This window comes from Sporosarcina sp. NCCP-2331 (genome assembly GCF_023707945.1).
Lineage (GTDB): Bacteria > Bacillota > Bacilli > Bacillales_A > Planococcaceae > Sporosarcina > Sporosarcina cascadiensis.
The window spans coordinates 1-57,380 of the sequence record NZ_BRCD01000010.1 but is presented as its reverse complement, the minus strand read 5'-3'; the positions used below and the strand labels follow the sequence as shown (position 1 = coordinate 57,380).

The window sequence follows — 57,380 nt, the reverse complement described above, 5'->3', positions numbered from 1 at the left end:
GTGTCTCGGAGCTGCTTATTGGGCAACCGTGGGCAAAATATTGTATGCCTGCAGCAAGCAGGATGCTTATGAGGAAACAGGATTTACAAACCCTGTGCAGGCTTTCTTTCTCGACCAGGAACTACAGCCCGAAGAGCGCTTTATTCCATTCATTCAGCAGAAAACTGCGGATGCATTGCAACCGTTCCTGGCATGGCAGAAACGGTTGTCCAACTGAGCTTGGGTATTTCCTGAAAGCTCTGAATAGTGTAGGATGAAAGTAGATATTCAGGAGTGAAATATATCCTGCTGAGAAAATAAAGGCGGAGGGATCGTATGGTTATTGAATTATTGAAATCTCACTCTTCAGTTCGGCGCTACAAAGACGAACCGATCACACGGGAGACCGTAACAGAATTGATTCGGGCAGGACAGCATGCAGCAAGCTCACATTTCGTGCAGGCTTGTTCAGTGCTCTATGTAACAAATACAGAAAAACGAGGACAGCTGGCAGAGCTTTCGAAGAACCGCCGTCAATTTTATACAGGCGGTGCCGTGCTTGTTTTTTGCATGGATTATAACCGCCTGTCGCATGCCGCGCGTCTGCACGGCAGAGAAATTGATTATTCTGCAGCTGAAAATGTCCTGGTCGGTGCAATTGATGTCGGTCTGTTCGCTCAGAACGTCGCAATCGCCTCTGAATCAAAAGGCTACGGCATCTGCTATATCGGCGGTGTTCGAAATGCGATTGAAGAAATTGCAGAAGTGCTTGAACTGCCAAAAGGTGTCGTTCCTTTATTCGGCATGTCCATCGGTGTGCCGAATGAATCCAACGGTGTTAAACCGAGACTGCCGGTAGAAGCGGTCTTGCACGAAAACACGTATAATGAAGAAAAATATGATGATCTGCTGCCTGCTTACGATGAGATTATGAAGGAATATTATGCTGGCCGCGATTCCAACCAGCGCGAAGCCACGTGGACTGCAGAAATGGCGGATTTCCTGGAGAAACCGCACCGTCTTCACATTAAAGGCTTTTTGGAGAAGCAAGGCTTTCTCTTTAACTGAACGCAGACAGACAGGAGTGTCAGAACATGTCAGTAGATGAAGTACTCGAACTGCTGCAAAAACGCATGACAGACGGTACTTTCATTCGGGGTACGATCAGTCAGCCCCGCTTGAAATCGAATGAAACGAAACGCATCAAAATGAAGCCTCTTGAACTGAAAGGCGAATTTTATATCCAATTTGAATATCAGCATGAGCGGATTCTGAAGCATGAGAATGTGCCGCTCGATAGTATCGCTGGCCCTCTGCAGAAGGCTCTTGAAGAATACAAGCAGTTCCACATTGAGCTGACGGATGAAACCATTCAGATCTTGCTGTCGAAGAAAATGAAGGTTTCCATCAAAAGAATTTTTCTGGATACCGAGAAAACAGTGGATTACGCACATAACCGAAAAAAACATTACGCCCTGAACGAAGGAACACCCTATCCATTTCTTGTACGCCTGGGTGTTCAGACACCTGAAGGCAAAGTGAAGAATCAGAAACATGATAAATTCCGGCAGATCAACCGATTTGTCGAACTGATCGACGATACTCTGAGCCATCTTCCGAAAGACCGGCAGATACGCATTTTGGATTTTGGTTCCGGTAAATCCTACTTGACGTTTGCTCTTTATCATTATTTACGGATCGAAAAAGGACTGGACATCCGGGTTACCGGCTTAGATCTGAAGAAAGAAGTCATTGAAGAATGCCAGACGATTGCAGAAGATTTGCAGTATGACCAGCTGGAGTTCCTGGTCGGTGATATCAATGAATATGAAGGCGACACGGCAGTCGATATGGTTGTTACGCTGCATGCGTGCGATGTTGCGACGGACATGGCGCTTGCGAAAGCTGTTACATGGGGCGCTTCGGTAATTTTATCTGTTCCCTGCTGCCAGCATGAATTGTTTTCGCAACTGCAGTCCCCGGCATTCGATGTCATGCTGCAACATGGTCTAGTGAAGGAACGCTTCGCGGCGCTCGCTACCGATTCAATGCGCGCTGAACTGCTGTCGCTTGTCGGCTATGAAGCGCAGCTTGTCGAATTCATTGATATGGAGCATACGCCGAAAAACATTCTGATCCGTGCGTACCGCAACGGCCGCCAGCCCGATCAGGCACAGATCGCACGCTACGCGACTTTCCGCGATATGCTGAACGCCCGCCCGTTTTTAGAGAAAGAACTGCAGCAGCGACTCGGATTTCTTCCTGGCAGCAGTGCGGAATAGCAGGTTACGTCCATTGAGCAGTTTTGTTGCGGGGAACTCGAGCGCTCTTTCGGATGACTCGAGCGCTCTTGCGGAGAACTCGGACGCGCTTACGGAAAACTCAAGCAACTTCGCGGGGTTCTCGGGTGTTTGCAGGGAACTCGGACGCATTTATGGAAAACTCGAACAACTACGCAGAAAACTTGAGTCCTCAATTGCCAAAACAACGCTTTATAATGTTTAAAATTAAAGGGAGCGCTATTCTTAAAAAAGAATAGCGCTCCCTTTCCCATACACTCAACGCGGCAAATGTTCAATAATCGCGTCCACTGCCTGTTTAATATGCCGCGGCTCTGTCCCGAGGTTTAAACGGATGAAGCCCTTGGACTTTTCCCCGAACCATTCGCCGTAATCGATGGCCAGTTTGCATGTATCCTGCACGAATTCCTTAACCTGATCCGGCTGAATATACGCACGCAGATCAATCCACAGCAAATACGTACCTTCGAGCGGACTGACGACCAGTTTCGGTGCATGCTCCGCAAATTGTTCCACTGCATAGCGTTCATTCGACTTGATGACGGCGCGCAGCCCGTCCAGCCAGTCCGCGCCATGGCGGAATGCGGCTTCAGAAGCGGTCATCCCGAGTAGATTGACTTCTGTCTGGTTGACCGAGTTGACGAACCGGTCGAACTGTTTTCGCAGCTCTTCATTTTCAATAATGATCTGCGACGTCAGCAAACCGGCCAGATTAAATGTTTTGGAAGCAGCCGTCACTGTGACTACTTGCTCAGAAAACTTGCCGTCCGCCACGATCGCAGACGGAATATGCGTGTGCTCGCCAAATGTCATATCATGGTGGATTTCATCCGATACAACGAGGACATCGTATTTTTCACAGATTGCCAGCAGCTTCTCCGCTTCCTCTGCCGTCCAGACGCGCCCCACTGGATTATGCGGGGTACAATGAATAAACAGCTTCACGTCATTGTCTGCAATTTTCTTTTCAAAGTCCTCAAAGTCAATTGTATACTTGCCGTCCGTATTAATCAGTTCACTGTTCACCAGCGTACGCCCGGTATCTTTCACCGCGTTGCTGAATGGATAGTAGACAGGCGACAGAATAATGACTGCATCTTCCGGTTTCGTAAAGGCATTGACGAACCAATAAAGCGCCGTCACGACACCCGTTGAAAAGCGCATCCACTCTTGCTTCACTTCATAGCCGTGGCGTTCGCGCTCCCAGTTGATGAACGCTTCATAATAGGAATCGGGCACATACGTATAGCCGAACACCCCGTATTCCACCTTCTCTTTGATTGCTTCCACTACCTGCTCAGGCACTTTAAATTCCATATCCGCCACCCAGGCAGCCAATAAATCCGCGCTGCCGAAACGTTCCTCCAGCTTATCCCACTTCAGCGAGTTCGTTCCTTTTCGGTCAATCGCATATCGTTCCAAAAACTCTTCTTTATTCATACATACATTCTCCTTTGTTTTACATATTCAATCATATCTGTCTACTCAGATTATATCATATATGCACTTTTGCTTTCTGTTCGTGTTGAACACAATATTTTTGGGGTATAGTGTAACTATTGATTTGGCAACTTGCTGGAGGTAATTATCATGAAAAAATGGATGGTATCACTGAGCTGGACAACACTGATTTTCTTCTGTTCCATTCATTCCGTAACTGCACAAGCAACAGTATATACAGATATCCCCGACTCTCACTGGGCAAAAAATGAAATTCTTCAGTTGAGCGAAATGAATGTATTGCAAGGTGATGCAGATTTGCAGTTTCGTCCCGATTCACCGCTGACAAAAGGACAGGCTGTACGGGCTTTGTCACAGGCTCTACCGACCAAAATGCCAAACCTGTTTCCTATTTCTGATATGAATGAGCCAATAAAACGTGAACAGCTGATGCAGGTATTGGCCGCTGCATTTGAAATAGAACCTGTTCAATTGATTGCATTCTGGCCTTCGCAACATGAACAGATCACTTTGGATAAAGTGGCATTACTCAAATTCGCGACCGCTAAGAATTTTCTGCAGAATGGTCCAATGACTGTTACAAGAGCTGCTTTCGCTAACGTACTGCACGGCTTATTACTGGACAGTGGCTATATTGGAGAAGCAAAATCCCACACGGTGACCGATAACGAAACATCGAAGAATTTTTCACCCCTGAACACTTCCGTTTATATAGAAAAAATACCATTTGAACGGCATCATATTTCTTTGCGTGCTGAAGAAAAAATCCGTTTGAAATCGCAGACCCAGACCAATTACGGCTTCTCGCACGATGAAATCTATACATATCAATTGGGCACAGCCGGTGCGGAATTCAAAGTGACATTCAGAAGCCTCCCAAATCAAGATATCTTTGTGTTTTCTGAACTGAAAAATCCATCGTACGTGCCTATTACAGTAGATATTTTGCAGAAGGAACAGGAAGTTTCCTATTTTGATTTATATCGCTATGACCGGTATCCGCTAATGCGTGAAAATACGGATTCAGCAGAGGCAGACATGACTTCTTATCCGACAGGTGTGCTGCGTTTCATTCGAAATGATGGTACTGTCGGAGAGCGAATGATCGGGCAATCCTATAGTTCAAAGCAGCTTTCCAAGCGATATGATAATGGCGGGGAAAGTTTCACACGTGAACTGATTGATGAACAAGAAGCTCTTTCCTATGCTTTGGCAGACGGCTCGCTGTTGTCTGTTTATTCATTGCGTTCCAAAGGACAGGATATCGCGGATCACTGGTATTTGAATTCTGACCATCAGCTATTTGATTCGAAGGAAAAGATTTATGCCTGGATGAGAGAGACAGGTCAGAATCATAAGAAGCGCAATAATTGGTATACCGCCGACGGTGCTTATAATAAGCTGGCAGAATCTACTGAGCCGATGCCAAAGTCAGGACAAAACTATGGCCGGACACTGTTAATGATGAAAGAAGACCGTGCACTGACGCTTTTTCATGAGCAGGGTGACCGCTATTTTGAAGACTTGGTCTATAACGCGTTTGTTAATCTAAAAAACTTCAAGAAGGACAAAGCATATTGGGAAACGGAAGTGACGAGCACCTATCTGAAGGACTTGTACGAGATCCATGCTCCTTTTGTTGACACTCGTTTCAATGAACAAATTGCGCTGTTTTATTATAATATTGGGAATGAATTCGATATTCCGGAAGCCAATGAACCGCTGCGGAATTATGCGGATCTGCTCGTGTCGCAGGAAGACAAAGGCAATATTATCCCTGTGAAAAAATACGCTTATTATATTGCGGATTACTTCCCGATCAATCAGGAAGTTACAACGCACGCTTCTATGAATCACGCGCTTGGCGGAATGAATATTTTACTGATGGCATATCAGGAATTCAAAGATCCGCGTTATTTGCAGACTGCGCGCCGTATCCAGCAGGCCATCGCCTACCAGAAGGAAAACTGGATTCGCGACAACGGTGATATCTGGTACCGCATTTCTCCTGACCTGACATTTAAGGGGGAGGATTATAAGCATCTGACACTCGAGGACTTGATTAACGCTTACCAGCTTTGGCAGCAGATCGATCCTGTCTATCTTCCCTATCTGGAGGAGCTGATCATTTCTAAAGCGTCCTTCTTGTCGAATGAAAATTTAGGCTATACGATGAAAATAAAAGAAGGTTTAGAACAGATTGGTCTTTCGAAGTATCTTCCAAAAGGTGAAGAAGTGACCGATGCATTGTAAAGAGCAAAGACAAGCTTTTTTGCATTAACCGTACAGGAGAGAGGCGAAGAGGAGGATCAAGCCATATCCGCGAAAGTGTACGCCGGAATGGAAATCAACGATCTCAAACCATAATTTCGGCATTGCTGAGATAGAGTCTATAGTAATGCTGTGAAATATATGAGGCTGGGACAAGACGCGGTTTTAGTTTTTTACTTTTCGGAAATTACGCTAGATTCTGCTCTTATGTCCAGCCTCGCAGAGTAAGTGACTTTTATAAATCTGAAATTTTGACGAAGCTATAGCCTTCACTTTGCAGATAGGATAATACTGCTTCGAGCCCATCTGCTGTCGCCTGATGAATATCATGCATTAGGATGGTACTGCCGTCTCTCGCCGCGCTTTTAATATTAGCAAGAAGCTGGTTTGAATCACGGGCTTTCCAATCAAGTGTATCGACATCCCATAAAACAACAGGCAAGTTTGTTTGATTGCGAACGGTCTCGTTGACAGCTCCATAAGGTGGTCTGAATTCAGTTGCCTTCTGGCCAGTAACATTTTCAATAATGGCAGATGTCCTGTTGATTTCATGCCGCGCCTTTTCTGCGCCCAACTTCGTCAAATCAATGTGATTCCATGTATGATTCCCAAGCTCGTGGCCTGCTGTTTGTACTTCCCTTGCGATTTCAGGATATTTTTCAACCATGTTACCAAGCATGAAAAAAGTTGCTTTGGCATTGTATTTTTTCAGAGTATCAAGTATTTGCCTTGTTACTTTGGGATGGGGCCCATCGTCGAATGTCAGGGCAACTTTCTTAACGTCTTTGGCATTCTCCTCTTTAGTTTCTTCATTTTCCGCAATATCTCCATTGCTATCGCCTTGATTAAGAGGGGTAATAGTCTCTTTCACAGGTGCTTTGGCAATCGCATTTTCATCAGTATCTTGCAATACCGATTTGAACTTATCGGTAAGTAAGTTATTTATATCATTTAATGGAATTACTACTACCGGAGAGCCGACTGTTCCTGCTGCGTGTACATATTCATCGAAATAAAAAATTAGAGATTCATCTGTGATGGCGAAATTATCGAAATTGTCCCAGGTGGGTTCTGTCTTTGTATGTACACTTCCGGGTGTGAGATAGTCTTCGATTACAGGATTATTGTATATTGCCTCTCGTACTAGATTAGAAAGAGTCTTAAGGTGTTTTAAATTGTGCCCGAGTACATCAGAGATTGCAAAAACTTCTCCTGATTCAAGATTCAAATGGAATGAACGAATTTTCGTCTCTCTGATAGTCTTTCCCGTTTTACTGTTGTTAACTAGAACAAAAGAGTAGTTACCTGAACGATGAGAAAGAATTTCATAAGAAATCTTCAATTCATTTTTAAATTTACTGCCGTTATGTTTAGTCAAGTAATTATGCTTTGCATCTTCTATGTAACTAGAAATAGCTTCATTAATAGAACTATGGAAACTTTGCGGATATTGAATAGTAAAAGGTGTATATAAGTCATTCGATGTTTCAGTAATAACTTTTATATCTGGATAATTAGAATCAGCAGCATCGACCGCAACTGGTGCGGGAGTGACATCTTGTTTATTTTTAGGGAATAATGCAGCCTCTCCCTTAGTGGTCAGTGTAATTAAACTGATAGCAGATACGGTTAGAGCGATAATAATAATTGATAATGTAACATCAATCCAGAGCGAACGGCGTTTTCTATGTGTTTTTTTCATACTTACTACTCCTCGTTTATAAAAAATTAGACGTACACTTCTCGTTAAAAACTTTTATGAACAATGAACCTCGTGTAAAAATTCACCACTATACACACTCTTACAATATATTTTGCAGAAGCAGCAAACACGTAAATGTGTTTGCTGCTTTGAAATGAAAAGAAATTAGTTAATATATTTGTCGCTGACCAATAAATTCCCAAGTATATCCGATGGAATCTCGAACGTCACAACCCCCATGTAGCCGGGTGCTACTTCATATTTGTCGAATGATATAACAAGTTTATGATCAGTAGTAATATAGAAGTTTTGATCAGGTTTGATTACTTTAAATTCGAATTCGGATTCATCGGACTGGAAATAACTGATCCCTTCGTCCATCGACATTTGTCGCTTCATTTCACTTGCTATATACGAACTAATGACATCAATATATTTGTCATCTTTGAAGAGACTGGGAAGTGTAATGACTACGTTTTGCTGTTTATCGATTGTATCGTACTTCATCACCGTTGAAGAGGAGCCGACCGTATTTACCTCATAGCGAGCAATCGATAGAAGCTGGCTGGTATCGGTCATTACTTCGTATCCCGTATCAATTCCCAGGTGACCGTCCCCTGACTTTTTCATTTCAGCAACTTCCGCTTCAAATTGTTCGAAGAGCGCCTTATTTTCTTCAATATATTTTTCATTTAATGAAGCCTGCAGCTCTCCGTTTTCTAACCCGTCAATCGCAGGTGTATCAAGATTGGCTTGGTATGTCTTTTCGTCTACAGTGAATTTTTGAACAGTGAAAACCTCTACAATAACTCCTAATCCAGGAATATTCACCATCGATTGTGCCATGGCTGGACTCATGTTGATGCCCCCGACAAATAATGCCGCTGCTGCTGCAGCTCCAATCGCCCAACGTTTTAGAATTGGACGTCTCTTATGTACTGCTTTAGCCTGACGAACGGAATTTTTTACGACATCTTCCAACTCTGCCGGAATTTCTATCGCCTCATAGTCTTTTTTTAACTTATCAATTCTTTTCATAATCTAAAATCCTCCCCAATTTCAATGCGTAATTTTTTTAATGCGCTATAGAGCCTGGTTTTCACGGTATTGATATTTTGGCCAGTCACAGCTGCAATCTCATCAATTTTTAAATCCTCGAAAAAACGGAGAATGATTAGTGTCTTATATTCCGGAGGTAGCTGATCAATGGCATCTTGTAAATCTATATCCGAGAATTCGTCTTCAATTTGCGGCAAATGAACCAGCAAATTATCATCATCCATTGCCGAAACCCGTTGATTTTTTCTAATATAATCAATCGATGTGTTGATAACAATTCGGTAGAACCATGTTTTCAAATAGGTGCTTTCTTTGAGGCTACCGACTGATTTAAGTGCTTTGAATATAGATTCTTGGACAATATCGAGCGCAATTTCTTTATTTCTAACATAGCTGTACGCAAGGCGATAATGAGATTCTCGATTTTCTATTATAAATTTCTCTATAAGTCTAAAATGTTCTTTTTTTGTCATGACAAATATTCACCTTTCCCCATTTTCAACACGTCGCGATCACGTTCTAGTTATTCGACGGAACAGCTGTTTAAAAAGTTTGGATTGATTTTCATTTAAATCATCGGCCGGGTGCTTTATTGCAAACTTAAATCTATAGACAGCTCAAAGACCGCTAATTCATATGCAGATTAGCGGTCCTTTTTATACATTCATTTGAATCTTCTCTCTTTGGTTATACTAAAGCTAAGAAAGCTCAGCCTCTTTTCTGTCTATCCGAATAAACACTCATCGCATCCCGCATGAACACCGCCAGCCCCTCGCCGAACTGATCGATATTTTGCTTGAAGCGCTCATCCGCCACATACATTTCACCCAGCCCTTTAAACGCATCCAATGAATAGCTGCCCATTCGGTTCAGCAGTTCAAACCATTCTTCAATAACGGCCTGCGCTTCGTTAGAATCTGCTTTTCCATGCCGAATTTCTGCCAGTTTGAAATAAATCCGGTTCATTTCATCCTGCACATCTTCTCCAAACTTCCGGCTGGTCTGCTCCACTTCTTTCTCTCCCCATCTCGCCTTCGCTTCTTCTCCATATGGGTTCTTTCGAAAATCGAATCCCTTGAACTTCTCTTCATTTGTCATCGTGTCTTCCCCTTTCTCTGATTGGATCGTACGGTCAATCGTACGGAGCATAACTTCCAGCTGCACTTTTTTCTGCAGCAGCATTTTCCGCTGCAGTTCCAATGCTTCCAAACGCTCAAACGACGGACTTTCCAGCAGTTCTTTTATTCGCTTCAATGAAAAACCGAGTTCCTGAAAGAATAAAATTTGCTGCAAGTCGGCCAGATTTCCATTGGAATATAGACGGTAGCCTGCTTCAGTCACTTCATCTGGAATGAGCAGTCCAATATCGTTGTAGTGATGCAATGTGCGAATACTGATGCCTGTCAATTCTGCCACTTCTTTTACTTTCATTGGATCCATCGCCTTTCATCTTTACTATAAGGCCTTACGTAACGTGAGAGTCAAACATTTATTTTAAATGTTTTATTGAGCCTTCAGCTTTGAAGCTTTCAGACAACTGCGTTAGTATAATGCTAGAATCAAGAAATTCCGATATGGAAGGAGATTTTACATGACACAATTATTCAAAGCATTGACAGTCGATAAACAAGAGGATGATTTTTCAGTAGAGGTACGCGAACTTTCACTTGATGATCTTCCTGAAGGTGACGTGGTCATTCGTGTTCACTATTCAGGCATTAACTATAAAGATAGTCTGGCATCTATACCTGACGGAAATATCGTACAGAACTACCCAATGGTTCCCGGCATTGATCTGGCGGGTGTGGTGGTTTCTTCAACGGATCAACGGTTCAAAGAAGGTGATGAGGTCATTGCGACGAGTTATGAAATCGGCGTCTCACACTTCGGAGGTTACAGCGAATACGCAAGAGTGAAAGCCGACTGGGTTGTGCCTCTTCCCTCAGGTCTTTCATTAAAAGAAGCGATGATTATCGGGACAGCAGGCTTTACAGCAGCACTGTCTGTTCAGCGTTTAGAAGATAATAATCTGTCGCCTGGTAAAGGGAAAGTTCTGGTGACAGGTGCAACCGGCGGAGTAGGAAGCTTTGCGGTTTCGTTTTTATCTAAACTTGGCTATGACGTCGAAGCGAGTACTGGAAAGCAGAATGAACATGCATATTTAGATTCTCTGGGAGCCAAGTCCATTGTATCTCGTGAAGAGGTTTATGACGGTAAGATCCGCTCTCTCGGCAAGCAAAAATGGGCAGCAGCAGTCGATCCGGTCGGCGGGGAGCCGCTAGCTTCGTTATTAAGCCAGATTGAATATGGAGGATCAGTCGCTGTAAGCGGATTGACTGCCGGCACTAAATTACCTACAGCCGTGTTCCCTTTCATTTTACGTGCCGTGAATCTGCTCGGCATTGATTCTGTATACTGCCCAATGGATACACGTAAAAAAATATGGAATCGCCTAGCAACAGACCTGAAACTTTCAGATCTGGAACAGCTTGTGCAGAATGAGATTTCATTGGAAGAACTGCCTGATGCATTACCTGCTTTACTGAAAGGCCAAGCACGCGGACGGACCATTGTAAAATTAATTTGAGTATTTGAAAGAGCCATCCTCACATTGCAGGATGGCTCTTCTCATACGATTAACGTTCTTCTCCCAATAACTTAATCGTTTCATCATATTCACGTTCAATTTCAGCATTCTTTCTATACGTTGCCAAACTGACGATATACGTCACGATCAGACAAGTAATGAAGCCCGGCACAATTTCATACAATGAATTCGACAGGAATTTGAAACTCCCCCAAATTCCCACTGTAATCGCTCCGGCGACCATACCGCATAGTGCACCCTGCGGAGTGATCTTCCTCCAGTAGAGTGATAACAGAATGACAGGGCCAAATGCACCGCCGAAACCTGCCCAGGCGAATGAAACCAGTTTTAATACCGATTCTTTATTCGGCCACGCAAGAATCACTGCAACCACTGCAACGATCATAACTGCGGCACGTCCTAAAAAGACATATTGCCGGTCTGACGCGTTCGACTTAAAGACAGCTTTATATAAATCTTCGATCAATGCAGATGACGTCACGATCAATTGAGAAGAAATCGTACTCATCACTGCAGCCAATACTGCCGCCAGCATGATTCCTGCAATCAATGGATGGAAAAACAGTTGGCCGAGAACTATAAAAACGGTTTCCGGATCTGCAAGCTCTGCTGCATTTTGCTGGAAATACGCGATTCCCACCAATGCTGTAGCAATTGCACCGATCAAACTTAACAGCATCCAGCCGATTCCGATCCGTCTCGCACTTTTCGTTTCTTTTACCGATTTTATTGCCATGAAACGTACGATAATATGCGGCTGGCCAAAGTATCCCAGTCCCCATGCCAGCGAGGATATAATTCCCAGCAAACCGATGCCCGATGAAAAATTAAACAGCGCAGGGTCTACTTGACGTATACTGTCCGCTGTTGCTGCAAATCCGCCAGTCATGAAAATCCCGGCGGACGGCACTAAGATCAGCGCCAGAAACATGATCAATCCCTGAACGAAGTCTGTATAGCTTACTGCCAAAAAACCACCGAACAGTGTATAGGCAATGACCACTGCTGATACAATCAACAGTCCTGTATGATAGTCCAGCCCGAATGAACTTTGAAAAAATTTCCCTCCGGCGACCATTCCCGATGAAACATAGAAAGTGAAAAACACTAATATGATGATTCCTGAAGCCACACGAAGTAAACGCGATGTGTCCTTTAATCTATTCTCCAGGAAGCTTGGAATCGTTATGGAGTTATTCGATACTTGCGTATACATACGCAGACGCGGTGCCACAAGCAGCCAGTTTAAATAGGCCCCGATTGTTAATCCGATGGCAACCCATGCTTCGACCATGCCGTTCAGATATATTGCACCCGGAAGACCCATTAAGAGCCACCCTGACATGTCGGAAGCTCCGGCACTCAACGCCGTAACTGCCGGTCCCAGTGAACGTCCGCCCAGCATATAGTCTGTCAGATTGGATGTCCGTTTGAACGCGTACCATCCGATGAATAACATAGCTGCCATATACAAGATGATCGAAATGAGCTGATACGCTTGTTCCGTCATACAATCTCCCTCCTTTTTTAAAATAACAGTCCTATTTTACATGATTCGCAAACTTCTTTGAACCATAATCCTGAAGTGTGTATATTGAAACTATTGCTATCGACAATATTCCCCGGGAAATATGAATTTATGACATGATTCTTCCTGCCAATAAGTGCAGGTCAATCCCAGTGTTTTCTTCGGCTCTATAACATTTCTCATTATTTTTTCGAAGGTACTGGCAATGATGAAACCCCGCCGCCCTTTGATTCGTATAAAAGGAAACATAAGGAGGAGATCGAATGTTACACACGACAACGAACACACTGCAAGACCGGACAATCGAAACATACCACGGAATTGTATCTGGAGAAACCATTATGGGAGCAAATATTGTCCGCGATATCTTTGCTTCCGTCACAGATATTGTAGGCGGAAGAAGTTCAGCATATGAGAGTAAGCTGACAGAAGCCCGTGAAACTGCAATTGAGGAAATGTCAGAAAAAGCGCGGCGCATGGGAGCTAATGCTGTAATCGGAGTAGATTTGGATTTTGAAATGGTGCGTGAAGGTATGATGATGTGCATCGCTACCGGTACGGCTGTGACGTATAGAGAGGGTTTGTAAATATATGAATAAAAGAGAGGATGCAACACCCTCTCTTTTTCTTATTGCTTTTCATTTGGATATAATTCTTCTAAAAATATAACGGATTGCCCGATTAATTCCTTCATCACGTCCACGTCGATATCTGCAACTTTGTTAATATACACACACGCTTTACCGCTCGTGTGCTTGCCGAATCTTTCCAACAACCGTTCACGCTCAGCATCACCCGTTGTGAAATATAAGCTGATCTTCGCCTTTCGCGGTGAGAATCCGACAAGCGGCGCGTCCCCTTCATGACCGGTCTTATATACATAATGATAAGAGCCGAAGCCTATTATACTGGGTCCCCACATCTTTGCTCCATATCCCGTAGTGTCTGTAAAGATATCAAGCAACCGATAGGCATCTTCCCGTTTTTTGGGATTCTCCACACTCTCAATAAATTCAATTACACTATCATCGGTTCGCTTCGTCTTCAATTCATACAACCGGATTCAGCTCCCTTCACCCCAATATCTCAGCCACCCGTCCGACTTGTCCATCTTCCAGCCGCACCTTAATGCCATGCGGATGAAAGCTCGAGTTCGTCAATAAATCTTTGACAATCCCTTCTGTCTTTACTCCGCTGCGCTGGTCTTTCTTTAAAATGACTGCTACACGCAGTCCTGGTTTAATATCTGCTCGATTCTGTCCGTTCATAGGATGATCGCTCCTCTTTTTTATTCAGTGTACCATAGAACGCCCGATTCCCTGCTGCTGAACCCGTGATTGGTGCGGTTGTAAAGCCGTTTGGCGCGCTTGTATGCGGCTTTGGTGCGGTTCTTTGCCGGTTTCGCTCGGTCCGATCCTCTTTTGGCGCGCTTCGATAGAGTTTTGGCGCGTTTAACTAGCGTTTTGGCGCGGCAACCATAGACTTTTACGCGAATGCAGAAAACCAAGCAAAGTACATCTACTGAATGAAAAGAACAGGCATGATACAATGAAGTCTATCAAACTAGGAGGGGATTTGTATGCGTTTAACAGTATACTTAGCCGGGGAGATACATACGTCGTGGCGGGAAGAGGTCAAACAGCAGGCGGAGAAGCTGCAGCTGCCGGTTGATTTTGTCGGACCAATGGAAAATCACGACCGCTCAGATAACATCGGAGAAGAAATTTTGGGAGAGCAGCCGGACGCCATTTTTAAAGACGCAGCGGCTTCCAGCTTCAATAACCTGCGCACCGAGATTCTTATGAAGAAATCAGACGTCGTCATTGCGCTGTTTGGAGAGCAGTACAAGCAATGGAATACTGCAATGGACGCAAGCGCTGCTGTAGCATACGGCAAGCCGTTAATTTTAATTCGCCAAGAAAATCACCATCATCCGTTGAAAGAATTGTCGCGCAAAGCTCATGTCACCGTAGAATCGGTCGACCAGGCCGTACGTGCGCTGCAATATATTTTTGAATAAACACTTCAGGACACAGCCTGCTGTGTTCTTTTTTTTTCGCAAAACTTTACGAATGAAAACCTGGTTTCTTTTATTCCCAGACGTTAAAAATAAGCCGTATATTCCGTCTGCCCTAATCCTGCTTCGGATGGTAGAATAGAAGTATAGAAACAGGAAGGGGTAACCGAATGTCGCGAAGAAGAGGTATTCGCCAGCAATATATTAATATCTTTATTGTATCATTGTTAGTGGCTGTAATCGGCATGGGCAGTATGTATATATATGTAAAGAGTTCTTGGGCCGAGCTAGAGGAAAATCAGCAGGAGACTTTTGAAAAGTCCGAATTAGTAGAGCAAATATCCAATTCTGTTCAAGACCTGTTCTTTAGAATCCGCGGATACTATGCTTTTCAAATAGAGGATGAATTGAACGGAGCCTATCAGGCAATTCAGGACATTCATACGTATTCAAGACAATATAAAGCACTTCCCCTCAATGAAGAGGAGCAAAAAATCGTAGAAGAGATTGATGATTTTCTAACCGACTACGAAAATGTGACGCTGCCCAGAGCCATTCAGTACGTGCAGAAAAACGATTATGAAGGGCTGCGCGAACTTGCGAATGGCGGAACGAATTCTTCAGTCAACCGCTTTATCAAATATGCCAATGATTATAATCTCAATGTAAAAGAAATGCTTCAAGAAGACTATCAACAAACAAAAAACCAGACAAACCAATTCTTTTTGCTTATCACTTTGCTGGGACTTGCGTTTTTACTGATTCCAATTTTCATGGTATGGAATGTGATGAAACGGGTAATTCGACCTGTCGAGACCATCACACATGCAGCAGATCGATATGAAACGGATGGAAAAATTTTATTTCAGCTGATAGACAGAGAAGATGAAATAGGCGCTTTATCGCAAGCTCTTCACAAAATGATGCAGCGGATTCAAACGAACGAACAGGAATTGCTGGTCCAGAATGAAGAGTTAATTTCTCAGCAGGATGAATTATTTAATCGCCAGACAAAAATGGAATACGCTTTATCGGAAGCCCGTTTTTCTAAAGTTCGTCTGGAGCGTCATAACGGACTTAGTCATTTATTGTCCTTTTCGCTGGACAAGCAAGAAGTCTGCGATCAAACATCCGAGTACCTGAATACCATCTATCATTCAGACCTCAGTTTATTATGGTTTCCTATAAGTGACACTTTTTCGTTAAAAGGTATGTCCAATGAATTTTTTGAAGAGATAAAACATGAGCGGATGGATTATCTGAAACTTCGCTTGGAAACAGAACCTTATTTTATCATCAAGCGTGAGGCAGGCTATGAAAAGGGTGTCGCAGAAAATACCACTTTCGTTTACGACTTTGTCACAGGCATATACAATTCCGCAAACCACTTGAGCATCATTGCCATTCTCTCCCGAATCGGCAAGCCGTTTACTGAGGATGACCAGACGGACTTATATGGTTTATTTAAACGCATTGCAATAGCCGTCGACCGGATCGAACAGCATGAACTGATCAGCCACGAGCGCCAATTGAATCAAAATATTTTAGACAATATCAATGAAGGCATCCGTTTTGTTTCCAATAACAACGAGGAGGATAAATACAATACGGCACTATTTGAATTGCTGGGTATGGAGCCTAAAGCATGGCCGCGGGAAGAATGGACAGAACACTTCCTTCAGCAGATTAATGAGCCTGAGCAATACCGGGTGTTTTTAGAAGAAGCGCTGGACCCGGATAATCAGGAGATGAACCATAATTCATACATTGTCTCACTTCCTTCAGAACAGTCGCGAGTCATGAATGTTTATAGTGTGCCCATATTGATCAGCGGAGAAAAAGTAGGAACCATTTTCGTTCATCGCGATATTACGCGTGAACATGAAGTAGATCAGATGAAGACTGAATTAGTCTCTACGGTGAGTCACGAACTGCGAACGCCGCTGTCCAGTATTTTAGGTTTCTCTGAGCTATTGCTGAATAAAGAGATGGATGAAAAACGCAAGAAACGATATCTGGAAACAATTCAAAGCGAAGCCAATCGACTGACTTCTCTCATCAATGACTTTTTAGATATTCAGCGAATGGAATCAGGCCGTCAGACATACGCCGTTGAAGATGTATCGATAGCCGAACTGGCAGAACAGACAGTTGTGTCAGTACAGTCTTCTCTGCATTCCATTCAATTACAGGACGTTACCTGTTCTTCCACTGTAGTCGGCGACAGAGAACGGCTGCTTCAAGTATTCAAGAATATAGTAGGCAATGCCATCAAATTTTCTCCAGACGGCGGTAAGATAAGAGTCACGTTGAGAAATCAGAAAGATAGGGTTATCGTCTCCATTTCTGATAAAGGGATTGGAATTCCTCAAAATGATATCAGTCACTTATTCGAGAAATTTTATCGTTTTGATAATAGTTTCAGCAGAAAAATCGGCGGTACAGGTCTTGGTCTATCTATTTGTAAAGAAATCATCAACAATCATAATGGCCAAATTTGGATTGACTCGGAAGAAAACGTTGGTACAACTGTATTCTTCTCACTTCCGCTTAAACAACAACTGCCGAATGAGCCGGTTAATCTTGAATAACCTCTCGTGGTCATAGTGGAGGATGATGTAAGCATCGCTTTATTATCAGATGAAGAGCTGACAAGTAGCGGATTTTCTGTTGTACACCATGAAACTGTGGAGACGGCATTAAAATGTATCCAAAAAATGCAGCCCGCTGCAGTAGTAGTAGATTTAATTCTGCAGGACGGTGAAACAGGCTGGGAGTTAATCGGGCAGATGAAAAAGCTGAAAGATACAGAATCAATTCCCATCATCATCTCTTCCTCTGTGGAAAAGGATCCTCGATTGATGGAAAAATTTCATGTCGATCACTATTTGACGAAACCTTATCCGCTGCATGATTTTTCTGCAACAATCATACAAAATATACACCGTTCGGACGGCAGAATTTTATATCCACAAAGTGATCATCCCGACAAAAAATGAAAAAACGTTCTTTCCAATTTGGAGAGAACGTTTTTTTTCTAGCTTCCTGTTAGAAAAATGATTTCAGCAATTCCATTAATTCATTCGGACTAAAAGGTTTTGACACAAAGTAGGCAGCACCTTTTTCCATCGCAGCCGCCTGATCGGCCAACTGTGCTTTTGCTGTGAGCATGACCACTGGGGTTTGAAGATTCATAGGCTGAATTTTCTCCAGCACTTCCAGTCCGGTCATATGCGGCATCATATAATCAAGAAGGACTGCATCATAGTGATTCTCTTGGATTTTCTTAAGACCCTGCAAACCGTCCTCTGCTTCATCCACGATGAACCCTTCGAACTCTAATGTATCCGTCAGCAACATGCGAAGTATTTCCTCATCATCTACTACCAGCACTTTTTTTCCTGTATGTGACAATTTGGAGGCGCCCCCTTCCTCTTACTCTCTCTTATCAAATAAACGTGTGGCCAGCTTATCAATACGTCCGAGTACCTCAGCCGGCTGAAATGGTTTGATGATATAGTCATCAGCACCCAGCCATAAAGCTGCCTTAATATCATTGGCACTCTTTCTGGCCGTCATCATAGAAACTGTTACATTTGTTTTAGCATGATCACTCTTCAGACGGCTCAACACTTCCAAGCCATCCATTTTCGGCATGACACCATCCAGCAGTACAATGAAGTAGTCATCCGGCGAATACCAGTCATCTTCTAAAAATGCAGGACCGTCAGAATAAGTTTTCACCATAATTTCAATATCTGATGATTTTAATTCCAATAAGGTTTGCTGAAGAATCTGACGAATGAATGAGTCATCATCTACGATTATCACCATTAGCTTTCGTTTGACTGCCAGCTTGCATTGATCATAGACAACTGTTTTATTTCTGCCTTCACGTTTTGCCTGATATAAAGCTTGGTCTGCAGCAGAAACTAACTCCCCGATATTCCCTTCATACGTTGCGCTTCCTGCTGAAAAGGTAACTTGAAAGGTCTCCTCTCCCGAAGCGAAAGACATAGCATTGAAACTCGAGCGGATGCGTTCCACCGCGTTGACAGTCTCTTCTGCCGGTATATTTGCAAATAACAGAGCAAACTCTTCCCCGCCATAGCGGAACACATAGTCGCCCTCTCTTTTTTCTTCTTTAATGATTTCACCAAATTTACGAAGCACTTCATCTCCTGCCGGATGGCCAAATAAGTCATTCACTTGTTTGAAATGATCCAAGTCCACCATCACTAAAGAGAAAGACCCGTCCAATTGATCAGCATTCTTTGCCAGGTTATTGATCGTTTCATCAAAATACCGGCGATTGCCAACCCCTGTCAGACTGTCTGTAATCATGCTGCTGCTAATAGCACGCTGGCGTTGCTGCCGATTGAACAAATAAGGGAAAAAGACATCCATATCAAAGGGTTTTTCAATAAAATCCATCGCACCTCTGCGATAACTCTCAATCTTAAAATCTTTTGTCGCATGTTCACTGGAAATAGCCAATGTCGTATTTTTCTGTCTCGCAGTCTCTGCTATTTGATCCAGAACTTCAAAACCGGTCATGTCAGGGAGTTTGTGATCAATAATAACGATGCTCGGCCGCATAGAATAAAATTGCTCAATACCTCTTTTTCCGTTTAGAGAAATGATGACTTGTGCACCGAATTTCTCAAGCAGCTCTTTTAAATATGAAACAAATTCCAGATCATCATCAATAATTAAAATAAATGTTTCGGAGTCCAAACGGTTTACGTACCGATCCGGCAATTGAAATTCTTCTTTTTTTACAGCAATTGAGTCATCAAAATACATGCGAATGCGATTTTTCAAGTTTTCCAATGAGGTAACCGGAATTTTCTGATCATTGGAAGAGGATAAGATCTCCAGCTGAGAGGCACAAAAAAGTGATAACTGATGCAATCCGATAGTTCCGGACGTACCTTTGAGTTTGTGCAGAAAGTAATACAGCTCACGCTCAGTTAAGCTGCCTCTTGTTTCCCACTCATCAAAGATATTCTCTGTTCTCTGTGCTAGCATATCCTGATATTTTTTTTGGCTCATTCTATCTGTTTCCCCCCGTTCATCGGAAGCATTTCCCCAACGGCCTCTACTTCAAGTACCGCTTTATACAATCATTTATGAAAGAAAGCCGGAAACATAGGTAACCCCTGTTTCCAGCTGCGAAACTATTCGTTTACTCCAAGCCCATTTCCTCAATCACTACTTGTGAAATTCGTTCTGAATAGTCTTCGCACAGTTCCTTTGTCGTCGCTTCTACCATGACTCTGACAAGCGGTTCTGTTCCTGAAGGGCGGACTAAGACACGTCCTTGTCCCGCCATTTCCTTTTCCACTTCATTGATCATGCTGGCAATGCGCAAATTATCCATAACGGCATGTTTGTCAGCCACTCGGATATTTACGAGTTTTTGTGGATATATAGTCATTTCATTGGCTAAGTCAGATAGTTTTTTGCCTGTTTGCTGCATGATATTTACTAATTGCAAGGCAGTAAGCAAGCCGTCCCCTGTCGTATTATAATCCATGAAAATGATATGTCCGGATTGTTCGCCGCCTAGATTATACTGGCCATTTCGCATTTCTTCCACTACATACCGGTCACCGACAGCCGTTTGTACACTTTTCATTCCAAACTGCTCAAGCGCCTTATAAAAGCCTAAATTACTCATCACAGTTGACACAATAGTATCTGCTTTTAAACGTCCTTTACTATGTAAGTAACGTCCTACAATAAACATGATCTGATCGCCGTCTACTATATTTCCCTTTTCATCTACCGCAATGAGACGATCTCCGTCGCCGTCAAAAGCAAGGCCGATAGCTGCATTTTTCTCTACGACCAGTGCAGCCAGCGTTTCAGGATGTGTAGAACCGACGCCATCATTAATATTTAATCCGTTTGGTGAAGCTCCCATTGTCGTTAAGTCCGCATCCAAATCTGCGAATACATGCGTAGCCAATACAGAAGTAGCACCATGTGCGCAATCAAGTGCTACATGGATTCCATCAAAATCTTCATCCACTATTTGTTTCAGATATTGGATATATTTTTGGCCGCCTTCAAAATACTCTGTAATCGTTCCTACCCGTCCGCCAGTCGGCCGCGGCAGCTGATCTTCTTCTTCGTTCAGCAGTTTTTCAAATTCTGCTTCCTGATCATCTGTCAACTTGAATCCATCCGCGCCAAAAAACTTGATTCCATTATCTTCTACCGGATTGTGGGAGGCAGAAATCATGACGCCCGCCTGTGCGTTCATTACTCTTGTGAGGTAGGCAACGCCCGGTGTGCTGATAACGCCCAGTCTCATAACTTCTGCCCCTACCGAAAGGAGTCCTGCGATCAATGCATTTTCTAGCATTTCACCGGAAATACGTGTATCTTTACCGACAAGAACTTCTGCCTTTCCTTCAATATCTCTCGTGAATAAATAGCCGCCAATTCGTCCTAGTTTAAATGCTAATTCAGGCGTCAGCTCGGTATTTGCAACTCCGCGGACTCCATCTGTACCAAAATACTGTGTCATTTTAACTTCTTCCTTTCGATCATATCCTCATTGGATTAAATCTGTTGTTGTCAGGCTTTTGTTTCTACGGATTTTATATCCAGCACGGCATTGCGCACTGCCAGCTTCCATGTGATGCCTTTAGGCGCTTCCACCAGTAATGCAGCTGCTTGCCGGCCTTCCGTTTTTACATCTGACGCATCTATATAGATTAAGATATCTGTACGTTTCATTTGTTCAAGTTCTTCTTTTGTGCCTGTCACTTGCAGGGAAACATTGCCGTTAGCCGGCTCCGCAATCGATGCTGTATAGGCAGCGTCAAGATTCCGGATGGAGATGGGCACTTCACTAATTTGCTGGGTGATTTGACTGGGAACTGTTACATTCTCAGGATTACTGTCTTCCGGCGGAGGAGCTGTTTCCTCATCCACCGGCTTTGCAGCAGATTCCTCTGATTTATCCGGCTCATCAGAATCTGCCGGTTCGCCGGCTATTACTACTTGGACTTTTACTTTATTAGGTGTCACTTTGCTGACATCATTCGGCTTTTTAATGGCCACTTCCACTTTACCGGATTTACTGACCTTCGAAAGATCGACTTCTGCAGGAATCTCTTTCACTGCATCCACCGCACTTTTCGGACCATAGACACGGACAGACTGCTCTTCTAATGTCACACTCTCTACAGTCAGGTCACCGGCCGGCTTCCCTTTACGAATAAGCTTCAACGGTACATCGCGGCTGTATTCCTTCACATCCACCTTCACCGTCACTTCTTCCGGTTCCAATGAAACAGATAATTTATTCAGATCACGGTCAAGCACACGAACACGCGCTTTTTGCTCAAACGATTTATTTATTTTATCATCCCCAGTTACAGAGACTTTGACAAAGCTGATGGCTTCCACAATACTTTTAGCCCCTGTGACATTGATCGAGCCCGGCTGTACATCCATACTTTTTACTTCATAACCTTCCGCCAGCAGCCTGGTGTTCATTTCAGGATCTATGCGGAATGACTGCGTGACTTTTTCTTCGATATTGACATGAACATTTGGCGGTTCAATCCTTACATCCAATTTATCGGAAAGATTCTCTGCCTGTATCCGAACTGTATGTTCACCTAATGTCAGATCCTGCAAATCTAATTTCAATGTGAAATCTTTCAGCACCTTCGTTGTCTGCACAATATTGGCGGGCCCTTCAATCGTCATATTGACCATCTCAGGAACACCTGTCACAACCAGGTTTTCTGTATCGTAGTACACCTCTACCGGTACATCTTGAATCAGGGCGAACACATCATTTGCAGTATTACGGTTCGTTTGATCTTCTGCTTTCACTGAGAAAAACAGCGTAAGCGCCAAGAACAGGGCAATCAGACGCAGAAACCAGGGGCTGTCTATGAATTTATCCATTATTTTTCTTCCCCCACTTCCATAGAGAAGTATCCGCTTGACCGGTTTCGCTGCCGAACCATGAAATTCTCAATAACTTTTCGAATTCCTCCATATCTAAATGACGGTTGATATCTCCGTCCGCCGTTAAGCTGACTGCACCCGTTTCCTCAGATACAATAATCGTTACGGCATCTGTCACTTCACTGATGCCGAGTGCTGCACGGTGGCGTGTACCCAGTTCTTTAGAGATGAATGGGCTTTCAGACAACGGCAGGTAGCAAGCTGCAGCGGCAATGCGGTTCTTAGTTACAATAACTGCCCCGTCATGCAGCGGCGTGTTAGGAATGAAAATATTGATCAGCAATTCGGATGAAATATGCGAATTCATCGGGATTCCTGTTTCAATATATTCGCTTAAACCTGTTTCTTTCTCAATTGTAATCAAAGCGCCGATCCGACGCTTCGCCATATAACTGACCGATTTGCTGAAAGCACTCACTAAGCGGTCGCGCTCTTCTTCTTCCTGCATGGCAGTGCGCGCAAACAGCCGGCCTCTTCCCAATTGCTCAAGGGCCCGGCGCAGTTCCGGCTGGAATATAATGATTGCAGCTAAGAAACCCCATCTGAGAACTTCTTCCATTATCCACTGAAGCGTATTTAAACCCAGCCATTCCGTCACATAACGACCGATTAGGATAACAAATATCCCTTTTAGTAACTGAACTGCTTTTGTGCCTTTAATAATAGTAATTAATTTATATAATACGAACCAAACCAGAAGCACATCCACAATATTTTTCAAAATTTCCATTGGTGCTAATGTTGTTACCTGCTCCAAAACCGGCATGTGCTTCCCCTACCTTTTACAAAAGTTCTTATTCATACAGTATAGCATATTTTCCAGCTTACATGCCTGCCTTAAGGGGATGCTTCTATTTTTTGGACATTAAAAAAGTGATGCCGGAAACCCTGTTCCCGCATCACTTGATAAATGTTTACATCCTCTTATTCAGTTTGCTCTTTATCCGCTTTGGAAGAAGGGATCACATCTCTTGCAACAGACTTTATTTTGTACCAGAGCCAGTCGAATACTTCGTTGATTTCTTCACTGGAACCAGTTATGACAGCGGTGGAAGCCATAAACTTTGAACCGCGTATCACTGTTACATTGCCATCGACTTCTCCCTCAATGCGCAAATCACCGTTCTTCACGACAAGATCGCCTTTCACGGTTTCACCGGCAGGCACCACCACAGTTTCACCTTCCACCACTACATTCGGCTGTTTGGTAAATGAAAATTGCTGTTCATTTTCAAAACTGGAGAAGAATGATGCACTCATCAGAATCAGGAACAGTGCAGCCGCTGCCATCATAGGATGCTGCCGCAGCCATTTCTTCGGCCCCTTTTTCACATTTTGCTGAGGCAATCTTGCTGTTACTCCGCTTACAAAGCCTGAAGGCGCCTGAACAGTTTCGACACTGCTGAATAAGTTCACTGTCTGTTCTAGCTCTTCCATCATATTTCGGCATTCGTCACATGTGCTAATGTGCTCTGTTAAGATTTTTTCTTCTTCATTTGTAATTTCACCATCTAACAACGCATGCATATAATGGACAACATGTTTAGGACATTTTTTCATGAATCCAACCTCCTACATACTCCCCATTTGTTGCCGAAGCGCTTCTCGCCCTCGGTGTACTCTTGTCTTGACAGTCCCTAAAGGCATTTCTAAGATATCAGCGATTTCCTGCAACTGTAGGTCTTCCATATATCGCAAAATAATAATTGTTCGGTATTTATCGGGCAGCCTGTTCACTTCATACTGGATACGTTCCTTCATTTGCATCTTTTCCACTTCTTCTTCCGGAAGTTGCTGATCAGCTGCGATTTGCGAATACATATCTAACCCTTGTGTACCCGGCACTTCTGCGTCTAAATAATAATCCGGTTTCTTCTTGCGAATGCGGTCAATGCACAGATTGGTCGCAATCCGGTATAGCCAAGTGGAAAACTTCCGCTTTTGATCGTACGTTTCCAAATTCACATACGCACGCACAAATGCTTCCTGCGCAATATCTTCTGCCTCTGCCGAGTTATTCAGCATGCGGTAACATACTTGATACAGCCGATGCTGAAAATGAATGACAATCTCTTCAAAGGCTTCCTGATTGCCACCCAGCACTTCTTTTACACGCTTTGTAATCAATTCATCCAATAGGCTTCACCCTCCGCTCTATGCGGCTGTCCCTTTATATACGTTACAGGCTTCATTTGGTTTCACTTTTTCTTTTCTTTTTATGTCCACTACTACAATATCATTTTTCGGTCGGTTGGTGATAGGAAAATCTCCACAAAAAAATGGCCGAAACCAATAAGCTTCAGCCACTCCTGTAATCATAATAATTTTTCACCGAATAATGAACCCATCAATCCCACTGCCACATCTGCTGTTTTATTATATTTGTCGAGGATTGGATTTACTTCAACAAATTCGGCAGAAGTAATTACACCCGCGTCTTCGAGCAGCTCCATCGCCAAGTGACTTTCCCGATAGGTGATACCGCCCGGCACCGGTGTACCAACTCCAGGAGCATAAAGAGGATCGAGCCCGTCTAAATCTAATGAAAGGTGGACACCGTCTACCTGTCGTGATGCCAAGTAGTCCAGCGTTTGCTGTATCACCGCGGTCATGCCATATCGATCAATCTCATGCATTGTGAAAACTTTTACGCCTTTTTCTTTGATCAGCTTTCGTTCGCCCGGATCTAAAGCTCGTGCTCCGATAATAACAATGTTCCGAGGATCAACCTTTGCACCCTCATGATGTACATTGACTAAATTTTCATGGCCAAGTCCTATACTGACAGCCAGCGGCATCCCGTGGATATTGCCGGAAGGGGATGTTTCACTTGTGTTCATATCTGCATGCGCATCATACCAAATAACTCCTAAATTCTGATAGTGTGCAGCTAAACCGGCAAGCGTCCCAATCGCTATACTGTGATCTCCGCCCAGAACCAGAGGGAACCTTTTTTCTTTTACAATGCGCGAAACAGCTGTGGCCAGTTCTTCCGTCGCTGCCGTGACTTCCTGTAAATTCTTCAGACTGGAATCAAAACAATGATTTTCCTGAACTGCGGAAATCGCGATATTTCCTTCATCTGTCACCCGGTATCCTAGATCTTTCAGGCGCTCGGCGGCACCCGCATATCGAATAGCGCTCGGACCCATATCTACTCCCCGGCGGCTCTGACCAAAATCCAACGGTACACCGATCATCGAAATATTCAGTTCACGCATCAGCAACTCCTCCTTCAGCTGTCTCTCATCCGGCTCTCCCGTGTCTCTTTCGCTTCTAATAACATAGTCGGCCGTCCAAAATAATACCCCTGTCCTTCTCTGCATCCCAGACGGTACAGCATATCTGACTGTTCCTGTAATTCGATGCCTTCTGCTACGACATTTAACCCCGCTGTATCGGCAAGGGTGACAATCGCCTTAACGATTGCCTGACTGTTTTCATTTTCTAAAATATCCCGCACAAACGCCATATCGATTTTCAATGTATCGGCAGGCAGCTCTTTAATATAACTGAACGTGCTGTACCCTGTCCCAAAGTCATCGATTGCAATGGTAATACCGGCACTCCGAAGCTTTTGTATGGAATCTTTCATTCCTTCCATATCCATAAAAGAACTTTCCGTCAACTCCAGCTCTAGCATTTCAGCAGGTACACCGAATTCCTCCATGATCTGAAACACCGAATCTACAAAGCCATCTTCCTTCATTTGAACAGTCGAAACGTTAACCGCAAACTTGCAAAAAGAATTTTCAGCAAGCTCTTCTGCCGCACGTCTGCAAACTTCTCGTAAAATCCATTCGCCAAGCGGAACAATGATTTTAGTTTCTTCTGCAAGAGGAATAAATTTCATTGGCGGTATAATTCCTAGATCCGGATGTTTCCATCGGACCAGAGCTTCTACTCCCGCGAGTTCACCTGTGCTTAAAATTACTTTAGGCTGATATTCCAAATAAAAATGCTGCTGCTGAACACTTTTCCGTAATTCATTTTCCAATAATATTCGCTCTAACGACATTTTAGAAGTACCATGCTGATACATCTCACTGTCTCCGCCGCCCCGCATTTTCACTTTACCAAGGGCCAATGTGGCTTTGGTGACCATTTCAGAAGGCTGATTCGCATGCTCGGGATACATGGAAATACCGCAGCTGATCGACAGCGTGTAAGATTGCCGGCCGACTTGAATCGGTTTTTCCAAATATAAACGGATATCTTCTGCATAATTGTAAATATCAGTTTCTTCCGTTAATCCTGTAACGATGAATGCAAACTCATCTCCCGCAATTCGAGCCAGCAAACTTTCCGGACCCGTTTTTTTCTTCAGGCGCTCGCCAACCATCGCCAGCAAGTAGTCCCCCGCTTCATGCCCCAACAAATCATTGGCATAGCGCAACCTGTCAATATTGATGTGAACGAGCGCAAAGACTTGGTTTCGGGTACGCGCCCGCTCAAATGCCAGCGCCAATTGCTCGCGGAAAGAGTTGCGGTTCATCAGCGAAGTCAGCTGATCATTGTAAACCAAATAACGAATCTTTTCTTCTGACTTCACCCGTTCTGTTACATCCCGCATAACAATCAGCAACTGATCCTCGTAATCTACCGAACCATGCACTTCGTTCAGCTTAGCCTCCATTATATGGATGCCGCCCTTCACGTCGAGCAATGAAAATTCTAAACTGATCGTATCGCCATTATACTCGCGAAACTGAGACACTTTTTTCTCGGCTTTCTGACGGTCTTTCTTATAAATAAGAGAAAATAATGAACCTTCATACAGACTGTCCAGAGAATATCCCAGCAACTTTCCAAATGAAGGAGATACGTATTTGAGTTTCCCATCGCGATCAATAACCGAAATGAAGTCGGAGGCGTTTGTCGTAATGATTTCATAGAGTTCTGCACTTTTACGTATTTCTTCTTCCATTAACTTTCTAGCTGTAATATCGTATCGGATAGATATATACTGATAGGGTTTTCCTTTATTATTTAAAAACGGAACTATAGTTGTATCTACCCAATAAAATGAGCCGTCTTTTTTCCGGTTTCGTATGTCACCGCGCCAAGTCTTTCCGCTTCCAATTGTGGACCACATATCTTTAAAGAAAGAAGAGTCATGATAGCCTGAATTGACAATACGCTGATTAGCGCCAATCAAATCATCCAAAGAATACTGGGAAAGCTTTTCAAAATGTTCATTTGCATATCGGATTGTACCTTGGGAATCAGTAATAGAAACAATTGCTGCCTGCTCTAAAGTATAAGCAATATCCCCAAGGGTTTTTTGTATACCTAATTCACTATCTGGGTCGGCGAACTTTTCCATTCCTTTTAAAAAACGCTGCATATCTATATCACAATCCCTATATTTGTATATTTTCTTTTCCATCTGCAAGAGAAAATACCTATGCGTAATATTATTTATTATACACCATTATCCATTCTCTTCTAGATGTTAAACTAAATTAAATCACAAAAAAACCCTTCATTATTGTAAAATAATAAGGATTCGTCATATTTCTTTTTAATTGTAATATAAGCACTATATCGAAAGGTAAAATGGCTGGGGTAGCTGGATTCGAACCAACGAGTGACGGAGTCAAAGTCCGTTGCCTTACCGCTTGGCTATACCCCAACGTGTTGCTTGGTTATGGTTAAAAAGGTAACAAGTAAAACAAACATGGTGGTGGGGGACGGATTCGAACCGCCGAACCCGGAGGGAGCGGATTTACAGTCCGCCGCGTTTAGCCACTTCGCTACCCCACCGTGTTAAAATTTCGATAAGCTTCGCATTACTGCGTCAGCTGCACTCGCTCAGTCAGTCACGTACTTTTAGGTACGCTCCTTCTTTCTCTCGATTGCTTCCTTGTTCTGCTCGCTTCTCCCAATTTTAACGGGATTGCGATAAGCTTCGCATTACTGCGTCGCTTGCACAGGAAGTGCTGACTTCGATGTTGCCACAGGACGTGGCGTTCTTAATCGAAGATCCTTTAAGTCAGTCACGTACTTTAGGTACGCTCCTTCTTTCTCTCGATTGCTTCCTTGTTCTGCTCGCTCGGGCCTACAGGATGTAGGTCATGCATCCGTTACCGCACGACGCGGTGAATTTAGGATGCCTTCCTTACGATAAGCTTCGCTTTAGAATAAGTTGGTGACCCCTACGGGATTCGAACCCGTGATACCGCCGTGAAAGGGCGGTGTCTTAACCGCTTGACCAAGGGGCCAGAATAAGAATGTTCTCATGGAGCTTCCAGCCGGGCTCGAACCGGCGACCTCTTCCTTACCATGGAAGCACTCTACCTGCTGAGCTATGGAAGCATAAAAATGGCTCCGCAGGTAAGATTCGAACTTACGACCGATCGGTTAACAGCCGATTGCTCTACCACTGAGCTACTGCGGAATAGTTAAATTGTTAGTTATTATCTTTGACGACAAAAATCATTGTATCACGCTTACTCAGTATGTGCAACCTTTTTTATATAATACCTCGAACTTTTTTTATTATATAGCTTACTCATCATATGCGTCAAGACTTTTTCATATAATATTTTATCGGAATCCATGTACAGCCTCCGGCGTTTGTAATCATTTTGGAGGAAGTTAATCATGTCTGCACGATTAACTTCCAGACGCAATCACACCGGGGGGTGATTGATACTTTACTGTCATAAGGAGATCAGTATGCTGAAGAAAATCATCCTAATTTCTATGCTTAGTCTATTATTCATTTTGTACCTGCCCAAAATTACCGCACAGCCTTCTTCTTTAACAGCAGTTTTTCGCCTGGCAGAGCATCCTGCAGTTATCGTAAAAGGTGTTCAAGGCTCAGCCGCCACAATTGATATTTCATTTGGTGAGCAGGAAATTGAAGAGCTAGTGGATCAGTTGTCACAGCCATATCCTCTCCTTTTTATAGATAGTGACTGGGCACTGCGTTTCCCTCATATCGTCGAGAAAATCAAGAAACGTTCTATTCCTGTTGCTTTACTGGGGCAGGAAGGCAGCAAATATGAGGAGAATACTTCATTGTTCATACAGCAGCTCGAGCAGTTTGAAGAGGCTTTTAAAGCCCGGCCGCTATGGTTCCGCACAACCGATGAAGTGTTTCCTCAGTCGCTGCTGCAGGCCGTCAATGAAGCAGAAATCAATGCATTGGGCTCAACTGTGCATTGGAGCGGAGGCGACTTGCCTAAAAAGACTGCAGGTGAGATTATTGCTGTGCCTCATCATCGTGAAGAGCGGGTCCGTCTTAAAGATATTGAGCGTTTATTGGCGAGCAGACCATTTCAATCAGTAGAAGATTTACTGTTCCAGCCTTCTGTTAAAACAAAAAAGTTGCCAAAATAAAACCGATGGGAGATGTGAACTCCCATCGGTTTTATTTGGCTTTAGCCGATTTTTGCAGCTTTACTTTCTTTCGTTCACTGCGTCGCTTGTCCAGCTCTGCTTTGTCAATATCCGACTGCCTGTTATATTTCGGCAAAATGAGCAATTGATAAGCATTCACTGCAAGCAGCGGGAATAGAAGGATCGTGACCCATTCATCTCTGTTGCCAGATTGGACCATCAAAGCCGGCAGCCATTCGAGCGTCGTGATGACGATCATAAAGAACAGCGCGGAAATTAGTGCATGTTTCTTTGTCCACTGTGCTTTGAAATAAGCGGTCACTGCGGATACCGCAACCAATGTGAGAAGCAGGAAGATATACAAGAATGTCTGTCCTGTACTTGCCTGTGATAATTTAAAACGGAATACTACCAGGTCAAACAGCACAACCACGATGATCAACATCTGTACCCAGTTCCATAACGTTAAGGTACGGAACATGTTCACACCGAATTGGTGAACTGTCAAATACGCAAAAAAGCCCATTTGTGCCACGACACTCATGGTGAAACCTAAAAAAATCATCCATAGGAACGCGCCGAGAAACTGCCATATTTCGCCTGCCTGTATATATCCAAAAAAGAAGTTCCAACGTACGATTAAGCCGACAATGGCTGTAATCCCACCGCCGATTGCCATAGCGCGCAAGAAAAATTTAACCCAATTTCGTATTGTCACAACACTGTTCCCCTTTTTTTCATGTCCTTAACAGTGTATCAACGATTCTCCAAAAAATCTATTTCATTGAACGAATCATGCATATTCCTTCTGATATTGTGAACAATAAATGAAAATACAAGTGGAAGGTTGATTGGAATGAAAAAAATTGCAGGTCTTCTCCTATTCCTTGTATTCCTGACGGGTTGCAGCGGCGGACAGCAGGCAGGTCCAAGCTATGACGAAATGAAAAAAATGATGACAGACGCGATCCAGACGGAAGACGGAAAAAAAGCGCTGCGTAAGTTAATGACAGATCCGGAGTTCCGTGAGTTGCTAGTGCTAGAACAGCCTGAAGTAAAACAAAGTATCGAAAACGTACTGCTTTCCAAAGAAGGAGAGAATTTTTGGAAAACTGCGTTTGAAGATCCTAAATTTACGGAATCTGTAGCGAAAAGCATGAAAAAGCAGCAGGCCGATATTATGAAAGATTTAATGGGGGATGCATCATTTCAAAAAGAGATGGAGAAGTTTTTCGGTCAGCCCGACATGATGAAGCAAATGGAGAAAGTTATTAACTCGAGCACATTAAAAAAAGAAATGGAGAAAGCAGTGGAAGATACGATTAATAGTCCGCTTATGCAGGCAAAATGGCAGCAGCTCATTATGAAAGCCGGAAAAGGTAGCGAAGCGGAAGGGGAAGATAAAGGCGGCAAGGAAGAGTCCGGCGAAGAAGAGGAAAAAGCAGGCGGTGGGAAATAACTTTCCACTCGCCTGCTATATTATTTACCGCGTTTTTCAATTACTGTATCAGCTACTTGTAAGTAAATTTTTCCGATCGGATGATCTTCTGCATAGACTGACGGCGCAAATTCTGTTTCATTCCAGTCGGGCTGGCCTAATGGAATCTGTCCCAGCAGCTCTGTGCGAAGTTCTTCAGACAAACGTGTACCGCCGCCTTGCCCAAAAACGTACTCTTTCTCACCCGATGATTTTGATTCAAACCATGACATATTCTCTATAACGCCGAGCAGTTCATGATCCGTCTGCAAGGCCATCGCTCCTGCACGCGCCGCGACGAATGCTGCAGTCGGGTGCGGTGTTGTCACGACGATTTCTTTGGAAGCAGGAATCATTTGGTGAATATCAAGTGCAACGTCTCCCGTTCCCGGCGGCAAATCCAGCAATAGATAATCCAGCTCGCCCCATTCAACGTCACGGAAAAATTGATCCAGTACTTTACCCAGCATAGGCCCTCGCCATACAACCGGTGCGTTGTCTTCGACGAAGAAGCCCATGGAAATTACTTTGACACCAAATCTCTCAACCGGCATAATGCGATCTTCTCTAACTTCCGGCATTGCGGTAATCCCCATCATATCAGGAACACTGAAACCGTAAATATCCGCATCAATCAAACCGACTTTTTTACCGCGTCTTGCCAATGCCACTGCCAAGTTTACAGATACAGTCGATTTACCAACGCCGCCTTTTCCAGATGCAATCGAAATAAATTCGATATTGGACAAAGGAGATAGAATATCCTGCGGCTCTGCTTCTGTTACCGTACCGCGAAATTGCTCAAGCACTTCTTTCGGCAGTTCTTCAAAACGTATTCCGACAGAGTCTGCTCCTGCCTCTTTCAAAACGTCCACTACTTTCGATTGAAGCGCTAATTGCTCACCGGTATTCACTTTCGCAATTGCTACTTTGACACTGACATGCTGCTTTTCAGGTTTAATGGTTACGCCGACAATACCATTAGTTTCTGCCAGTGTTTTATGTAAAAACGGATCTTCCAATGCGCCAATCAATTCACGGACCTGTTGTTCATTAATCACATTCGACACTCCTAACTAAATTCATTCACTCCCCTTTATCATACCATATTCCCAATAGTCTCAACTGTCATTTGCTCACTGTTCATCTGCATGCTCATATTTCACGATGCCGTCGACAATGGCAGCCGCCACTTTTTTCTGATAGGCTCGATCTGCCAGTAACTTTCTTTCTTCGGGATTCGATAAAAATCCGGTTTCCACTAAAACAGCAGGTGACGGCACCTTTTTCAGCAAATAAACGCCCGTTATCTTCATGGCTTCCCTGTCCGTATTTTTCAACTGGTTACGCAACTCGCCTTGAATCGAACTTGCCAGCATTTTTCCGGCCGGATTGCCTCCAGGATGATAGAATACCTGGGAACCGCGCCAGCGTTCTTCCGGAATCGCATTTACATGCACACTGATGAACATATCGGGTTCTAACTCCACTGCCATGCTTTCCCGTAATTTCAGATCTGCAAATTTCCGGCTTCTTGTCGAATTAAACGATTCAGACGGTGCATGTTCAGCAATTGCGTCTCCTTCCTTTTCGCGGGTCATTTTGACAGTTGCCCCTTTTCTTTCAAGTAATTTCTTAACTTCGTGTGAAATACTCAGTGTGATGTCTTTTTCTATAATATCTTCCGCCGAAGCTCCTCCATCTTCCCCTCCATGACCCGGATCAATCAGAATACTTACACCACCCAGTTCTGCAGGTGTGAAAAAACCCCGGTCAGACGCCTTTACGCCATACCATACCCCGCCCAATGAAAAAAACAACAGCAACCCTGCCACAAGCCACTTTTTCATCTATACACCGCCTTTTTCTTTCACTATACGCTTGGACAGCCGGTGTTATGTATCGGGTCAATTAAATAAAGCCGCAGGAGCACCATTCTGCTCTTGCGGCTTTACATATTTCACGGGCATGTTCGCATTTTTTATTCTGTCTTACCTTCCCAAGTCAGCATGCCGCCCGCCATATTCGTTACATCAAAGCCTTCATCAGCCATGATTTCCTGTGCTCTTCCGCTTCTGCCGCCTGAACGGCATACGAGGATATAGGGTGTTTCTTGATCAAGATCATGCATTTCGATGGGAAGATTGCCGAGTGCGATATGCGTTGCCCCCGGGATCTTGCCTGCTGCTACTTCATCATCTTCGCGCACATCAATAATATTTAATTCCTTGCCGCTTTCTAATTGTTCTTGCACTTCTTTTGCTGTCAATTGTTTCAAAGCCATGAGCTGTACCCTCCAAAATATCTAATATACCTTCATTCTATCCCGCCTGTTGAACGGTTGTCTATAGATATGAACCTACATCAATTCACTCGGCGTATGTCCTCTGTTTTCCCACAGTCTTGTAGTGTTGGCGATTTCGATGACTGCCGGAATATAACGTTCCGCTTTTTCAACCGGCAGTCCGAGACGGCCAAGGAAGTCAGACAGTTCTTTAGTGAATTCTCCCCCGCTCATCTGCAGATCGAGCACGAGCTGCTCCACTTCTTCCTCGATATTGACCGAAGCATCGAAGTCTTCGCGCATCATCTCTTTCAGACGTTCTTGCTGGGGCGTCTGCTGAAAATAAAACTGATCCATATAGGACAATAATTCATTTTTTTCCGGCACATAAAACGGTTTTCCGGCAGCCGCTTGTTCCAGTGCCTTTTTTTCATTGAAAATATGAAGAACTTCCGCTACAAACGTGTCCCGATAGACATGAACAAATCGTTCTTCCAGCTTTTCCTTTACAGGTGGCTCATTGACGAAGGCGACCAGCGCCTCCAATGAAATCCTGTTCTCCGTATATGTATGATAGATTTCCAGCACTTTTTCGAACGGCGTCACACCATAAAGGTTCGTACAGGCCGCTATATAATCCAGCAGCAAATTTTCGTCTATATCTTTCATTCAGATCACCCCTTTCAAGTAGTAAATCTTCTTTTATCTATCAATTGTAACAAAATTGCCTGCGGAATACAGACAAACCCGCATCTATTTTCAGATGCGGGTTCATTAATTTATTCGCCTGCATGCAACTCTTGGAATTCTACGCTGATCAGCTTGTCTGTTCCCACCGCATATGTCACGTTTACAAGCACGCCGAATTCACGGCTTCCCTCTTTCAGCCACAGTCTGAATTTCTCAACGGCGGCTCCTTTCTCCGATTCACTTCCTATATGCAAGTAGTCCACAACATTCGCCTGAGGATACTTCACCTGCGTCTCCTTAATTGCGAGCCGGGACCATTTTGCATACGTGGGGGCCTCGGATTGTGCAGCAGCTTGGAACGGTACTGAAGCGACAGTAGAAGCACCTGCCAAGATAAGCCCAAAAGCCAAGCATAGATTTCGAATGATGACATACACCTCCTCCCGCTATAGGATGCGTCATTTCTTTTGATTCATTCTAGGTGTCTTCTAGGTGCCTGTGCGCAAAACAATCATGAAAGTTCAAACAATCATGTTTGTTCAAACAATCATGATTGTTTGCTGCACAGGCACCTTTTCTAAAAAAGTTGAAACGAAACGTTCCGCTCTGAAGTCTAATGTATGTCCGGACGAAAGGAGTTCTTATATGTTTCACTCAGACTTATTGAAAAAAGCACAAAAAGGGAATGACCAGGCGTTTCTTGAGCTGATTAATCCTGAAAAAGATAAATTGTACCGAATTGCTTTTACTTATGTGAAAAATGAAAGTGACGCACTTGATGTAGTTCAGGAATCCATTTATAAAGCTTATACTTCTATCAAAAATGTTAAAGAGACTGCCTATTTTTCCACATGGCTGACCAGAATTCTGATTAATACCGCTTTAGATTTCATTAAGAAGAAAAGTAAGGTGGTTCCCATTGAACAGGATTCCCTGGAAAGAGTGGAATCACCACAAAAACCATTTTCCGAAGATAAATTAGATTTATTGGAAGCCATCGAAGAACTAGAGGAGAAATACAAGACTGTGATTGTCTTGCGGTTTTATAAAGATTTAACGGTAAAACAAATAGCCGAGCTTTTGGAGTGTCCAGAAGGTACGGTGAAAACAAATTTGCATCGAGCCATTAATCGATTAAAAATACGTTTTAAGGAGTCGTGTATCAATGAATAATGAAAAGCATGATGTGAAAAAAGCCATCGATCAAATTGACGTGCCGCATGATAAATTAGACCAATCGATAGCAAATGCAATCAAAAAGGGAAAAGTAAACAACATAAAGCAGCGCCGGAGAGTATGGCCTTCCATTACAGCAGCTTCATTCGCGGCCTTTATCTTGCTTAGTTCCGCTTACGTATCACCGACGATGGCAAGAGTGTTATCTTCCGTTCCAGTGCTGGATTCTGTTTTCGAATTTGCAGGCGACAGAGGATTAGTCATCGCCAGCCAAAGAGGATTATCAAATGAGATTGAACAAACTGTCACAGACGAGGGTGTTAGTTTGACCATTAAAGATGTGTATTATGACGGAACACGCCTGTCGATAAGTTATATACAGGAATCTGCTCATCCGAAAGATCATCTAGGTGAATTTCAGCTGAAAGCAGACGGTCAGGTAATCAACTTCTCAGATAGTCGCACAGGCAAACTTTTATCCGAAACACAATTTGCAGGTGTTATGAATATAGCGCCTGTTGAAGAACTTCCTGATTCATTTGAGCTGAGTATGTCATTGAAGGAAGTAGGAAATGTCGCAGGCACATGGGATTTTGAAGTTCCAGTTGTGCTGTCCGACGAAGACGTAAAGACGATTCCAGTCAACAAGAAACTAGTCTATCAGGACACGGAAATGACAGTGAAAGAAGTGAAAATCGGAGCAGCAGGCATTAAACTTTCTGTGTCCGTTACCTCCCCTGATGAAATCGATCCAAACATGGTAGGTGATCATCTGCTGAATCTTAATTTGCTGAGTGATCAAGGAATAGCTCTGACTCAACTGGATGTCTACGGCGCAGGAAACATGGTAAACGGCCAAAACGTGATAAATATGGAATATCGATATGAACCGCTTGAATACGCTTCTGAATCACTCACAGTCAGCCCGTATTTAGTTCCGGTGAATACAGGCCAACCTGTGCGAATTGAACATTCGTTACAATCTGATCAATTGCCACTAACTATCGATCAAGGAGAAATGGGCAAAATTATTGTTCAAGATTTACAATACGAAGATGAAAAAATGCTTCTGTACTTCGAAGTAGACAGTGACTTTACTTACGATGGACATTTCCAGTTCAATACGCTTTGGCTTGAAGATGAAAAAGGCAATAACCTGACGATTACAGGCTATCCAGAGCGTGTGGAAGGCAACACATACGTACAGGAATTCAAAAAGACTTCTAAGGTTGAGCAATTGACCCTGGTATCTTTTGAAATGCCTTATCTGGAAATGCTTAATGAGTTAGAATTGGAGATACCTCTGAAGTAGATTTTTGTAAACCGCCTGAGCGTCATTCAGCTCAGGCTTTTTTCTATCCCTTCATTTATTACCGTTTACAGCAATAACAGAAGGGAAATGGAATACTAAGGAGGGAACACGGATGCCTATGTTTGTTGACAATAAAAAAAACTATGAGGTCAAGATAGGAAAGTATGCGATCTTCTTCAATAAAAATTACCGGTATATTTTCATTATTAATGAATTAATACTCGGTATTATATTTATTGTTGGAAGCATTTTTTTCTTGTTTGAATCGTTAAAAACAGCGGGAATCATACTTTTTATTGTGGGAAGTGTCCAGCTTTTCATACGTCCTGCACTGAAGATTCTCCATGCCACTACACTTCGCAATATAGACAGTATCAAGAGAAATCACGAGGGAATGGATTCATGAGATTAAGCATTCATCATTCAGGTGCCTGTGTGCAAAACAATCATGAAAGTTCAAACAATCATGAAAGTTCAAACAAACGTGATTGTTTGCTGCACAGGCACCTTTTCTAGGCACCTTTTCTAGAAGAGTTAATGTTGATGTTCGTGCACATACCCAGTTTCTTCCACATATATACGGAAATTCTCTAGATCCTGCATGCCAGTTGAAGTACCGTCTAAAGCTTGATTCATACGTTCTAACAGCACTGTCTGCAGCTTTGGATGATAGCCAAAATACTCAGCAATTTCAATTGTCGCATGTGGATAATCTAATTTGAATTGTTCCGCCATTTTATTCATTCGCTTCATTAAAATTCCCGTGAATAAAAAGTACGGCAGCATAATCACTTTTTTTGCACCTAATTCTATACAACGCTCCATTCCATCCTGCACTGTAGGCGTCGTAACCCCTATAAAAGCACATTCAAGGATCGGCACATGTAAGTTTTCTTTTAATAATCTGCTGATTTTATAAAAATCTTCCTTCGCATCTACATCACTGCTTCCTCGTCCTATAAAGAGTATGGCTGTATCCTCATGTTTCTGATTTACATCGAAGCCCACTTCAGTAAGCCTTGTCAGTAATATTTCAATAATCTCTTCATGAATACCAATCGTTTGCCCATACGTAAATCGAATATCCGGAAATTGTTCTCTTGCTTGTTCAATTTCAGCGGGAATATGGAGTTTCGAGTGGCCCGCATGTAATAAAATGATTGGAATCACATGGACTTCTCCTGCACCTTTTTCAATGCACAATTGAATTCCATCTTCAATATTTGGCGATGCAAATTCTAAAAAACACGTTTCTACAAGCAAGGACGAATCGATTTGTCCTCTCATTCGTTCAATAAATTGGCGGACTTCTTCATTTCCTGCCTCCAACCTGCTGCCATGGCCGACAAACAATACTGCTTTTTTCACCGGTCCTCTCGCTTTCCTGTATTTATTAATCCCTTTAAAGCGAGTTTCCCCACGTTTTCGTTCGCCGTGCTCCATGGAATAAATGATCGACTCTTCCTTCACCATTTCATGGACAATTGCCCGTGCCGTTTCTTCTTCTTGCACGGAATACCATGTTCCTTTTGGGTAATCAATGACAACGCATTTATCCTTGCAGCGTCCATTGCAGCGAGTGCGTGATGTGTGAATATGCTCGTCCAGACGATTGGTACGGATTTCATCACGAATTTGTTGCGTTACCTCTTCAGCCCCAGCCCCCATACAAGTATCGCCATTGCATATAAGTAAGTGACGCTGCATCTGCGTTAAATTCCATGTTGTCATAAAATAGATCCTCCCACTCTCTTAGAGTTAATAGGCTTCCGGATAGAAACCTTTTGCTAAAATTTCGACTGCTTCTGCTACACGAACACCTTCAGAAGCTGCCGACAATGGCAATGCAACAAACCTTTCATTTTGTACAGCAGGCGTTTGACTAAGTGCTGGGTCTGACTTAAGGAAATCAATTTTCTGCTCTACTGTAGTTGAACCGTAATCAATTACAACGATTATTTCGGGCTGACGGTCAACAGCATCTTCTTTTGAGACGGTAGCCCAGTTTCCTTCCACATCACCAAAAATGTTGTTCCCGCCCGCCATCGTCACAAGTGTATTCATAAAGTTCTGTGTTGCTGTAAACACGTCTGTTTCTCCACTATCGAATACTAAAACATCCACGGGCTCTTTCACTTCTGGTAATTTAGCGGTGATCTCTTCAATCTCTTGATTCATTTGGCTAATTAGTTCTTCACCGCGTTCTTCTACTCTGAAAATCTTTGCGATATTACGAATATCTGCATAGATATCTTCTAATGTAGGTCCAACGTTAGTAGATGACATTTGTAAATAGCTATCAATGTCTAACTCTTTTAATTCTTCTCGCGTCGCAATTCCTTTTTCATTAAAAGCGCTTGACCAGCCGCCATATAGAAAGTCTGCTTCTGCTTCGATCACTTGCTCTTTCGATGGGTATTGTTCAGCTAATACCGGCACTTTCTCATATGCTTCCTGTAACGGTTCGTAAATTTTATCATCTAAGTAAGCGGTACCGACCATTGAATCTTCCAAACCAAGCGCTAGCATGATTTCCGTTACGTGCTGATTTAATGAAATCGCACGTTTGGGTGCTGCATCGTATTCAATTACAAACCCGTCATTATCGATGACAACTTTTTCAGCCTGCTCTGTTTTCCCATTTTTCGAATCGTCTTTTTCTTCTTTGTCCGCATCTTTACCTGAGCATGCCGCTAATAAAAGCACTGCCGTTAAAAACATGAATGCCCAGATTACCCTTTTTTTCATGTGTCCCCACTTCTCCCTATGTTTTCTGTATAAAAAAATAAATGTAATTTTTGTGTAAACGGATTCTTTGAAATACCAGCTTGTACATGAAATACTTGCTCTATGATCTCCATCGTCAGGACCTGCTCAGGAGTTCCTTTCTTATGAAGAGCTCCCTCTTTCATCACAAGCAATTCATCACAATAGCTGGCCGCTAAATTCAAATCATGCAGCGCTGCTATAATCGTAATCGGCAGTTCCTTCACTAAATCCATCAGCTGGAGCTGGTGCTCGATATCCAAATGATTGGTTGGTTCATCTAAAATCAGGATATTGGCCTGCTGTGCGAGTGCACGGGCGAGCATAACCCGCTTCTTTTCACCGCCGGATAATTGACCGAGTGTCCGATCTTTTAAAAACAGTACGTTGGCAAGCTTCATGCTCTCTTCGGCGATTGCAAAATCTTCTTTGTTGTCTTTCGCCAGCCATTGTTTATACGGTGTCCGTCCCATCATCACTAAATCTTTTACGGTAAAGTCAAAGAGTACAGGAGTTTCTTGACTCACCACGGCCATTTCCTGAGCGATCTTTTTTTGCGTCATATAGTCCATGTCTTTCTCATATAACGTCACGACTCCGCTTGTTTGTTTCAAATAGCGATAGATAATTTTTAACATTGTCGATTTCCCGCTGCCATTAGGGCCAATAATCCCAATAAACTTACCTTTATCCAATGAGAACGAAATATCATGCAATATCTGCTTTTCGGGCACTGAGAATGAAATATTTTTTACTTGTATCACCTTTATTCACCATCCCCAAATGAGTATCGACGGCGTCTAAGCATCCAAATAAAGAAGGGACCTCCGCAAACAGCAGTGATGATCCCGATCGGCATTTCTTCAGGTGCTATCGCAATACGTGCGATCATGTCCGCCCAGACTAAAAAAACCGCACCCATTAATGCACTAACCGGTAGCAGCAGCTTGTAGTTTGAACCTACGATCATTCGCACAAGATGCGGGATAATTAATCCGACAAAACCAATGCTTCCGCTGCTTGCAACCACAACACCCGTTAGCAGCGAGACAACCAGGATAATAAAAATCCGAAAACGATCTAAGTTGATACCAAGTGTAGTAGCCAGTTCTTCACCAAGGAGCAGCCCATTAAGCTGACGATAATTCAATAAAAGCAATATAAAAACTAGAAGGAATATAAAAAACGGTATTCCGATAGTTGTCCACTTCGCACCGGCTAAACTGCCAAGCATCCAGTGCATAACAGCTTGAATACCGCCTTGCTGTTTTGATGTCATAAGCATGAAATTTGTCATCGCCGAAAACACCATAGATATCGCGATTCCTGCCAAAAGCAGACGAATAACAGACGTCCGTCCATTGACCCGCGCTAATAGAAACACAATCACAACAGCGAAAATGGCCCCTAAAAAGGCTGCAAAGGATAAAGCATAGCTCCCTAAAAAACTGAACGCACCAAGTAATATGACCATTGTTGCGCCAACTGATGCCCCGGACGACACCCCTAAAATATAGGGATCTGCAATCGGATTTCTTACTAATGCTTGAATCGCTGCACCACTGATCGCGAGACTTGCACCAACAATTGCTGCCAGTATGACCCTAGGCAAACGAATTTCCCATATAATAACGCTTTGTGCTTTTGAAGCCGCAGCCTCTACTGATAGACCGATTTTCGAAAAGAGTACTTCCCAAATAATGCTCGGCGTTATACCGACAGAGCCCACCATCACCGCAAATGTCATAGAAGCAATCAACGCAGCCAGTAATATCCCTACTAATAATGTAAAACGTAACCTAGTCATGTGAATTCGAAGGCTCCCAACTAATTATTGCAGCGTAGAATGGATGACGGTATACATATTGACCTTTCTCTAGTGTAATGAAAGGCTCAAGGGAAGCTTTTACATGAGCCATTTCAAACTGTGGCGATAAGATCTTTTTACTTTGCGCTTCATATAATTGCTCTATTGTATCGTAACGATAGACACGTTCCAGCTTGATCATTTCACAATCTGCATAAATGCCTAACTGATACAGAATGTTGAGAATGGCAATGTAATCACGACGCGGATATTTAATTTCATAACCGAACTGCTCATCTAAGATTACATAGTGCGGCTGGATTGGACCTGTCGTTAAGCCAATGATCGCACGTTTTTTTGCAAGTACATCCATCTTTTTCAGTGCTGCTTTCATTTCATACATGCGGTAAAAACAGTTCACCCCGATAACGACATCATGCGGCTCAATTTGCGCTTCTTCCCATTTACTATAAACAAACTGAACAGCTGCATCGTGCTCATAATATTGTTTCAAATAAGCAAGCACACTTTCGGAACCATCAACAAGCGTTAAACGATTTACATCTTCACTTAATTGAAATGTATAGTTTCCCCACCCTGGTCCGATTTCGATGCAACTTGCGTTCTTTGGAATATGCTGCTTCATTTTTTTATAGATTTTTTTTGCATAATCATCTGTTTGTTTATATGTTTTCTTCTTCATTGACTGCGCCCAAAAAGCTTCTTCCAGCTCATCATCGACCATGCGTTCCGGCATTTCGCCATGCCAGTCCAACATGCCTTCTTTCCAGAACTTTTCGAAGTCGATTTGTAAAGGGGAACCCTTTATCATTGGATCTTCTCCTTAATGCTTTCTGTAATCTTATTGCTGCATGGGTCCATCTATCAATTCATAAATCTTTTCCATATTCAGATGTTTGCGGACATGATGATCCAGCATTTCATATGCCTGCTCACGTCGTTCATAATCTGAGAGTATCTCATCTGAAACTTCTTCCAGGCCTTTTTCTACACGAATCTTATTGAAATAATCACGTGTAAATATTCGATTCTGAAAAACTCCATGTACATATGTACCAATTGTTTGCTCTGTATAGACGCCGTCTTGTCTGCCGTCGTGCAGTTGGATAAAGCTTTGAACTGGTTGAGTCGCTGTACTGTGCCCCAGACGAATTTCAAAGCCCTTCATTGCTTGACCTGCATAATTTGTCCCTTCGACTTGTACGGTTTGTTGTTCATCAATAAAAACCGTTTCTACCGGCAACAAGCCAAGCATGTCATATTTCCTGCCATTGTCTACTGCCTGTTTGTCTATAATCGTTTCACCAAGCATTTGATAGCCGCCGCAAATCCCGACAATCTTTTTTCCTTTTCGGGATAACTGTGCAATTTCATCCGCCAAACCTGTTTCTTTCAGCCAGATATAATCGTCAATCGTATTCTTCGTTCCAGGCAGAATAATGACATCCGGATTTTTCAAATCTTTTAAGGATGAAACAAATCGCACACCTACGTCAGGCTCTTCAAATAAAGGGTCAAGATCTGTAAAATTAGAAATCAAAGGAAAGCGAATGACCGCCACGTCAATAGCGAATTCCTGATGGTGAGGTTTCTTTAAACGCAGGCTGGATAGAGCCATGGAATCTTCCGCTTCAATTTGCACATCAAAATACGGAATGACGCCAAGTACTTGAATGCCGGTATACTCCTCCAGCCAATCGATCCCGCTGTCGAGCAATTCCCTCATGCCTCTAAATTTATTAATAATGATCCCTTTGACTCGCGCACGCTCTTCATCATCCAGCAGCATCAACGTGCCGACAAGTGATGCAAAAACTCCGCCACGCTCAATATCGGCTACTAAAATAACAGCAGCATCTGTTTCATGAGCCATGCGCATATTGGCGATATCCCGTTTTTTCAAATTAATTTCAGCCGGGCTTCCTGCACCTTCCAGAACGAGTACATCATATTGCGCTTCTAAACGTCGCAGCGACTTTCGCACTTCGGGCATAACTTGCTCAACGAAGTTTTCGCGGTATGACACCGCATCCATGTCTGCAAATGGTTTGCCGTGTAAGATCACTTCTGAGACCATATTCCCTGTTGGTTTCAGTAAAATGGGATTCATGTCGGTCGTAGCATCGATTTTTGCAGCTTCTGCTTGAACGCCTTGCGCCCGGCCGATTTCTCCGCCGTCTTTTGTGATGTAGGAATTGAGTGCCATATTTTGCGATTTAAATGGCGCAATCCGGTATCCGTCGTTCACTAAGATACGACAGAGTGCAGTGCATAAGACACTTTTCCCTACATCTGATGCGGTCCCTTGGATCATAATGGCTTTCATTAAAATTCAAGACCTTTCATCGCCTGGACATCTTGCTCTGTATAATAATGTTTTGTCGCTTCAATTGTTGATACTAAATCGGCTAATGAGAGAAGGGAGGGATGGGCAGAGCGTCCTGTGATGACTAAGTGCATCGTTTTTGGACGGTTCTCAATTGCCTCCAACACTTCTGCTAATGGCAATACATCATCGACAGGAAAACGTGTGATGGCTAATGCATTATTCAGCTCATCCAAAACTAATACATCTGTCGTTTCATCTTGCAATTCTTCTTTTACAGTCTGCCAAGCCTTTGCAAGTGCTTCCCGATGTTCCTCCGGTGTTTTTGTCCAGGTGAAACCGATGCCTAATTGAACGGTTTCAACACCTAGTTTCCGCAGCGCAATCTGCTCACCATATGTACGTTCAGGTGACTTAATAAATTGAAAATATTTCACCTTCATACCACGGCCAATTGCACGCAAAGCCACACCAAGTGAAGCAGTTGTTTTTCCTTTGCCATCACCCGTATATACTAACAACATACCTTGTCGTGCCATTTGCAATTCCCCCTTATAGCCAAGTTGTTTTTTCAGTAAACGGTGTACGTTTTTTCTCGGACTTTTTTTCTTCTGCCGGATATCCTATGCACAGCGTTCCTACTAATTGCTCTTCATCAGTTGCACCGATAAATGTGTGAAGTGCTGTGTCGTGTACTAAACCGACACCGCGTGTGCGCCATACCATGCCTAACCCCAGCTGTTCCGCCATTAGCCACATCGACATGATAGCACCGCTGACTGCAAAGGTATTATCCTTCGTCGCACCTTCATCACCATCCACAATGGCTGATGTCACCACGATGATCAGCGGAGTTTTGGTGATCGCTTCCAACGAACTTTCCACTAAATGCGGTTTTGTTGGAAAGCGTTTTTCTAAGTAATCGAGTGCTACTTGTTCATAACGTTTCAGGCTATCACCTTGCAATATATAAAAATGCCAAGGCTCCCGCATACGGTCGTTTGGTGCATATGTTGCCGCTTCGAGTAACGTCTCGATTTTTTCTCGTTCTACTTCACGCGTTTCAAATTGACGAATCGCACGGCGCTTCTTCATTGCTTCTAACATTTGTTATGCTCCTTTTCTTCAAACCAAGAAATTTGTTCGCGTACACTCACCACATCCCCCACTATAATCATGGATGGGTTCGAGATATGATGCTGTTTAATTTCCTGTGCAATCGTTGCGAGAGTACCTGTAATCGTACGTTGATTTTCAGTTGTGCCCCATTCAATAACCGCCACAGGCGTTGTTTCAATTTTTCCATTTTGAATTAAGCTTTTTGTAATATGCTCAATATTGCCGACACTCATATAAAATGACACGGTATCAATTTGGGCCAGTGCCGCCCAATTTAAAAAGTCTTTCCCTTTTTCTGCACGGCCATGACCTGGAACGATTGCAAAACTTGCAGCATGGTCGCGATGTGTAACCGGGATTCCTGCATAAGCCGGCGCAGCAATTCCTGCCGAAATACCGGGAACAATTTCAAATGGGATGCCTGCTTGCCGTAAAACCGCCGCTTCTTCAGCACCGCGTCCGAAGACAAACGGGTCGCCGCCTTTTAAACGAAGCACCTGCTTGCCAAGACTTGCCTGTTCCACTAATACACGATGAATTTCGTCTTGAATCATTCCATGCTTCCCCGGCTCTTTACCGCAGTAGACCAGTTCTGCTTGCGCTTTTGCATGTGTTAATAATTCAACATTTACTAGACGGTCATATAAAATCACGTCTGCTTGCTGAATACACTCTAATCCTCTAATCGTCAATAACTTCGGGTCACCAGGACCAGCACCTACAATATATACAAATCCACTCACTGTAGTTCTCCTATCCGTTGTTGCAGCCACTCTTCACACTTCTCAGGTTCACCTTGCTCCATCCACTGCAATAGTTTTGGGTTCAGGAGCTCAGCCAGTACTTGTTTTTTCGTTTCTCCGTTACACACTTGCAAGATTTGCTGACGGGCTTCTTTCAAAAAAGTCACATATGACGCGTAATAGTCTCCAAATTGCTCCGACAAATCCTTCTTTACTTTACGTGTTAAACCTGGACTGGCTCCAGATGTTGATACAGTTAAAACAAATTCTCCACGGCGAACGACGGCTGGATTAATGAAATCCACACGTCCTTTTGCATCCGCACGACTGAGTAATTGCCAATGCTGTGTGGCTTCTTCTACTGCATTGTTTACTTCTTCGTCATTTGTCACTGCAAAAACCAATATTGCATCATCCAGGTCGGCTGATTCAAACACTTTATTTTTCCATGATACAAGTCCTTCATTGATATAATTCTGTAATGTCTCCGTCACAGATGGGCTAACTACTGTGATGGACGCTGCAGTTGGAAGTAACGCCTCTGCCTTTTGACGCGCTACATGCCCGCCTCCAACAATGACCACCTTTTTATAATCAATATTCATCATAAGTGGGAAGTAATTCATTGTTCTGCCTCCAAACATGCTTTCAACCAATTTTCCACAAGCCGCGGGTTTGAAGCAAAGTGAAATTGTGTAAAGCCCGCTACAAGATTTTGATGTAAATATCCTTCTTGCTGTGCGCGAAAACGACCTTTACTAAAATAAGCAGGAGTAGTGTGCTCTCCCTCATATTTTGAATAATGAAATTCATGCCCTTTTGCCTGCGTCTCTTCGTCGATCAAGAAATTGCCCGCAACGCCTGTAATTTCCCTATATCCAAGAGCCGCCCGCTTATCTTGCATACGCACACGTCCTGGAATCACTCCAAGCATTGGAAATGATTGCGCCTGACGATCTATTATTTTTTCTGTTAAGTACATATAACCGCCACATTCGGCCACTGTCGGAAGCCCTCGGCTGATCGCGTTTCTAATAGAATCCTTCGTTTTCTCATTTGCCGCTAATTGCTCTGCGAATTCTTCCGGGAAGCCGCCGCCGATATACAGTCCCTGCGCTTCAGCGGGAACTTCTTCATTTTGCAATGGTGAGAAGAAATGTAACGTTGCGCCATGAGCACGCAATAATTCCAAATTCTCTTCATAATAAAAGTTAAAGGCTGCATCCTTGGCTACTGCGATATGAACCTCTTCTTGTTCGGGTTTCCTGTCAAAAATCGACGAGGATACTTTTATTGGTTCTGCTTTAGTAATTTCCATCAGTTGATCAATATCTACAGTTTCTTCAATAGCTGTTGCCAGACTATCAAAATAGGAATCCAAATCACCACGTTCAATGGCTGGCACTAAACCTAAATGACGGCTTGGCATTGAAGGTACAGCATCCTTCAATAAATAGCCGATCACTGGAATTCCACATTCACTTTCAATGGCTGTTTTGACAATTTCAAAATGGTTTTTACTTCCTAACTGGTTTGCTATGACGCCAACAATAGTGGAGTTTTCGTCCAATAGTTGAAAGCCCTTGACGATCGCTGCCACGCTTCTCGCCATGCTGGCTGCATTGACAATTAAAATGACAGGACTTTTTGTAATCTCACTAATATCGGCAGCCGATCCTTCATTTGATAAAGGGGATTTACCATCGTAAAAACCCATCACACCTTCAATGATCGCTACGTCTGTATCTTGACTGGCTCTTGCAACAATGGCACGAATGACATTACGCTCCATCATGAAACTATCAATGTTACGAGAAGGGCGTTTGGTGACAGCTGTATGGTACGCCGGGTCAATATAATCAGGACCGCATTTAAAACCTTGTACAGTTAAACCGCGCTTCATCAGTGCGCGCATGATCGCAATCGTAAACGTCGTTTTTCCGACTCCGCTTCCTGTACCCGCTAGCACAAATCGATTCATTGACCTCGCTCCTCAAAATTAACGCGCGCAATGGAGACCGTCACATTGCCACTTTTCTTTTTCTCCAAGACCCATTCTTCCGCATCTGCATAGCGTAATGCTGCCGGTTCACTCACACCATACGCACCTGTATACTTAAATACTGTTTCTGATGGGTTACGCAGCGGCATTTCATTGAGCTGTTCAGGTGTGTACGTAATAAATGGCCAATTATGTTTGGCAGTCAATGCAAGCAGCCCTTCCTCATCTTTCTTTAGATCAATGGTCGCTACTGCCTTCACGCTTTTTTTACTTAATCGCAACTCCGCTAAGGTTTCGTCTATGACTTGCTCGATTTCTTCGAGTGTTGTCCCGCGATTGCAGCCGATGCCGAGCACGATGGATTTAGGACGATAGATGACTCCATTTTCAAGCAGCACTTCCTCATCGGAATCGATTAAACGATCTGTTATAAGTAAGGTTGCTTGCGGCTGTGCCTGAATTGCTTCTGCAGTCGATGGATAGATTTTCAGGTTCTCTGGCATAGAACGGTCATGCATCCACCAATTCTTTTCCCCAGTTTCCTGTACTATTGCGACATGCTCTTCATTGACAACCGATGCACTGACCGGCAGCAGTTTATCTTCGTTATCCCACACCCAGCCGAATTTAGCTCCAAATAAATCTACAGGAATTGTTTTTTGCACATCAGAAGCTGTTGTCACTACAGGAGTTGCGCCAATTGCTTCCGCAAATTCGTATGTTAATTCATTGGCCCCGCCGATATGGCCGGAAAGCACACTGATCACATATTCACCTTTATCATCCACAACCAGCACCGCGGGATCTGTCATTTTATCCACCATGATCGGAGCAATCATCCGAACAACCGCGCCGAGCGAAATGACACAAATGACTCCTTTATATTGTTGAAACAAAGCAGGCAATAGTAAGCGTACCGTGCCGTCAAATAATTGAATTTGACGGGCTTCTTCATCTCCTCTGGCGAATTTCTTCATATAATACAGATCGGCATACGGGAATTTCTCCATATAGCCTCTTGCATTGGCAACGCCGTGTTTCGTAATGGCAACAAGAGCATAAGGCTTACGTTTATCAACGACAGGAATTTCCCCTTCGCGTAAATTAATCATCCGCCTTCACGCCTTTTCGGAAACCATGAGTAAATGTTTTGTCATACAGCTTGGAGCGATACTCTTTTTCATGGATATTCGGATCCAATGCCCAGCCCGCCAAGATCATCGCATGCTTACGGATCCCATTGACCCGCATTGCTTCATCCAATTCAATCAATGTGGTCTGGACAATTTTTTCATCCGGCCATGTCGCACGCTGCACTACCGCTACAGGCGTATCATCTGCCCACCCTGCTGCTTGCAATTCTTTTACTATTTTCTTTGTTAATGTTGCACTTAAAAACATAGCAATCGTGCAGTGGTGACTTGCGAGCGCCTGCAGCTTTTCGCGCTCTGGCACAGGCGTGCGTCCTTCAGCTCTAGTTAAAATAAGTGTTTGTGTTAAATCAGGGACCGTCAGCTCTGCACCGACTGCTGCTGCAGCTGCAAAAACGGAACTGACACCAGGCACGACTTCATAACCAATATCATGTTGCTTCAGTAACGCCACTTGTTCCATTGTTGCTCCATACATTGCTGGATCCCCTGTATGTAATCGTACAACCGTTTTTCCCGCATTGACCCGTTCTACGATACAATCTACCATTTCCTGCAGATGCATACCTGCCGTACGAATCACTTCTGCCGATTCCTTCGCTTCCTCCACTAACGTTTCGCTCACGAGTGAATCGGTATACATGACGACATCCGCTTGTTGTAATAGCTTCAAACCTTTTACCGTAATTAAATCGGGATCTCCTGGACCTGCACCGATAATCCAAATTTTCTTCCTCATTTGCGCACCACCATACATGACAAGTAATTTAAATCTGCGCCCCGAAGTTCATCCGTCTTCCAAATCACTTCTTCGTCAGATGTAACTTTTGTAACCACATGTGTTTTCTCCAGTAAATTCATTTCTTCCAATAAATCCAGCATCTCATCTAGAACTTTGGATACTTTGATAAAGACGATCGCATCGTGACTGTCAATCACTTGGCGCATTTCCTCCATATCCTCAGTAGCAGGGATCATCGCGACATGGTCGTCTCCTTCAGCCAATGGAATCCCTAAACGATTCGCAGACCCATTGAACGACGAAATGCCAGCAACCGTTTCAATCGGGACTTCCGGGTGCTTCGATTTCATTAATCCCATTAAGTGAATAAATGTGCTGAAGAGCATCGGATCTCCTTCAGTCACAAATGCTACATCTTTTCCTTGTGCTAAATAGCCGTAGATCTCCTCTGCTGACTTTTCCCATGCGGCACGCAATACTTCTTCGTCCTTGGTCATAGGGAACACCAATCCGAGCATCTCTTTTTCGGCTGGATTAATATACACATCCACAATGCGATGGGCATACGATTTGCTGCCTCTTAATTTTTTCGGATACGCAATGACCGGGCATTCTTGCAGTTTACGAAATGCCTTTACAGTAATTAATTCCGGATCCCCTGGTCCAACGCCTAATCCATATAATTTTCCTATTGTCATCATTCTTGTCCTTTCTGTGCTGTCACTATGTAGATAGGATTTAACGGTTCAAAACGCGTTAAATGTAAAATGGGTTTACTCTTTGAGAGCTGTGCCTGCAATATGGATACTTCACAGCCTAACGTTTTTAAATGGCTCATCGCTTCTGCCAGATTCTCTATCGTGGCGATATTCATGACTAGCCGGCCATTTGGCTGTAAGCGTGAAATACAAGTTTGCAGTAAACGCTCCATATTCCCTCCGTTACCTCCAATAAAAATAGCATGGGGGTCCGGGAATTCCTCAAGACGGTCAGGGGCTTTCCCCAACACTGCGACAAAGTCTGTCCGATGTTTCAATTGATTTTCCAAGCAGTTTTCGAGGTCGCCTTCGTTCTTCTCGATGGCATACACTGCTCCTTCACGCGCGATCTTGGCTGCTTCAATCGCAACCGAGCCCGTGCAAGTTCCAATGTCCCACACAATACTGTTTTCTTTAAGCTTCAGCTCTTGCAAACAAAGAGTCCGAATTTCTCTTTTTGTAATGAGCCCTTTATCTGGTTTCCGCTGAAGAAAAGCATCATCCGGAATACCAAGAGAGGCACGTTCAACTGCGCTGCGTTGCTTTAAAATCACAACATTCAAAGAGGAGAATGAGGTTTTTTCCATTTCGTCTAACGACAGAAAGCGGCAGCGTTCATTTTCGCCTTCTAAGTTTTCAGCGACAAAGCCATCGTATTCTGTCATATTGAAGCTTTTTAAATACGCTGCAATGGTTTGCGGCGAGTTCGTTTCATCTGTTAATACAGCTACTTTTTTACGCCCATCTATCTTCTGTGCAAAACCTTTTATAGAACGCCCGTGCAGGCTGACAATATACGCATCTTGCCAACTTTCCTGCATTTTTGAAAAGGCCAGCTGAATTGAACTGGTGTATGGATAGATCTCCAGCGGCAGCTTTTTCGCAAACACACCTCCGAGTCCATAAAACAACGGATCGCCAGACACTAAAATCACGACATTGCGTGTTTCCTCTTGTAATTCCGCTGTTAATGCAGACAATCCACCCTTAATTACTTTCTTCTCTTTTTCAAATGAAGGGAAGAATTGCAGATGGCGCTCCCCGCCTACAAGAACATCACATTCATTGATCCACTCTATATATTGAGGAAGCAATCCTGCCGCGCCATTATCCCCTATACCAATCATTTTCATCCAATTTGTCAATATTCTCAGCCTTTCCTAAACAGTCTCCATTCATGGCATACAATGATGTCGACACTTCGATTTCGGCTTTCATGTGATTCAGTGCATAGTAGCAGCAATTTTTACTAAGCGCTTCAAAGTATGCATCGTTACCTTTAAGTATCTCACCGACTTGTGAAGCTGTGTTCGCTTGTAAAATCTCTTGTTGCACCGCTTCGTCAACGCCTACTCTATCTGCCATTTCCGCTAAAAACTCAAAACTGATCGGCGCGCTTTTTGAATGAACCATCATGACGCCGCGTGCCAGCTTCGAAAACTTCCCCATCATCCCTACCATAGAGACCTTTGGGATTTGCTTGCGTGCAATGTGCTTAAGAGTAAATCCGATAAAATCGCCCATTTCTATAAATGCCTCTTCCGGCAAGTGCGGATATTGCTTTAAAGCAAACTTCTCACTGCGCCCGCCCGTTGTGATAACTAAATGATCACATCCCGCTTCTTTTGCTACACTGATCGCTTGCTCAATACTTGCCATATATGCAGAGCTTGAGAAGGGCACTACAGTTCCGCGAGTACCTAAGATTGAAATGCCCCCAATGATGCCAAGTCGGCCATTCAACGTTTTCTTGGCAATTTCTTCTCCATCTGGCACGGAAATAATTACGTCAATTCCGCGAGTTAATTGATACTGTTCAAGTCCTTCTTGTGCCACACCCATGATCATTTTATAAGGCACCGGGTTAATGGCTGCCCGACCAACAGGGACAGGCAGCCCTGCTTTTGTTACCCGGCCTACTCCAATCCCGCCATCCAAATGAATGCCTTCTTCATTCGAATAGTAAACGGTACTTTGAATCCGCGCTTTGTGTGTTGCATCGGGGTCATCTCCGGCATCTTTGATCGTTTCACACATGACTCCGCCATCCACTAGTTCGAATGATGTTACTTTAAAGGTAGCGTACTTGCCGACCGGCAAATAAATGGTGACTTCTTCCGGCACTGTTCCCGTCACCAGTCCTTGCAATGCTGCCTTTGTCATAGCTGTGGCGCAAGATCCTGTTGTATAGCCATGACGCATTTGTGAGGGATCTTTTTTAGTTCGTTTGCTTGGCTCGCTCATCTGCCATAATCGAGATGGCATTCAGCGCAGCTACGGTTACTGTACTGCCACCCTTTCTCCCTACATTAGTAATAAACGGAATTCCTTCAAGAATAGCTAATTCTTCTTTAGATTCTGCTGCCGAAACAAAACCAACCGGCATTCCAATAATCAAGTCTGGTTTGGCGACGCCATCTTTAATTAAACGAATTAACTCCAGCAACGCAGTCGGCGCATTACCGATAGCATAAATCCCGCCTTCATGTAAACGTGTTGCTTTTTGCATCGAAATAATTGCGCGTGTCGTCCCTTGAGCTTTCGCTTCTTTTGCGACATCCTCATCTGCGATATAACAATGTAAGTCGCTGTTATGCTTTTGAAAACGTTTACGACCCGATCCACTCTCAATCATTTGCACATCCACCACAACATGACGGCCTGCCAAAATCGACTCGATTCCGGCTTCCAGTGCATCAGGCGTGAAAATCATACTGCGTCCCAACTCAAAATCCGCTGACGCGTGGATTACGCGGCGAACAACCATCCATTGCTCATCTGTAAATGGATGCTCCCCCATCTCTTCTTTAATGATGCCGAAACTGTGATCGTAAATTTTATCTGGATCTACAGTAAGCGGTGTGAATTTCGTATTAAAGTTCATGTTTGGACTTTTCAAGAATAAAACCTCCTAATAGTTGAGTAACTTTTTCAAACGAAGTACAAAAGTTTTCATATCGAAGCTTTGGCCGTTTAATTAAAACAACAGGAATCTCCAGGTCCAGAGCAGCTGTGATCTTTTCATCCACAGATCCTACTTTGCCGCTTTCTTTTGTGATCATCAATGTAACGTCATATTGCTCACATAAAGATTTATTCAGCGACTCTGAAAATGGACCTTGGATTGCAATAATGTCTTTTTGTTTAATCCCCAACTTATCGCATTTTTCCATATTCCCTATATTCGGCAGCATTCTGCAAATCAGCCGGATTTCGTCTCGTAATAAGTATTCGGCAAATACTTCCAGCGTTTTGCTGCCCGTTGTCAACATGATTGTTCCTTTATGCGACTGGGCTAGTTTGGCCGCGTCTTCATACGTCTCCACCTCTGTGATCAGCGGTGATACAAACTCTTCCTTTGGCCGCTCATAACGAATATATGGAATCCCGCATACTTTCGCCGCTTCCATTGCAGTTTTCGATGCCTCTTCTGCATAAGGATGACTTGCATCGACTACACAAGTCATTTCATGTTTCTGGATGACCGCTATCATGTCATCAATTGATAATCTGCCCACCAGATACGGGATATCATTTGCTTTTAGACTCTCGGCTGCAGAATCAGTGACTACCGTAGCTATTAAAGAATAGTCCAGATTCTGCAGATGAATGGCCAAAGCTCTAGCATCGCTAGTGCCTGCTAAAAATAAAATCATAGTTATCCTCCTAATCCCCGCAAGGTGCCGGCTCTACTTCAATTTTGCAGCTCATGTCATGATACTCGTAATTCAGCACTTTTTTGACACGCTTGAAATATTTGAAGAAGCGCTCGTTGGGATGTGCATTCTGTTCATATTCTTCAATAATCTTCGTCACCAGCGGGATTAAGTCATCCGGTTCAATTCCTTCCACTATCGGCTGAGCAGCATGAGCCGTACGGCCAACGGGCTTCGCGCCGATGAACAGATCGAATTTCTTCTTCCGGTAGACGATTCCAATATCATCAAAAACAGGACGATAGCATGCCATTCCACAACCATTGAACCCAACATGCAGCTGCTTCGGAAGCTTCATTCCTGCAAATTTCGCTGCGATTTCTTCCGCATATGGAATGGAGTCTGCCTTTTCCCCGTAACAGAAATCACAGGCTTTCACTTTTAAGACTTCTCCTGCCGGCAAGACCGTCAAATGAATCTGCTCCAGCTGCTCAACAATCGCTCCCGGATTATCTGTCGTAACCTTTACTAGAAATTGATGGTCAGGAGTATATTCTAAAGTGCCTTTTTCACCAACGACTTCTGCCAATACACGCATTTGCTCCGCTGTGATCATTTTATTGGCAACGCCGGGTGAAACAGCAAATTCAAATATATCTTCGATCGGCTGACGTACCAGGAAAGGATTTTCCACTTCCTCTTTCGTTACCATAGACAATGCTTTTAAAGCCATATCCAATGACTGGACCTTTTGTTCTTGCTCTTTCTCCTGCTGTGGCACATATGCCTGCTTTGGCGCGGGTGCCTGCTCTGGTGCTTTACTTACGATTTGCTCATGCCCTGACTGAGCCTCTCCCGTTTCCTGATCAAGCGCCCACGGTTCCGCTTCTTTCTTCAAACGCTGATGCGGTTTTAAACTTTGTTTACCTTCACCCAGCGTATATTTCCGTTGATAGCCCCGCGGGGTAATGATTTTATTATCATAGAAGAATGTAGAGGAATTCCCGATCACGACGGTCGTCAGCATTCCGATATCATATTCCAGCATCTCCGCCAATGTGGTCAGGACAATATTTTGATTTTCACGATACGCACTTTTCACTAGTCCAACCGGTGTATCGGGAGAGCGATATTTCAATAAAATCCTCTGTGCTTCAACAATTTGACGTGTCCGGCGTCCACTTTTCGGATTATATAGAGCGACTACAAAATCCGCCATACCCGCTGCTTCGATACGCTTTTCAATAACAGTCCATGGCGTTAGATGGTCACTTAAACTGATCGTACAGGCGTCATGCATGACAGGGGCGCCCAGCAGACTCGCACATGAGTTAATTGCTGAAATACCCGGGACGATCTCTACCGCAATTCCTTCTTCTTCCGTCCAGCCTTGTTCAATCAGCACTTCATATACTAATCCGGCCATACCATAGGCACCTGAATCGCCGCTTGAGATGACTGAGACAATACCGCCTGCCTCCGCTTTCTTCACAGCATCTTGAGCACGTGACACTTCTTCCGTCATGCCTGTACTGACAATGGATTTTGCTGTTACCAAATGTTTAATTAACTCTACGTAAGTTTTGTAGCCAATAATATAAGTACTTTCCTGCAATGCCTCTAATGCTCGTCCTGTAATATGTTCAGTTGCTCCAGGGCCGAACCCAACAACGAAAATTTTTCCCTTTTTCATGGTTTACCTCCAAATCAATTATGTCTCGGTGAAATTCCTTCTTGTCTTCGAACTGAGAAAAATCAATTCATTCCTTTTACCATCAGTTACATCTACCGGAGACATTATCTTTGTTCAGCGGGCTTTTGAATACACGCTGAGCAGGATATAAAATTGCATTTACCTTACCACCTAAAAGTGGGAGTTTTCTTCTACTGAATAAAAATGAAAAAATGCCTACACTCCTTTTCAAAGGAATGTAGGCATGTGAAAGTATAATGTGAAAAATCATACTGAAACATAGAACAATTAATGTTATTGTCCCGCCTATACTTCTCCCTCCGAAAAGTAAGTGTCGTTTAAATAAGCAGGTTTCCTGACTTAAGCTTCATTTTACTCTTACACCTTCCCGATTTCTCAGTGGTATTGTAATTTCATCAGCTTTTACAGTAGCGGGGGCTGTACCAGACTTTCACTAGTTTCCCTTTTAACTCACAAATGTGAGCACTCATTTAAATAATTTATTTAATTTTCATAAATATAACATACAATCTACTAGTCTACAACCAACCATCTTGTCTCATGTGGAGTTTCTTTCATTAAATAGGATTGCAATGCTTAGGATACTTATGATAAATGATAAGTGCAAACATGCCAGCAGAGCAGAGATACACACAGTTTCCTTTTTCACTTATTGGAATATAGGTAACAAGTCAAGCATATTTATACAATTCGCAAACTGTTCACTTATATACTTTACAAGGTTGTGAACTCTCCATATAGGCATTAAGCTATGGGTTAAAATATTCAGGGGAGGTCATTAATTATGAAGGAAAACAAAGCAATCGTAATACAAGAAAACCCTATTTCACAGTTTTTATTCAACGATTCTCGCTCTGGACTTATTTGGTTGGTTATTCGGGTGTATGTAGGGTTTTCCTGGCTGAAAGCGGGTTGGGGGAAAGCCACAAGCGATGCCTGGACTGGAGAAAATGCCGGTGCCGCTGTTAGCGGATTCGTCAGCGGGGCTCTTGAAAAGTCGACAGAAGGCGGAGATGTCACCGGCTGGTATGCATCTTTCCTAGAAAACATCGTCTTGCCGAATGCCAAGGTATTTGGCTTCTTAGTCGCGTATGGAGAAATCCTCGTTGCTCTCGGTTTAATCTTTGGACTATTGACAGGGATTGCCGCTTTCTTTGGCGCGTTCATGAATGTCAGTTTTCTTTTTGCAGGCACGCTGAGCATAAATCCCGTGTTGTTCATTCTCTCCACTTGGCTTGTGCTGGCATGGAAAGTCGCAGGCTGGTACGGTCTAGATCGCTGGGCATTGCCTATGCTTGGTACGCCTTGGATGAAGAAAGATCATACTTGACTTGAAGGAGAGTCCAGCAGTCGCACAACAGCGATG

At 43.4% G+C, this 57,380-nt stretch carries 58 protein-coding genes, 5 tRNA genes and 1 riboswitch (1 of these 64 running past the window's edge); of the genes, 15 read left to right on the top strand and 48 right to left on the bottom strand.

Annotated elements, in window-relative coordinates; translation table 11 throughout:
- The 3 genes from NCCP2331_RS07715 to NCCP2331_RS07705 all read left to right on the top strand — a co-directional run.
- Nucleotides 1-217, top strand: partial view of a nucleoside deaminase gene (locus NCCP2331_RS07715; RefSeq protein ID WP_251669775.1) — the 3' end only. Its footprint begins 251 nt before the window's first position; the window shows 217 of its 468 coding nt (coding positions 252-468); the start codon falls outside the window, past its left edge; its stop codon occupies nt 215-217.
- A gap of 98 nt (nt 218-315) precedes the next feature.
- Nucleotides 316-1,047: an oxygen-insensitive NADPH nitroreductase gene (gene nfsA / locus NCCP2331_RS07710; protein WP_153723103.1), complete on the top strand. Its 732-nt coding sequence runs from the start codon at nt 316-318 to the stop codon at nt 1,045-1,047.
- Between the two features lie 26 nt (nt 1,048-1,073).
- Nucleotides 1,074-2,261: a class I SAM-dependent methyltransferase gene (locus NCCP2331_RS07705; protein WP_251669773.1), complete on the top strand. Its 1,188-nt coding sequence runs from the start codon at nt 1,074-1,076 to the stop codon at nt 2,259-2,261.
- A 276-nt stretch (nt 2,262-2,537) separates the two neighbouring features.
- On the opposite strand, the gene NCCP2331_RS07700 is transcribed toward NCCP2331_RS07705, so the two are convergent.
- Complete coding sequence (locus tag NCCP2331_RS07700) at nt 2,538-3,719, bottom strand: MalY/PatB family protein (protein ID WP_251669771.1); 1,182 nt, start codon at nt 3,717-3,719, stop codon at nt 2,538-2,540.
- Between the two features lie 150 nt (nt 3,720-3,869).
- Here NCCP2331_RS07700 and NCCP2331_RS07695 point away from each other — a divergent pair, with 150 nt between their 5' ends.
- The gene (locus tag NCCP2331_RS07695; protein ID WP_251669769.1) at nt 3,870-5,993 is read left to right on the top strand and encodes an S-layer homology domain-containing protein; all 2,124 of its coding nucleotides are present in this window, start codon (nt 3,870-3,872) and stop codon (nt 5,991-5,993) included.
- 253 nt (nt 5,994-6,246) lie between these two features.
- Here the strand turns inward: NCCP2331_RS07695 and NCCP2331_RS07690 are convergent, their stop codons facing one another.
- The 4 genes from NCCP2331_RS07690 to NCCP2331_RS07675 form a co-directional block, all read right to left on the bottom strand.
- A complete protein-coding gene (locus NCCP2331_RS07690; RefSeq protein WP_251669767.1) occupies nt 6,247-7,713 on the bottom strand; it encodes a polysaccharide deacetylase family protein in 1,467 nt (488 codons plus the stop codon).
- Nucleotides 7,714-7,878: 165 nt separating this feature from the next.
- A complete protein-coding gene (gene rsiV, locus NCCP2331_RS07685; RefSeq protein ID WP_251669765.1) occupies nt 7,879-8,751 on the bottom strand; it encodes an anti-sigma-V factor RsiV in 873 nt (290 codons plus the stop codon).
- Nucleotides 8,748-9,245 carry an RNA polymerase sigma factor SigV gene (locus NCCP2331_RS07680; protein WP_251669763.1) on the bottom strand — a complete coding sequence of 166 codons (498 nt, stop codon included), beginning with the start codon at nt 9,243-9,245 and terminating at the stop codon, nt 8,748-8,750. Before NCCP2331_RS07680 ends, rsiV begins: the two co-directional genes overlap by 4 nt.
- Nucleotides 9,246-9,480: 235 nt before the next feature.
- Nucleotides 9,481-10,203, bottom strand: a complete 723-nt coding sequence (locus NCCP2331_RS07675; RefSeq protein WP_251669761.1) for a MerR family transcriptional regulator — start codon at nt 10,201-10,203, stop codon at nt 9,481-9,483.
- A gap of 160 nt (nt 10,204-10,363) precedes the next feature.
- Here NCCP2331_RS07675 and NCCP2331_RS07670 point away from each other — a divergent pair, with 160 nt between their 5' ends.
- A complete protein-coding gene (locus tag NCCP2331_RS07670; protein ID WP_251669759.1) occupies nt 10,364-11,359 on the top strand; it encodes an NADPH:quinone oxidoreductase family protein in 996 nt (331 codons plus the stop codon).
- A gap of 49 nt (nt 11,360-11,408) precedes the next feature.
- Here the strand turns inward: NCCP2331_RS07670 and putP are convergent, their stop codons facing one another.
- Nucleotides 11,409-12,890, bottom strand: coding sequence for a sodium/proline symporter PutP (gene putP / locus NCCP2331_RS07665; protein WP_153723094.1), 1,482 nt, complete (start codon nt 12,888-12,890; stop codon nt 11,409-11,411).
- 281 nt (nt 12,891-13,171) lie between these two features.
- Between putP and NCCP2331_RS07660 the strand changes: the two genes are divergently transcribed.
- Entirely contained in the window at nt 13,172-13,495 is a 324-nt protein-coding gene (locus tag NCCP2331_RS07660; RefSeq protein ID WP_251669749.1) for a YbjQ family protein, read from the top strand.
- 41 nt (nt 13,496-13,536) lie between these two features.
- On the opposite strand, the gene NCCP2331_RS07655 is transcribed toward NCCP2331_RS07660, so the two are convergent.
- Nucleotides 13,537-13,965 carry a DUF1801 domain-containing protein gene (locus NCCP2331_RS07655; protein WP_251669747.1) on the bottom strand — a complete coding sequence of 143 codons (429 nt, stop codon included), beginning with the start codon at nt 13,963-13,965 and terminating at the stop codon, nt 13,537-13,539.
- Between the two features lie 16 nt (nt 13,966-13,981).
- On the bottom strand, nt 13,982-14,176 hold the full coding sequence (locus tag NCCP2331_RS07650) for a YwbE family protein (protein ID WP_153723091.1): 195 nt from the start codon (nt 14,174-14,176) through the stop codon (nt 13,982-13,984).
- A gap of 311 nt (nt 14,177-14,487) precedes the next feature.
- Here NCCP2331_RS07650 and NCCP2331_RS07645 point away from each other — a divergent pair, with 311 nt between their 5' ends.
- The 3 genes from NCCP2331_RS07645 to NCCP2331_RS07635 all read left to right on the top strand — a co-directional run bounded on the left by NCCP2331_RS07645 (nt 14,488) and on the right by NCCP2331_RS07635 (nt 17,924).
- Nucleotides 14,488-14,928 carry a YtoQ family protein gene (locus NCCP2331_RS07645; protein ID WP_251669745.1) on the top strand — a complete coding sequence of 147 codons (441 nt, stop codon included), beginning with the start codon at nt 14,488-14,490 and terminating at the stop codon, nt 14,926-14,928.
- Nucleotides 14,929-15,095: 167 nt separating this feature from the next.
- A complete protein-coding gene (locus NCCP2331_RS07640; protein WP_251669743.1) occupies nt 15,096-17,516 on the top strand; it encodes a HAMP domain-containing sensor histidine kinase in 2,421 nt (806 codons plus the stop codon).
- Nucleotides 17,517-17,531: 15 nt separating this feature from the next.
- Nucleotides 17,532-17,924 (top strand): response regulator, encoded by a 393-nt coding sequence (locus NCCP2331_RS07635; protein WP_251669742.1) that lies wholly within the window; start codon nt 17,532-17,534, stop codon nt 17,922-17,924.
- A 49-nt stretch (nt 17,925-17,973) separates the two neighbouring features.
- On the opposite strand, the gene NCCP2331_RS07630 is transcribed toward NCCP2331_RS07635, so the two are convergent.
- The 15 genes from NCCP2331_RS07630 to NCCP2331_RS07560 all read right to left on the bottom strand — a co-directional run bounded on the left by NCCP2331_RS07630 (nt 17,974) and on the right by NCCP2331_RS07560 (nt 29,323).
- Nucleotides 17,974-18,339, bottom strand: a complete 366-nt coding sequence (locus NCCP2331_RS07630) for a response regulator transcription factor (protein ID WP_264879233.1) — start codon at nt 18,337-18,339, stop codon at nt 17,974-17,976.
- A 21-nt stretch (nt 18,340-18,360) separates the two neighbouring features.
- Nucleotides 18,361-19,980 (bottom strand): diguanylate cyclase, encoded by a 1,620-nt coding sequence (locus NCCP2331_RS07625; RefSeq protein WP_251669735.1) that lies wholly within the window; start codon nt 19,978-19,980, stop codon nt 18,361-18,363.
- Nucleotides 19,981-20,113: 133 nt separating this feature from the next.
- Nucleotides 20,114-21,463, bottom strand: a complete 1,350-nt coding sequence (glmM, locus tag NCCP2331_RS07620) for a phosphoglucosamine mutase (protein ID WP_251669732.1) — start codon at nt 21,461-21,463, stop codon at nt 20,114-20,116.
- Between the two features lie 50 nt (nt 21,464-21,513).
- A complete protein-coding gene (locus tag NCCP2331_RS07615; RefSeq protein WP_251669730.1) occupies nt 21,514-22,860 on the bottom strand; it encodes a CdaR family protein in 1,347 nt (448 codons plus the stop codon).
- Nucleotides 22,853-23,689 carry a diadenylate cyclase CdaA gene (cdaA, locus tag NCCP2331_RS07610; protein WP_153723083.1) on the bottom strand — a complete coding sequence of 279 codons (837 nt, stop codon included), beginning with the start codon at nt 23,687-23,689 and terminating at the stop codon, nt 22,853-22,855. The genes NCCP2331_RS07615 and cdaA overlap by 8 nt, the downstream gene beginning before the upstream one ends.
- 158 nt (nt 23,690-23,847) lie before the next feature.
- On the bottom strand, nt 23,848-24,483 hold the full coding sequence (locus NCCP2331_RS07605; RefSeq protein WP_251669722.1) for a zf-HC2 domain-containing protein: 636 nt from the start codon (nt 24,481-24,483) through the stop codon (nt 23,848-23,850).
- 12 nt (nt 24,484-24,495) lie between these two features.
- Nucleotides 24,496-25,059, bottom strand: coding sequence for an RNA polymerase sigma factor SigW (sigW, locus tag NCCP2331_RS07600; protein WP_153723081.1), 564 nt, complete (start codon nt 25,057-25,059; stop codon nt 24,496-24,498).
- Between the two features lie 18 nt (nt 25,060-25,077).
- On the bottom strand, nt 25,078-25,242 hold the full coding sequence (locus NCCP2331_RS07595; protein WP_251669720.1) for a hypothetical protein: 165 nt from the start codon (nt 25,240-25,242) through the stop codon (nt 25,078-25,080).
- Nucleotides 25,239-26,144, bottom strand: coding sequence for an arginase (rocF, locus tag NCCP2331_RS07590; protein ID WP_251669712.1), 906 nt, complete (start codon nt 26,142-26,144; stop codon nt 25,239-25,241). The genes NCCP2331_RS07595 and rocF overlap by 4 nt, the downstream gene beginning before the upstream one ends.
- Before the next feature lie 14 nt (nt 26,145-26,158).
- Nucleotides 26,159-28,270, bottom strand: a complete 2,112-nt coding sequence (locus NCCP2331_RS07585; RefSeq protein ID WP_251669710.1) for a sensor domain-containing protein — start codon at nt 28,268-28,270, stop codon at nt 26,159-26,161.
- 213 nt (nt 28,271-28,483) lie between these two features.
- Nucleotides 28,484-28,558 (bottom strand) — tRNA-Gln (locus NCCP2331_RS07580).
- Between the two features lie 46 nt (nt 28,559-28,604).
- Nucleotides 28,605-28,689: transfer RNA gene (locus tag NCCP2331_RS07575), tRNA-Tyr, on the bottom strand.
- 383 nt (nt 28,690-29,072) lie between these two features.
- Nucleotides 29,073-29,147, bottom strand: a tRNA-Glu gene (locus NCCP2331_RS07570).
- An 18-nt stretch (nt 29,148-29,165) separates the two neighbouring features.
- A tRNA-Thr gene (locus NCCP2331_RS07565) sits at nt 29,166-29,241 on the bottom strand.
- A gap of 7 nt (nt 29,242-29,248) precedes the next feature.
- Nucleotides 29,249-29,323, bottom strand: a tRNA-Asn gene (locus tag NCCP2331_RS07560).
- Nucleotides 29,324-29,604: 281 nt separating this feature from the next.
- Between NCCP2331_RS07560 and NCCP2331_RS07555 the strand changes: the two genes are divergently transcribed.
- The gene (locus tag NCCP2331_RS07555) at nt 29,605-30,270 is read left to right on the top strand and encodes a polysaccharide deacetylase family protein (protein ID WP_251669708.1); all 666 of its coding nucleotides are present in this window, start codon (nt 29,605-29,607) and stop codon (nt 30,268-30,270) included.
- Nucleotides 30,271-30,301: 31 nt separating this feature from the next.
- Here the strand turns inward: NCCP2331_RS07555 and NCCP2331_RS07550 are convergent, their stop codons facing one another.
- Nucleotides 30,302-30,988: a KinB-signaling pathway activation protein gene (locus NCCP2331_RS07550; protein ID WP_251669706.1), complete on the bottom strand. Its 687-nt coding sequence runs from the start codon at nt 30,986-30,988 to the stop codon at nt 30,302-30,304.
- A 138-nt stretch (nt 30,989-31,126) separates the two neighbouring features.
- On the opposite strand from NCCP2331_RS07550, the gene gerD reads away from it, so the two are divergent.
- The gene (gerD, locus tag NCCP2331_RS07545; RefSeq protein WP_153723077.1) at nt 31,127-31,729 is read left to right on the top strand and encodes a spore germination lipoprotein GerD; all 603 of its coding nucleotides are present in this window, start codon (nt 31,127-31,129) and stop codon (nt 31,727-31,729) included.
- Nucleotides 31,730-31,749: 20 nt separating this feature from the next.
- Here gerD and NCCP2331_RS07540 read toward each other — a convergent pair whose 3' ends face one another.
- From NCCP2331_RS07540 to NCCP2331_RS07520, 5 genes are all read right to left on the bottom strand, one after another.
- On the bottom strand, nt 31,750-32,808 hold the full coding sequence (locus tag NCCP2331_RS07540; RefSeq protein WP_153723076.1) for an Mrp/NBP35 family ATP-binding protein: 1,059 nt from the start codon (nt 32,806-32,808) through the stop codon (nt 31,750-31,752).
- A gap of 75 nt (nt 32,809-32,883) precedes the next feature.
- Nucleotides 32,884-33,597 (bottom strand): N-acetylmuramoyl-L-alanine amidase, encoded by a 714-nt coding sequence (locus NCCP2331_RS07535; protein WP_251669703.1) that lies wholly within the window; start codon nt 33,595-33,597, stop codon nt 32,884-32,886.
- 131 nt (nt 33,598-33,728) lie between these two features.
- Nucleotides 33,729-34,025, bottom strand: coding sequence for a rhodanese-like domain-containing protein (locus tag NCCP2331_RS07530; protein WP_251669882.1), 297 nt, complete (start codon nt 34,023-34,025; stop codon nt 33,729-33,731).
- Between the two features lie 81 nt (nt 34,026-34,106).
- A complete protein-coding gene (locus tag NCCP2331_RS07525; RefSeq protein ID WP_251669701.1) occupies nt 34,107-34,700 on the bottom strand; it encodes a hypothetical protein in 594 nt (197 codons plus the stop codon).
- Nucleotides 34,701-34,810: 110 nt separating this feature from the next.
- The gene (locus NCCP2331_RS07520) at nt 34,811-35,158 is read right to left on the bottom strand and encodes a DUF3889 domain-containing protein (RefSeq protein WP_228551127.1); all 348 of its coding nucleotides are present in this window, start codon (nt 35,156-35,158) and stop codon (nt 34,811-34,813) included.
- A 208-nt stretch (nt 35,159-35,366) separates the two neighbouring features.
- Here NCCP2331_RS07520 and NCCP2331_RS07515 point away from each other — a divergent pair, with 208 nt between their 5' ends.
- The 3 genes from NCCP2331_RS07515 (at nt 35,367) to NCCP2331_RS07505 (ending at nt 37,615) form a co-directional block, all read left to right on the top strand.
- Entirely contained in the window at nt 35,367-35,894 is a 528-nt protein-coding gene (locus NCCP2331_RS07515) for a sigma-70 family RNA polymerase sigma factor (RefSeq protein ID WP_153723073.1), read from the top strand.
- Nucleotides 35,887-37,209, top strand: a complete 1,323-nt coding sequence (locus tag NCCP2331_RS07510) for a DUF4179 domain-containing protein (RefSeq protein ID WP_153723072.1) — start codon at nt 35,887-35,889, stop codon at nt 37,207-37,209. The genes NCCP2331_RS07515 and NCCP2331_RS07510 overlap by 8 nt, the downstream gene beginning before the upstream one ends.
- A 112-nt stretch (nt 37,210-37,321) precedes the next feature.
- Nucleotides 37,322-37,615 carry a YrhK family protein gene (locus NCCP2331_RS07505; RefSeq protein ID WP_228551126.1) on the top strand — a complete coding sequence of 98 codons (294 nt, stop codon included), beginning with the start codon at nt 37,322-37,324 and terminating at the stop codon, nt 37,613-37,615.
- 128 nt (nt 37,616-37,743) lie between these two features.
- Here the strand turns inward: NCCP2331_RS07505 and NCCP2331_RS07500 are convergent, their stop codons facing one another.
- The 19 genes from NCCP2331_RS07500 to cobJ are packed head-to-tail and all read right to left on the bottom strand — an operon-like array spanning nt 37,744 to nt 55,993.
- Entirely contained in the window at nt 37,744-38,940 is a 1,197-nt protein-coding gene (locus tag NCCP2331_RS07500; protein ID WP_251669699.1) for a CbiX/SirB N-terminal domain-containing protein, read from the bottom strand.
- A 27-nt stretch (nt 38,941-38,967) separates the two neighbouring features.
- Nucleotides 38,968-39,957 carry an ABC transporter substrate-binding protein gene (locus tag NCCP2331_RS07495; RefSeq protein WP_251669697.1) on the bottom strand — a complete coding sequence of 330 codons (990 nt, stop codon included), beginning with the start codon at nt 39,955-39,957 and terminating at the stop codon, nt 38,968-38,970.
- Nucleotides 39,954-40,739, bottom strand: a complete 786-nt coding sequence (locus NCCP2331_RS07490; RefSeq protein ID WP_251669694.1) for an ABC transporter ATP-binding protein — start codon at nt 40,737-40,739, stop codon at nt 39,954-39,956. Before NCCP2331_RS07490 ends, NCCP2331_RS07495 begins: the two co-directional genes overlap by 4 nt.
- A 2-nt stretch (nt 40,740-40,741) precedes the next feature.
- Nucleotides 40,742-41,782 (bottom strand): FecCD family ABC transporter permease, encoded by a 1,041-nt coding sequence (locus tag NCCP2331_RS07485; protein WP_251669692.1) that lies wholly within the window; start codon nt 41,780-41,782, stop codon nt 40,742-40,744.
- Entirely contained in the window at nt 41,775-42,614 is an 840-nt protein-coding gene (locus tag NCCP2331_RS07480) for a class I SAM-dependent methyltransferase (RefSeq protein WP_251669690.1), read from the bottom strand. Before NCCP2331_RS07480 ends, NCCP2331_RS07485 begins: the two co-directional genes overlap by 8 nt.
- 30 nt (nt 42,615-42,644) lie before the next feature.
- A complete protein-coding gene (locus tag NCCP2331_RS07475; RefSeq protein ID WP_251669688.1) occupies nt 42,645-44,129 on the bottom strand; it encodes a cobyric acid synthase in 1,485 nt (494 codons plus the stop codon).
- Nucleotides 44,129-44,668, bottom strand: coding sequence for a cob(I)yrinic acid a,c-diamide adenosyltransferase (locus NCCP2331_RS07470; RefSeq protein ID WP_251669687.1), 540 nt, complete (start codon nt 44,666-44,668; stop codon nt 44,129-44,131). The genes NCCP2331_RS07475 and NCCP2331_RS07470 overlap by 1 nt, the downstream gene beginning before the upstream one ends.
- 13 nt (nt 44,669-44,681) lie before the next feature.
- Nucleotides 44,682-45,236: a nitroreductase family protein gene (locus tag NCCP2331_RS07465; protein WP_251669685.1), complete on the bottom strand. Its 555-nt coding sequence runs from the start codon at nt 45,234-45,236 to the stop codon at nt 44,682-44,684.
- Complete coding sequence (gene cobA / locus NCCP2331_RS07460) at nt 45,230-45,991, bottom strand: uroporphyrinogen-III C-methyltransferase (protein ID WP_251669683.1); 762 nt, start codon at nt 45,989-45,991, stop codon at nt 45,230-45,232. Before cobA ends, NCCP2331_RS07465 begins: the two co-directional genes overlap by 7 nt.
- Nucleotides 45,988-46,617, bottom strand: coding sequence for a precorrin-2 dehydrogenase/sirohydrochlorin ferrochelatase family protein (locus NCCP2331_RS07455; protein WP_251669681.1), 630 nt, complete (start codon nt 46,615-46,617; stop codon nt 45,988-45,990). Before NCCP2331_RS07455 ends, cobA begins: the two co-directional genes overlap by 4 nt.
- Entirely contained in the window at nt 46,614-47,972 is a 1,359-nt protein-coding gene (locus tag NCCP2331_RS07450) for a cobyrinic acid a,c-diamide synthase CobB (RefSeq protein ID WP_251669678.1), read from the bottom strand. Before NCCP2331_RS07450 ends, NCCP2331_RS07455 begins: the two co-directional genes overlap by 4 nt.
- Nucleotides 47,969-49,105: a cobalt-precorrin 5A hydrolase gene (locus NCCP2331_RS07445; RefSeq protein ID WP_251669676.1), complete on the bottom strand. Its 1,137-nt coding sequence runs from the start codon at nt 49,103-49,105 to the stop codon at nt 47,969-47,971. Before NCCP2331_RS07445 ends, NCCP2331_RS07450 begins: the two co-directional genes overlap by 4 nt.
- Complete coding sequence (gene cobM, locus NCCP2331_RS07440) at nt 49,098-49,883, bottom strand: precorrin-4 C(11)-methyltransferase (RefSeq protein WP_251669673.1); 786 nt, start codon at nt 49,881-49,883, stop codon at nt 49,098-49,100. Before cobM ends, NCCP2331_RS07445 begins: the two co-directional genes overlap by 8 nt.
- Nucleotides 49,880-50,584: a precorrin-2 C(20)-methyltransferase gene (cobI, locus tag NCCP2331_RS07435; RefSeq protein ID WP_251669880.1), complete on the bottom strand. Its 705-nt coding sequence runs from the start codon at nt 50,582-50,584 to the stop codon at nt 49,880-49,882. The genes cobM and cobI overlap by 4 nt, the downstream gene beginning before the upstream one ends.
- Nucleotides 50,584-51,777, bottom strand: a complete 1,194-nt coding sequence (gene cbiE, locus NCCP2331_RS07430) for a precorrin-6y C5,15-methyltransferase (decarboxylating) subunit CbiE (RefSeq protein ID WP_251669878.1) — start codon at nt 51,775-51,777, stop codon at nt 50,584-50,586. Before cbiE ends, cobI begins: the two co-directional genes overlap by 1 nt.
- Entirely contained in the window at nt 51,752-52,846 is a 1,095-nt protein-coding gene (locus NCCP2331_RS07425; RefSeq protein WP_376776810.1) for a cobalt-precorrin-5B (C(1))-methyltransferase, read from the bottom strand. The genes cbiE and NCCP2331_RS07425 overlap by 26 nt, the downstream gene beginning before the upstream one ends.
- A gap of 16 nt (nt 52,847-52,862) precedes the next feature.
- The gene (locus NCCP2331_RS07420) at nt 52,863-53,528 is read right to left on the bottom strand and encodes a precorrin-8X methylmutase (RefSeq protein ID WP_153723111.1); all 666 of its coding nucleotides are present in this window, start codon (nt 53,526-53,528) and stop codon (nt 52,863-52,865) included.
- Complete coding sequence (gene cobK, locus NCCP2331_RS07415; RefSeq protein WP_251669671.1) at nt 53,518-54,300, bottom strand: precorrin-6A reductase; 783 nt, start codon at nt 54,298-54,300, stop codon at nt 53,518-53,520. Before cobK ends, NCCP2331_RS07420 begins: the two co-directional genes overlap by 11 nt.
- Nucleotides 54,301-54,310: 10 nt before the next feature.
- Nucleotides 54,311-55,993: a precorrin-3B C(17)-methyltransferase gene (gene cobJ / locus NCCP2331_RS07410; protein WP_251669670.1), complete on the bottom strand. Its 1,683-nt coding sequence runs from the start codon at nt 55,991-55,993 to the stop codon at nt 54,311-54,313.
- Between the two features lie 328 nt (nt 55,994-56,321).
- Nucleotides 56,322-56,499: riboswitch (cobalamin riboswitch) on the bottom strand.
- A gap of 299 nt (nt 56,500-56,798) precedes the next feature.
- Here cobJ and NCCP2331_RS07405 point away from each other — a divergent pair.
- A complete protein-coding gene (locus NCCP2331_RS07405) occupies nt 56,799-57,344 on the top strand; it encodes a DoxX family protein (RefSeq protein ID WP_153723057.1) in 546 nt (181 codons plus the stop codon).
- Nucleotides 57,345-57,380: the final 36 nt, after the last annotated feature.

Excerpts from the sequence above, each read along its gene's own strand:
- NCCP2331_RS07475 (WP_251669688.1), bottom strand. The coding sequence starts at position 44,129 with ATGAAAGCCATTATGATCCAAGGGACCGCATCAGATGTAGGGAAAAGT.
- NCCP2331_RS07690 (WP_251669767.1), bottom strand. The coding sequence starts at position 7,713 with ATGAAAAAAACACATAGAAAACGCCGTTCGCTCTGGATTGATGTTACA.
- NCCP2331_RS07495 (WP_251669697.1), bottom strand. The coding sequence starts at position 39,957 with ATGAAAAAAAGGGTAATCTGGGCATTCATGTTTTTAACGGCAGTGCTT.
- NCCP2331_RS07505 (WP_228551126.1), top strand. The coding sequence starts at position 37,322 with ATGCCTATGTTTGTTGACAATAAAAAAAACTATGAGGTCAAGATAGGA.
- NCCP2331_RS07675 (WP_251669761.1), bottom strand. The coding sequence starts at position 10,203 with ATGAAAGTAAAAGAAGTGGCAGAATTGACAGGCATCAGTATTCGCACA.
- NCCP2331_RS07500 (WP_251669699.1), bottom strand. The coding sequence starts at position 38,940 with ATGACAACATGGAATTTAACGCAGATGCAGCGTCACTTACTTATATGC.
- NCCP2331_RS07595 (WP_251669720.1), bottom strand. The coding sequence starts at position 25,242 with ATGATTACAGGAGTGGCTGAAGCTTATTGGTTTCGGCCATTTTTTTGT.
- NCCP2331_RS07535 (WP_251669703.1), bottom strand. The coding sequence starts at position 33,597 with ATGAAAAAGTGGCTTGTGGCAGGGTTGCTGTTGTTTTTTTCATTGGGC.
- NCCP2331_RS07420 (WP_153723111.1), bottom strand. The coding sequence starts at position 53,528 with ATGAACTTTAATACGAAATTCACACCGCTTACTGTAGATCCAGATAAA.
- NCCP2331_RS07680 (WP_251669763.1), bottom strand. The coding sequence starts at position 9,245 with ATGACAAAAAAAGAACATTTTAGACTTATAGAGAAATTTATAATAGAA.
- NCCP2331_RS07455 (WP_251669681.1), bottom strand. The coding sequence starts at position 46,617 with ATGAATTACTTCCCACTTATGATGAATATTGATTATAAAAAGGTGGTC.
- cobJ (WP_251669670.1), bottom strand. The coding sequence starts at position 55,993 with ATGAAAAAGGGAAAAATTTTCGTTGTTGGGTTCGGCCCTGGAGCAACT.
- NCCP2331_RS07615 (WP_251669730.1), bottom strand. The coding sequence starts at position 22,860 with ATGGATAAATTCATAGACAGCCCCTGGTTTCTGCGTCTGATTGCCCTG.
- NCCP2331_RS07445 (WP_251669676.1), bottom strand. The coding sequence starts at position 49,105 with ATGATTAATTTACGCGAAGGGGAAATTCCTGTCGTTGATAAACGTAAG.
- NCCP2331_RS07480 (WP_251669690.1), bottom strand. The coding sequence starts at position 42,614 with ATGATAAAGGGTTCCCCTTTACAAATCGACTTCGAAAAGTTCTGGAAA.
- cbiE (WP_251669878.1), bottom strand. The coding sequence starts at position 51,777 with ATGAAAATGATTGGTATAGGGGATAATGGCGCGGCAGGATTGCTTCCT.
- NCCP2331_RS07515 (WP_153723073.1), top strand. The coding sequence starts at position 35,367 with ATGTTTCACTCAGACTTATTGAAAAAAGCACAAAAAGGGAATGACCAG.
- NCCP2331_RS07625 (WP_251669735.1), bottom strand. The coding sequence starts at position 19,980 with ATGAGCCAAAAAAAATATCAGGATATGCTAGCACAGAGAACAGAGAAT.
- NCCP2331_RS07660 (WP_251669749.1), top strand. The coding sequence starts at position 13,172 with ATGTTACACACGACAACGAACACACTGCAAGACCGGACAATCGAAACA.
- cobK (WP_251669671.1), bottom strand. The coding sequence starts at position 54,300 with ATGATTTTATTTTTAGCAGGCACTAGCGATGCTAGAGCTTTGGCCATT.
- NCCP2331_RS07485 (WP_251669692.1), bottom strand. The coding sequence starts at position 41,782 with ATGACTAGGTTACGTTTTACATTATTAGTAGGGATATTACTGGCTGCG.
- NCCP2331_RS07470 (WP_251669687.1), bottom strand. The coding sequence starts at position 44,668 with ATGGCACGACAAGGTATGTTGTTAGTATATACGGGTGATGGCAAAGGA.
- NCCP2331_RS07650 (WP_153723091.1), bottom strand. The coding sequence starts at position 14,176 with ATGAACGGACAGAATCGAGCAGATATTAAACCAGGACTGCGTGTAGCA.
- NCCP2331_RS07525 (WP_251669701.1), bottom strand. The coding sequence starts at position 34,700 with ATGAAAGATATAGACGAAAATTTGCTGCTGGATTATATAGCGGCCTGT.
- NCCP2331_RS07465 (WP_251669685.1), bottom strand. The coding sequence starts at position 45,236 with ATGTTAGAAGCAATGAAGAAGCGCCGTGCGATTCGTCAATTTGAAACG.
- NCCP2331_RS07585 (WP_251669710.1), bottom strand. The coding sequence starts at position 28,270 with ATGCAGCGTTTTTTAAAAGGAATGGAAAAGTTCGCCGACCCAGATAGT.
- glmM (WP_251669732.1), bottom strand. The coding sequence starts at position 21,463 with ATGACACAGTATTTTGGTACAGATGGAGTCCGCGGAGTTGCAAATACC.
- NCCP2331_RS07705 (WP_251669773.1), top strand. The coding sequence starts at position 1,074 with ATGTCAGTAGATGAAGTACTCGAACTGCTGCAAAAACGCATGACAGAC.
- cdaA (WP_153723083.1), bottom strand. The coding sequence starts at position 23,689 with ATGCCGGTTTTGGAGCAGGTAACAACATTAGCACCAATGGAAATTTTG.
- NCCP2331_RS07695 (WP_251669769.1), top strand. The coding sequence starts at position 3,870 with ATGAAAAAATGGATGGTATCACTGAGCTGGACAACACTGATTTTCTTC.
- NCCP2331_RS07555 (WP_251669708.1), top strand. The coding sequence starts at position 29,605 with ATGCTGAAGAAAATCATCCTAATTTCTATGCTTAGTCTATTATTCATT.
- cobI (WP_251669880.1), bottom strand. The coding sequence starts at position 50,584 with ATGACAATAGGAAAATTATATGGATTAGGCGTTGGACCAGGGGATCCG.
- NCCP2331_RS07605 (WP_251669722.1), bottom strand. The coding sequence starts at position 24,483 with ATGAAAAAATGTCCTAAACATGTTGTCCATTATATGCATGCGTTGTTA.
- rsiV (WP_251669765.1), bottom strand. The coding sequence starts at position 8,751 with ATGAAAAGAATTGATAAGTTAAAAAAAGACTATGAGGCGATAGAAATT.
- NCCP2331_RS07510 (WP_153723072.1), top strand. The coding sequence starts at position 35,887 with ATGAATAATGAAAAGCATGATGTGAAAAAAGCCATCGATCAAATTGAC.
- rocF (WP_251669712.1), bottom strand. The coding sequence starts at position 26,144 with ATGCGTGAACTGAATATTTCGATGATCGGTGTACCGTTGGATTTTGGT.
- cobM (WP_251669673.1), bottom strand. The coding sequence starts at position 49,883 with ATGAGGAAGAAAATTTGGATTATCGGTGCAGGTCCAGGAGATCCCGAT.
- putP (WP_153723094.1), bottom strand. The coding sequence starts at position 12,890 with ATGACGGAACAAGCGTATCAGCTCATTTCGATCATCTTGTATATGGCA.
- gerD (WP_153723077.1), top strand. The coding sequence starts at position 31,127 with ATGAAAAAAATTGCAGGTCTTCTCCTATTCCTTGTATTCCTGACGGGT.
- nfsA (WP_153723103.1), top strand. The coding sequence starts at position 316 with ATGGTTATTGAATTATTGAAATCTCACTCTTCAGTTCGGCGCTACAAA.
- NCCP2331_RS07425 (WP_376776810.1), bottom strand. The coding sequence starts at position 52,846 with ATGCGTCATGGCTATACAACAGGATCTTGCGCCACAGCTATGACAAAG.
- NCCP2331_RS07645 (WP_251669745.1), top strand. The coding sequence starts at position 14,488 with ATGCGTTTAACAGTATACTTAGCCGGGGAGATACATACGTCGTGGCGG.
- NCCP2331_RS07450 (WP_251669678.1), bottom strand. The coding sequence starts at position 47,972 with ATGAATCGATTTGTGCTAGCGGGTACAGGAAGCGGAGTCGGAAAAACG.
- NCCP2331_RS07640 (WP_251669743.1), top strand. The coding sequence starts at position 15,096 with ATGTCGCGAAGAAGAGGTATTCGCCAGCAATATATTAATATCTTTATT.
- NCCP2331_RS07405 (WP_153723057.1), top strand. The coding sequence starts at position 56,799 with ATGAAGGAAAACAAAGCAATCGTAATACAAGAAAACCCTATTTCACAG.
- NCCP2331_RS07670 (WP_251669759.1), top strand. The coding sequence starts at position 10,364 with ATGACACAATTATTCAAAGCATTGACAGTCGATAAACAAGAGGATGAT.
- NCCP2331_RS07700 (WP_251669771.1), bottom strand. The coding sequence starts at position 3,719 with ATGAATAAAGAAGAGTTTTTGGAACGATATGCGATTGACCGAAAAGGA.